The sequence below is a fragment of the Rhodospirillales bacterium genome (genome assembly GCA_014323865.1).
GTDB lineage: Bacteria > Pseudomonadota > Alphaproteobacteria > SP197 > SP197 > SP197.
The window spans coordinates 89435-145647 of the sequence record JACONG010000005.1 but is presented as its reverse complement, the minus strand read 5'-3'; the positions used below and the strand labels follow the sequence as shown (position 1 = coordinate 145647).

The following is a 56213-nucleotide window of genomic DNA, read 5'->3' as shown; positions in this document are numbered from 1 at the left end:
CAGCAGGGACCCGAACCCCTTGTAGTGCCGCACTATGCAGGTTTTCGAAATGCAACGATCCAGACGAGCACATATAACAAACAAGCCAGCAAGCTTGCTTCGATAAGTAATGCTGTCTTTCTGGGCCCTGCTCTTTCCAACCCGTCTTCCCTCCGGAGCGCTGGGAAAGGCCTCCTGACGGGATATTTGAGGACTGAGTTCTATGGCTCATCAAGAATCATGGGCCGTCTTGCAGTCACCGCCGATTTCAGTGACGGTAGGGTCAAGACATTTGCAAGCAATTTTCGTCGGTTTGACACTGCCGACGATCCGAGCCCGAGCGGTGGCTGGAATAGCCGTGGCAGGGTTTTGGGGACTCTTTCCGGTAGCGGAACGATCACCACAACAGCATTTGCAAGCACTCTGGATGGCAGGATCAATGACGGTGTCAATGGTGACATAGACGTCGATGCCGATATGCAGGGCGAGGTTTTTGCTGGCCGTGGGAAGAAGTTGACGGTATACGGCACTAGTATTACAGGGACCTATACGATTGCGGCCTCGAACAACCTTCGAGGCAGCGGAACAGCATCAAGCCGCCAAACCGTCACCATCACCGACCCAGGTAGCACTACACCGACAGATATCAATGGTGATTTTTACCTCAGCGATGACAAAAACGGTCAAAGAATCGCTCTTCGCCTGAACCCGGGGGGTAGCGGTGTAACAATCAGACCGCTCAGACATCTCCGGGAAACCGATAATATGAACTTTATCGCTGCAGCTGCCGAAACCGGCCTTCTCGAAGCCCCGGATTCTCTCCCGGCGGGGAGCGGCACCTTGTCGGGATATGTCCGGGCTGACAATCTTTACAACAATCGTCGTCTCATCGGCAGTCTCACAATCAATGCCGATTTCGATGCCGGTACGGTCAGCGCACGGGCCTAGGATTTCTCAGACTTTCGCGGCAATAGATTTCTCGCTGCTGTTGGTGAAGGGGGAATCCTTCAGGGTACCGGAACGATCACTGCGACCGACATGACCAGCACCCTGAGCGGTACCCTTTTCCCGAGGAGTTTTGTTTCCAATGAGCGTACCGGAGTCAGCGGGACAATTGCAGGTAACGTGTACGATCACGATGGGTCGTTGCTGGTACACGGAGACCTGACAGGAACCGTTACTGTGGGCTCACAAGCTGGCGCTCCTATCGAAGGTGGAGCGTTTTACGCTGTCCAACAACCTGCCCCGACCCAGAACTGAAGACAGAATCAGGATTTCAGGCGGCCACGCCGCCTGAAACCTTCTGTTTCTTCCCGACATGGGGAGCTGATATCAGGATCCCGGGCGGCAAGATCCCCAGAATCGCCGCCCGGGATCTTCTGTCTCTTCCTGACCGCCTCCCGAAAGGGCAGGTTGTTCCGCAAGTTGTTCCGTAATCGGCGAACACCATCCATGCCCACCCGTCGAGACCACGAGCGAGGCCCCGGGTTCGCATATGTCAGTCGCATATGTCACCTGGATATCGGTCAGGACCCTCGCCTCCTCGCACCGGGCAGCCGGCGATAGGCCATCGAGAAGACCCGATGTTCGGCGAGGCGCTCCACAGCCCCGAAGCGCTCCTGCATCGACAACGTCAGCACGGCCAACCCGGCCCTGGTCGATACGGCCCTGGTCAATACGGCCGATGTCCTGGCGAACTCTGCCCCTTGATCATTTGAGGCATCACGTTCCCAACGGAGGACATCCATGAACACCGACGTCATTATCTCCTGTGCCGTCACCGGTGCCGGCGACACCACCGGAAAGTCGAACAAGGTTCCGGTCACGCCGCGTCAGATCGCCGATGCTGCGATCGAGGCGGCCCATGCGGGTGCGGCCATCACGCACATTCATGTGCGTGATCCCGAGACGGGCAAGGGCTCGCGCGATCCCGAATTGTTCGAGGAGACCGTGAACCTGATCAGGCAGGACGGCGTGAACGTCATCCTGAACCTGACCGCCGGCATGGGCGGCGACTTCAACCCGGCCGACGACGGCACACCGGGCGCGGGTTCGGACCTGATCGGCCCGGCCGAACGTCTTGAGCACGTCCGGCGTATCCGTCCGGAGATCTGCACGCTCGACTGCGGCTCGATCAACTTCGGCAACGGCAACGAGACCTACATCAATCCGGCGTCGTGGTGCCGTGCCATGGCCGCCGAGATCAGGGAGCTCGACGTGAAGCCCGAGATCGAGGTCTTCGACCTCGGCCAGGTGCGTCTGGCTCATGCCATGTATGACGAGGGCCTGTTCAGGGACCCGGCCCTGTTCCAGGTCTGCCTGGGCATCCCCTGGGGTGCCGGTGCGGATACACGTTCGATGATGACCATGGCCGATGGCCTGCCGCGCGGCGCCAACTGGGCCGGATTCGGTATCAGCCGCATGCAGATGCCCATGGTGGCCCAGGCCATGCTGCTGGGCGGCAACGTGCGTGTCGGGCTTGAGGACAACATCTACCTCGACCGCGGCGTGCTCGCCTCGAACGGCGATCTCGTCGAGCGCGCGACGCAGATCGTCGAGCGCATGGGCGGCCGGGTTGTCGGCCCCGACGAGGCACGCGAGACCCTCGGCCTCAACTGAGCCGTTGAAGGATGAGCCGTTGAAGGATGAGACGTTGAGGGAAACGACGGGGCCGACAGCGATCGCGACGCCCTGAGAGCCGCCATGCAGCGGGAACGCCCCGATGCCAACCGATGCCAGCGCCCCGATTCCAGGTCCACCGGCTGACTCTCATGTGACTCTCATGTGACGTTGAGATCACGGGAAGGCGATTCGTTTTCATCTTTACCCTGTGCTGAATCGGCGCATTGATGAGCGAGCTTGCCGCACAGGGAGAGCGACGATGAAGTTCAGCCTGTCCATCGATCTGACCAGGAGCAATCCGTCCATCGACATGCGCGAGGTCGCGCGCAACACGATGGATATCGTGCAGATGGCCGATCAGGGTGGCTTCGAAATGGTCTGGGCCGCCGAGCATCACGCCATCGAGATGACCATCGCCCCCAATCCGTTCCAGCTTCTGGCCTGGTTCGGCGGCAACACCGACAACATCCGCCTCGGTGTCGCTGTCGTGCAGGCACCCTACTGGCATCCGATCAAGGTCGCCGGCGAGGCCGGCCTGCTCGATCTCATGTCCGGTGGCCGGCTGGAGCTTGGCCTGGGTCGTGGCGCTTACCAGCGGGAGTTCGACCGCATGGCCGGCGGCATGGACCAGCACAAGGGCGTCGCCTACATGCAGGAGATGCTGCCGGTGCTGAAGGCCCTGTGGGCCGGCGACTGCGAACACAACGGCGCGTACTGGCAGTTTCCCGCCTCGACGGCCTGCCCGAAGCCGCTGCAGACGCCGCATCCCCCGCTGTGGGTCGCCGCGCGCCATCCCTCGACTTGCGACTGGGCGCTCCGCGAAGGCTGCAACATCATGTCCTGGGCCCTGACGCGTCCGTTCAGCGAGGTCGAGAAATACAAGCAGCAGTTCGAAGAGGCGCTCGAACGCGCGCCCGGCGTGAAGCGTCCGCGCTTCCTCACGATGCGCCACGCAGCCGTCTATGCCGATGCCGGGGAGGGCTGGAAGCCGTTCGTCGATGCGATGAAACTCTCGGGCCTGCAGTTCGAAAGCCTGTTCAGGGAGCTCGGCGAGATCAGGAACGGCTTTGCCGAAACGCCTGATCCCGCGACGCTGGAGAACAACGGGGAGTACGACCCCGAAATGCTGAAGGCCAACCTGGTGTTCGGCACGCCCGACCAGGTGATCGACAAGCTGCGCCGCTACGAGGCGCTCGGTGTCGACAACTTCCTCTATCGCTGCTGCACGGGCCTGCCGGTCGAGCACCAGAAGGAGTCGCTCCGGCTCTTCATCAACGAGGTCATGCCGGCCTTCGAGGACTCCCGTTACACCGCGCAAGCGGCCGAGTAGGCACGACTGTTGCCAGAGCGGGGCGTGCGGACCTCTCCGTCGACGGTCCGGTCTGTCTTCCCCGGGTGCGGGCTGACACATGAAAAAAGACGCGCCACGCGTCGAAGCAGGAGCGCCCGGACATCCTCGCCGCCGCAGGATATGATCCCGATGGGAATATGATCCCGATGACATTGATGCTGCTCTAGATCCTGAAGTTGACGAACTGCCAGGGGTCCCCGGTGTCGAGCTCGGGTTCATCGAACAGGCCGGCGCGCTGCTTGAGCGGGGTCCAGTCGGTCGGGACGCTGGCCATGGGGCCGAGCCAGGGAAGCGCGATGGCGAGGATCTCGTCATGCGGCAGGTCTTCGGGTTCGCAATAGCCGCGGTTGGGATGGAGGCAGGCCCACACGGTGGCCGAGACCGCACCCGCGGCAACCTGCACGGCGGTGGCGTTGGTGCCCGGTATCAGGCGGCGTGCCTCGTGAATATCGAGCTGCGAGCCATACCACCAGCCGGTCGGCCCGTCGCCCAGCAGCAGAATGCCGAGCTCGTCCATTCCGGCATCGATGTCGTCCCCCAGGATGCGCTGCTGCTCCGGCGCGGTCCAACCCTGCATCATCAGCTCGTGCAGGCTCGACATGGCTGCATCGCACGGCATGTAGGCGAAGGCGACGGTCGGTCGGTAGACCTCTCCACCCTCGCGCAGGGTGAAGTAGTCCGAGAGCGTGACGCTTTCGCCGTGGGGCAAAAGGTATCCGGCGATCTGGCCGCCCTTCGGGACCCATGAGCGCAACATGATCTCGGCCGCCGGCCTGGCGATGAAGATGGCGTTGCCGGGGCCCGCGTTGTGGCCGTGGGCGCGTTCGGGCAGGGATTTCTCATGCGTGCCCCAGCCCAGCTCCGACGGCATCATGGCCTCTTCGCAGAAGCCCTCGATGCTCCACGTGTTGACGAACTCCCCGACCTGCTTCGGTTTGTGCGCCACCTGGGTGTCGCGTTCGGAGATGTGGATCACGCGGATCCGGAGGTCGCGCGCCAGACGGGCCCAGTCGTCGCGCGATTGTGGAGATTCGTGATCGTGGCCGACATGAGCCGCGAGATCGAGCATGGCTTGCCTGGCGAAGTGGTTGACCATGCCGGGGTTGGCACCGTGGGTCACAATGGCGGTCGGGCCGTCAGCCTGCCAGCCGTCCTTCGCCTGCCTGCGGGCCTGCTGATGCGAGGCGTACTCCGTGCGCTCGGCCATGGGCACATCGGCGTTGCCGATCTGGTCGTCCCAGATCTCAAGCGCGGTGTCGACGTATCTGATGCCGTTGTGATGGCACCAGTCCATCACCGGAACCGAATCGACGCCGACCGTCAGATTCACGACGATATCGCCGGCCACCGCATGGTCAGCCAGAACCGCGCCGATGCTGTCCCGCGCGATCTTCCCTTCGGCGAAGGTCAGTCCTTCTGCGATCAGGTCGGCGAGCTGCGCGGTGCGGTCGACCATGTCGATCACGGTGAAGCGGTCGACCGGCAGGCCGGAGACCTTCAGCATCATGGGCAGGGCGCATTTTGCGACCGTGCCATAGCCGAGAAAAATGACGCGGCCTCGGAAGCCGGAATCGTTGAGCATGGTTCGCGAAATCACCGGATGTGAGCGTTCGTTCCTACCCGCTTGCGCCATGCCTGTCATGCGTTCACACAGTTTCGCGAGCATGATCCTTGCCCTGTTGATGACGGGCCGGATGGCACCACCTGTCCTTTTGGACGGTTCAAGAGAGGTTCATCGATGAAAGCTTCCGATCTGTTTGTGCGCTGCCTCGAGGCCGAGGGTGTCGAGCGCATCTTCGGCGTTCCCGGCGAGGAGAACGCCGATCTCCTGATGTCATTGAAAGACAGCAGCATCGAATTCGTGCTGTGCCGCCACGAACAGGCCGCTGCCTTCATGGCCGACGGCTACGGCCGCCTGACCGGCAAGGCGGGCGTCTGCCTCGCCACGCTGGGGCCGGGTGCGACGAACCTGGTGACGGGCCTGGCGGACGCCAACATGGACCGTGCGCCCGTTGTGGCGATCATCGGACAGGCCTCGACCGATCGGCTCCACAAGGAGAGCCACCAGAACATGGACTCGATCGAGATGCTGAGCCCGATCAGCAAATGGGCCTTCAGCGTGCATCGTGGTGCCGCGATCCCGGAAATGGTGCGCAAGGCCTTCAAGATCGCCGAGCAGGAGAAGCCCGGCGTGACCGTGCTGGAACTGCCCGAGGACATCGCGGCGAGCGAGGCCCAAGGCGAACCGATCCGGCCCTACAGGACCCGCCGTCCGGCCGCCGACCACAAGGCGGTCAACGCCGCGGTCGAGGCCATCGTCAATGCGAGGAACCCGATCATCCTGTCGGGCAACGGCGCGCTGCGCAAACGTGCGACGAGGCAGCTCCGGCGCCTGGCGCGCAAGACCGGCATTGCGGCGGTCAACACCTTCATGGGCAAGGGTGCGATTCCGCGCGAGGATCCGCACTGCCTGTTCACGATCGGCATGCAGGGCAGGGACCATGCCAATGCCGCGCTCGATGCCTCCGACGTCGTCATTGCCGTCGGCTATGACCTCGTCGAGTACTCGCCGTCCCACTGGAACAAGCGTGACGGCAAGACCATCGTTCACATCGATTTCGATCCCGCTGAGGTCGACGAGGACTACGACGTCGACGTCGAGGTCGTGGCCGATATCGCCGATGCGTTGTGGCAGATCAACGAGCGCATCAACGAGCGCATCAACGGACTCCAGGCCGGCAGTCTCCCGCTGTTCGACATCGCAGGCCGCCAGGCGCTGCGCCGGACGATCCGCGACGATCTTCATGCCGAGGCGCATGACACGTCCTTTCCGATCAAGCCGCAGAAGCTGCTCAACGACATCCGGGAGTTCATGGGCGACGAGGACATCCTTCTGTCCGATGTCGGCGCCCACAAGATGTGGATCTCGCGCTACTACCAGTGCAACGAACCGAACACCTGCCTGATCTCCAACGGCTTCTGCTCGATGGGCTTTGCTCTCCCGGCCAGCATGGGTGCGGCCTATGCCCATCCGGACCGCAGGGTGCTCGCGGTCTGCGGCGACGCCGGTTTCCTGATGAATGTGCAGGATCTCGAGACGGCGGTGCGCAAGAAGCTTAATGTCGTTTCGGTGATCCTGCTCGATGGTGAGTACGGCCTGATCAAGTGGAAGCAGCAGAACCGTTTTGACGGCCAGCACGTCGATCTCGCCTTCAACAATCCGGATTTCGACATGCTGGCGCGTTCGTTCGGCGCCTGGGGCACGACCCTGGACGCCCACGATCAGCTCATTCCGGCACTTGAGGAGGCTTTCCGGCAGGACGGACCGGCGCTGATCGCCGTACCCGTCGACTATACGGAAAACAGAAAGTTGACCAGACGGCTGGGCGACCTGCAGTTCACGATCTAGGCAGCAGGGCCGGAAGGGTCCGGGGCATATCCCGTTCAGATTGAATCGATCTGAACGGGTGACGATGCTCCGGGTCGCTGGATGCAGGGCGGATTCACGCACCCGGGTCGGAACCGCAGGCGGTTGCCACCCGGGTGCGATACGCTCCAGGCAGGAGCCCGACACGTTGGATGAACATGTTGAATGAACATGTTGGGTGAAGGTTCTTGATCGCGGAAATCGGTCATTTTGCGTTGATCCTCGCGTTCTGCGTGGCGCTCGTGCAGGGCACGCTGCCGCTTTACGGCGCGTGGCGCGGGCGTGGTGATCTCATGGCCTTCGGATCGGGCGCTGCGCTGGCGCAGGCCGTGCTGGTGACGATCTCGTTCGGTGCCTTGACCTGGGCCTTCGTCGTCTCCGATTTCTCCGTTCGGAACGTCTTCCAGAACTCTCACGCGCTCAAGCCGATGCTCTACAAGGTCTCGGGCGTCTGGGGGAACCATGAGGGTTCGCTCCTGCTCTGGATCGTGGTTCTGGCGCTTTTCGGGCTCGCCGTGGCCTTCCGCGGCGGCGGCCTGCCGACCACCCTGCGGGCCCGGGTCCTGGGTGTGCAGGGCCTTGTGGCGGTCGGATTCCTGGCGTTCTCGCTCTTCACCTCGAATCCCTTTCTCAGGCTCGATCCGGCTCCGCTCGACGGGCGCGACCTCAACCCGCTCCTGCAGGATCCTGGCCTCGCGTTCCATCCGCCGTTTCTCTACCTCGGCTATGTCGGTTTCTCGCTGACCTTCTCGTTCGCGGTCGCCGCTCTGCTGGAGGGCCGGGTCGACGCGGCGTGGGCGCGCTGGGTCCGGCCGTGGACGCTGGCCGCCTGGGCCAGCCTGACCCTCGGCATCGCCATGGGAAGCTGGTGGGCCTACTACGAGCTCGGCTGGGGCGGCTGGTGGTTCTGGGATCCCGTCGAGAACGCATCCTTCATGCCCTGGCTGGCCGGTACCGCGCTGCTCCACTCCGCGATCGTCACAGAGAAGCGCGGCGCTCTGAAGAGCTGGACCGTGCTGCTCGCCATCGTGACCTTCTCGCTCAGCCTGCTCGGCACCTTCCTGGTGCGGTCGGGTGTCCTGACCTCGGTCCACGCCTTCGCGGTCGATCCCGAACGCGGCGTTTTCATTCTCCTGTTGCTGATCCTGGCGATCGGCGGATCGCTTGCGCTCTACGCCTGGCGTGCGCCGACGCTCAAGGCCGACGGCCTTTTTGCGCCCGTCAGCCGTGAAGCTGCGCTGATCCTCAACAACCTGCTGCTGGCCACGGCCACCTTCACGGTGCTCGTCGGTACGCTCTACCCGTTGCTGCTCGATGTCATCGGCGGCGGCAAGGTCTCGGTCGGACCGCCCTATTTCGAGCTCACCTTCGTTCCGCTCATGGTGCCGCTTCTGCTTGCCCTGGCGGTCGGACCCCTGATGCCCTGGAAGCGCGCCGACCTCAGGGGCATCCTCGGCCGCATGAAGGTCGTGGTCGTCATCGCGCTCGCCGTCTGGGCGGTGGCATGGTGGCGGTCGACCGACATCAATCCGCTTCCCGCCTTCGGCATCGCGCTTGCGGTCTGGATCGCTGCGGGCACCCTGCTCGAATACGGTGAACGTATCGCGCTGTTCCGCATGCCGCTCGGCAAGAGCTGGCAGCGGGCGACCGGGCTGCCGCGCGCGGCCTATGGCATGACGCTCTCCCACCTCGGCATGGCCGTGCTGGTCGCGGGCGTGACGGCCTCGTCGGCCTGGCAGACCGGGATCATCCGCGTCATGAACCCGGGCGACAGTCAGGAACTCGCCGGCTACACGGTCGTGTTCGACGGCGCGCGCACGGTCGACGGTCCGAACTACACGGCAGAACGGGGCATCTTCCGGTTGTTCGACGGGGCCGAAGAGGTCGCAACCCTCACGCCCGAGAGGCGGCAGTACTTCGTGCAGACCATGCAGACGACCGAGGCAGCGATCCGCACGACGCTGATGGCCGATCTCTATCTGGTCCTGGGTGACAGCGCGGCGGACGGCGGCCGGGTCGTCAGGCTCTACGACAACCCGCTCGTGCCATGGATCTGGGGTGGCTGCCTCTTCATGGTGCTGGGCGGCCTTGTGAGCCTGAGCGATCGACGCCTCCGCCTTGCCGTTCCGACCCGCCGCAAGACGATTCCCGACGCGGTGTCGCAGACCGCATGATGCGCCTGGTTGTCCTGACCGCCGTGGCGCTGCTTCTGGCACCCCTGCACGCGAACGCCGTCCAGCCCGACGAGATGCTCGACGATCCCGTTCTCGAGGAACGCGCCCGCGCCCTGAGCATCGATCTGCGCTGCCTGGTCTGTCAGAACCAGTCGATTGACGATTCCGACGCACCGCTCGCGCGCGATCTCCGTGTCCTGTTGCGCGACCGTCTTGTCGCCGGCGACTCCGATGAGGAGGCCATCGCCTACATCGTCGACCGGTACGGCGATTATGTCCTGCTCAACCCGCCGTTCAAGGCAACGACCCTGCTGCTGTGGTTCGCGCCGGCCCTGGCGCTGATCGCCGGCGTCGTCCTGGTCTTTCGCACGACCCGCCGCAAGGCTGTCATCGCCGACCCGCTGGAGCTCAGCGATGACGAGCGCCGCCGCCTCGAAGCCCTGCTGAAGGACGATGAGCGATGACCGTCATTCTGCTCGCCATCCTGTCGGTTGCCGGCGTCGGCCTCCTGCTGGTCCCGGTGCTCTGCCGCCGACGCGCCGAGGGGGCGGAGGGCCTTGCGGTCTATCGCCAGCAGCTCGACGAGCTGGAGCGGGACGTCGCCAGCGGTCTTGTGGCGGAAGCCGATGCCGCCCGGGCGCGCCGCGAGATCGAGCGCCGCATCCTCGCCGAGGGCGGGCGCGATACGGGCGAACACGACGGTCGACGCATCGGCGGCCCGGCACTGGCCGGCGTCTCGCTCGGCGTGGTCGTGCTCGCCGTCGGCGTTTATGCGGCGCTTGGTTCGCCGGACCTTCCCGGACAGGCTCTGAACGACCGGGCCGATGTCGTCGTGCCGGAGAGCGGCGACGTCGCCGCCCTGATCGCGCGCGCGAAGACCAGGGTCGCCAACGATCCCTTCGATGCCGAGGGTTGGGCGCTGCTTGCGAACGCCTATGCCCTTTCCCGGCGCTACGGAGACGCGGCGCAGGCTTTGGTCGAGGCGCTTGCGCTCGACGGCGGCAATGCCCGGCAATGGGCCCGCTACGGCGAATACATCGCACTGTCGCGCGACAGCATCGTCACGCCGGCGGCGCGGCTGGCGTTCCTGCAGGCCCGGCGCATGGACCCCGATCAGCCGATTGCCCGCTACTACGAGGGTATCGCGCGCGCCCAGGACAGCGACATTGCCGGCGCGTTGACCGTCTGGCGGGACCTGCTCGCCGACTCCTCGCCCGGGGACCCCTGGACCGATCGGCTCCGCATGCACATCGCCGAGGCTGAGAACCTCGTCGGCAGCGATGTTGGCGCAGAGCCGGCGCCCGGCCCGACCGGGGAGGACATCGCGGCGGCAGCCGGCATGACGGCCGACGAACAGATGGAGATGATCCGTGGCATGGTCGACGGGCTTGCCGCACGGTTGGAGGACGAGCCCGACAACCTCGAGGGCTGGAGCCGTCTGGCGCAGTCCTACGGTGTGCTCGGCGAATGGCAGAATGCGCGCGACGCCTATGACCATGCCCTTGGTCTGGCGCCCGAGGATACGGCCCTCTGGGACGGGTTCGCCAATGCGGTGCTGGGTGTTGCGCAGGCTGACGGCACGGTGCCGCAGGCGTCGGTCACCGATATGGACCGCGTGCTTGCCGTCGATCCCGCGAACCGGCAGGCGCTCTATGTGACCGGCCTTGCGGCATCGCAGTCCGGCGACACCATGCTCGCCCGCGAACGCTGGACCGCGCTGCGTAACCTCTTTCCCGCAGGCAGCGCCGAACACCGGCAGGCCCAGACGCTGATCGACGGGCTGGAGTAGGCTACTCAGAGCAGCTTCGCTCAGCAGATTTGGGAACTCTGACCCCCACGGGAGCAATGCTCTTTGGACCTGCCTCGTCTGCGCGGTTGCTCTTCGATCACCTCAGCTGCTAACCTGACGAACGTTGACCAGAAGGAGTTTCCGTGTATATCTACCATCTAAGACTATTCCGAAAGTTCCTTGGTGACCCCTGCATCGGATAACGCTCATGAACCTTATTGACAGAATCGAGATTGAAGGCTTCTGGGGCAAAAGATCGATTGAGGTTCAGCTCAACTCTGACGTCAATTTTCTTATCGGCAAGAATGGTGCAGGTAAGACGACGTTCGTCAATCTTATCGCCGCTGTTCTAGAGGCAGATTGGTTGACACTCGAACGGATAGATTTCCAACATGTTAGAGTTATCTTGAAGACGCGTAAGAGTTTCGCCAAGCCTTCCATAACGGTTGAGAAAAAGAAACATAAGGATCTTCCTTTTCCAGAGATCCAATATAAAATTAAGAGAAAGATATCAGAAAAGAAGTCGCAAACATATTCACTTAGTGACTATATGGAGCGACGCCTCATTCGCGGAAGACGATATCAGAGAGAACTGAGGTCGCGGCGGGTTGCGCTTGATACGAATGAACTGACACAACAGCTTGAAAAACTGGTTCGGATGAGTTGGTTATCTATTCACCGTTCGGAGACTGCCAGTTTCGACGAACGTGAAGACAACTATGAGTCGACCGTCGACCGAAAACTGCATGAACTCAATAATAATTTTATAAGATATTTCTCTGAGCTATCCAGAGAACGTGATTAAGAGTCTCAACGGTTTCAAGAATTCATCTTCATGTCGCTTCTTGAGGATCAAAATGTCGAGAAAACTATTGACGATTTTACAAAATCAGATGCAGATAAATCCGTAGGTGAATTCAAAGAAGAGCTTCGTAAAATTTTTAATGAACTTCATGTTCCACATTCAAAGTCAAACCAAGTTATTGATAAATACTTTTCCACTGTACAAGAATTGACACAGAATGTTCAGAATGTCGTTCCTAGTCATGATAGTGATTCAAATGCTAAAATCTCTCTCGATATGAAAAATGCTGGGCTTCTCTTTAGCATGGCAAGAATTGGTGATGTTATCGCTGAATGGAAAAGATTTCAGAAAAAGCAAGATGAGATATTTGAGCCGCGAGATAGCTTTATTCGACTGCTTGACGATTTGTTTTTCCGCAAAACAATGCATGTTGATGATCTAAATGAACTCCATGCTACAACTGAGTCAGACGAAAAATTGGATGTCCGGGATTTGTCTAGCGGCGAGAAGCAGATGCTTATACTCTTGGGTGAGTCTTTGCTTCAAAGAGGAAAGAAATGCATTTACATCGCAGACGAGCCAGAGTTGTCGCTCCATGTGGATTGGCAAGAAAAACTTATCCCCAGTCTTCTGGAGTTGAATCCCAGTACACAAATTGTCTTTGCGACCCATTCTCCAGACATCGTTGGAAGATTTGGGGATAACGTAATTGATATGGAATCGTTGGTTCAATGACGTTCCTTCGCTCGAACAGTGGGGAGACCAACAAACACCTATTCCACAGGGTTGATTTTGTCGTCTATGTTGAGGGCGGTGCATCGGTGAATACTATTGCTGCACTAAAAGGAGAGGGTGACTGGACAACAAACGATGTATTTTTTTGGTCGTCTCTGTTTGAAAGGTATGCTCCCAATCACAACGTTCATTTGCGATCAGCTGGATCAAAATCAAATGTAAAAGCTCTTCTACAGAAATTAACTGATGGTAGTGTGGAGAATGTTATTATCTGCTTGGATCGTGACTTTGATCATTTGTTGGGAAAATATATCGATCACGACAGAGTCATCTACTCGAAGGGTTATAGTTGGGAGAATGACGTTTTTGGTAAAGAGACTACAGCCGCACTCGTTCGGGAGCTCTATGCTGCTGGAAATGAAAGAGTTGAGCGTTCTTGTCAGGAACTTTTGCTTGAATACCGAAAGTTCTTGATTGCCAGCCATCGATGGGTCAGAGCCGATGCGGCGGCTATTTGCGTTGGCTGTGGTTTGTTTGACCGAAAGAAACACAGAGCCAACCTGCACCTGAGCAAAACATGCCCACCTACATTGAACATTGAATACTTGAAGAAGAGAGGCGCGAAGGTTCGTTGTCAGACAGAAACTCCGGTCAAATGCCCGGAAGATATTCAAATAGAGGCGCGTTTTGATATGTTGGGGCACCTTCTTTGCGTTTACTCTTTTAATTTGGCGAATTTTTTTAACAAGAAGATATCAAGCAGTTCTGGGTTCTATAATTTTGATATGTTCGTCCGCCGGATGCTGGGTATTTTTTCAACTCGTTTGTCAGCTGGTGAGGAAGAGTGTCTTGATGATCATTATCGTGGTCAGTTTCGGGTCTAGGAACGCTGTTTGGCTGACTACCCCGTCGTGGCGATCCAGTCGGGGTCGTCCTGGGCGTCGCGTTCGAAGGTCAGGAAGTCGTAGTAGCCGCAGCGGCCCGCGCCGGGGAACTCCCGGCAGATCGCCGGGCGTGCCTCGTAGACCGTGCAGTTGCGCGTCTCGGGATCGATGAAGGCGCAGATCGTCGTGAAGTGCTCGTCGTCCCGGTGGCGCAGGATGCGCTCGCCCTTTTCCTCGCCCTTCCTGGTGAAACGCTTGCGCGCCGTCCCGGGCGAGATGTCGTGATGGTCTGCGAGCCTGGCGATGTCCTCATCGGTCACGATGATCCGTGCATAGGAACAGCAATAGGCCGGACATTTGTTGCAGTTGTACCTGGCCATCGGGACCCTTACTTTTCGTGACGGTTGGTGAAGATGTCCCAAGCGATGCGCGCGGGTACGCCGATCTTCAGCAGTGCCTTGTGGGGCAGGGGATCGGGTTCGCCCAGGCTTTGCATGAAGCCGATCAGTTCGTTCTCGCGCTCGCACGCCATATCGGCGGCGAGCAGCCCGCCGATCGTGCCCTTGGTGACACCGACGGCGTTCTGGCAGACCGACGCCCAGACGTTGGACGCGACCTTGCCAAAGCCCGGCGCGCTGTTGCGTGACATGCAGACGAAGCCCGACCACGAGTGATCGAAAGTGACGTCGGGCAGCATCGGGAAGCGGTCGGCGAAGCAGCGCGTGTGATGCTCGACAGCGTCGCGCAACTGCCGGTCGGCGATGCGAAAGGACGGTGTGTAGTGGAAGCCGTGGCGGATCAGGATGCGGTGATCCTGGGTGAACCGCATGGTCACACCGGCGATCGCGTTGGCGGGCGTGATGCCCCAGTCGTCGTTGCCGCCGAGTGCCCGGCGTTCGCTGGCCGTCAGCGGGCGGGTCAGGCTGGCGTGTGCGGCGATCGGGATCAGCTTGTCGGAGAAAAAGCCGAACTGTTCGGCGAAACCGTTGGTCGTCAGCATCATGCGCGGGGCGTGGACCGATCCCTCCGGCGTCGTGAGACGGATGCCGTTTTCCCGCTCCAGCCGGGTGACCGGCGTATTCTCATGGAGCGTGACGTTCTCGGGCATGGTGTCGCCCAGGCCACGGCACAGCGCCGCCGGATTCATCAGCACGCAGCCCGGCGTGTAGACCGCCGCGTGGTAGTAGGGCGTGCCGACCTCGCCCTGCAGTTCCCTTGCGTCGAGCCAGCGACAGGGCTCGCCGAGGGCGTCCAGTTCCCTGGCAAACGGTTCAAGGATCTCGCGCTTGCCGCGCGCCGAGTGCGAGCAGTGGTACTTGCCCTGCCGGCTCCAGTTGCAGTCGATCCCGAAGGTGTTGACCGAGGCCTCAAGGTGATCGATTGCGGCGCGCGCCAGCGCCATGAAGCGGTGGCTGCCTTCGAGTTCTTCCAGCGAGCTGCCGACATTGTGCGGCAGGTCGATGGCGAAGCCCGAATTGCGACCCGAGGCGTTCTCGCCGACCTCGCCCGCCTCGACCAGGATGATGCTGTCGTCGGGTCGGTTCCCGGCCAGGCGGCGGGCGGCGGCCATGCCGGCCCAGCCCGCGCCGAGCACGACCCAGTCGGCCCTGACATCGCCCTTGAGCGACGGCTTGGGCGTGCGTGCGGGCAGGATGCGGCTCCAGCCGTTGGTGTTGTCGTCACGCGGAAGGATGTTGACGGTCGTTGCCTCGGTCATCGTCGTACCCTTTGGCTCGTCCCCTATGGCAAGACCGCCCTTCCTATCACGACGCGCCGCGCCTTGGCACGGCACCGCCTTGCAATCCACGGGCGGGCGGGCGAGTCTTGCCGCCGTCTCTGGAAGGACAGGTTTCCATGTACGATCCGGCCACCGATCCGCTGCTGCAGCCCTATCGTCTCAAGCACCTGACGCTGAGGAACAGGATCATGTCGACCGCGCATGAGCCGGGCTACACCGAGGACGGGCTGCCCGGCGAGCGCTACATCCGTTACCACGAGGAGAAGGCGAAGGGCGGCATCGCGATGACCATGATCGCGGGCTCCACCGTGGTCTCCCGGGACTCGGCACAGGCTTTCATGAACATGCAGGCCTGGAAGGACGAGATCGTCGCCCCGCTCCGGCGCCTGACCGACGCCTGCCACGAGCATGGCGCGGCGGTGATGATCCAGATCACCCACCTCGGCCGCCGCACCAACTGGAACAAGGAGGCCTGGCTGCCCACGCTGGCACCCTCGATGGTGCGCGAGCCGGCCCATCGCGCCTTCCCGAAGGAGATGGAAGACTGGGACATCGAGCGTGTCATCGCCGACTACGGCACCGCCGCGGCCCGCATGAAGGAAGCGGGCATGGACGGCATCGAGTTCGAGTCCTACGGCCACCTGATGGACCAGTTCTTCTCGCCCGCCACCAACAGGCGCGACGACGAATGGGGCGGCAGCCTGGAGAACCGTATCAGGTTCGCTCTGGCCGTGATGGAGAGCGTGCGGGCCAACGTCGGCCCGGACTTCATCGTCGGCACACGCATGTCGCTCGACGAGAACTGGCAGAAGGGTTTCGACCGTCATGAAGGCCTGGAGATCGCCCGGCGCTTCATCGACTCCGGCAAGATCGACTTCATCAACGTGATCAAGGGCCACATCGACCACGACCGTTCGCTGACCGACATCATTCCCGTCGCCGGCATGCGTTTGTCGCCCCATCTCGACTTCGCGGGCGAGGTCAAGGCCGATACGAGGTTCCCGATCTTCCACGCCAACAGGATCGCCGATGTCGCGACCGCCCGGCATGCCGTCGCCGAGGGCAAGCTCGACATGGTCGGCATGACGCGCGCGCACATCGCCGACCCCCACATCGTCAACAAGATCGCCGCGGGCCGGGAGGAGGAGATCCGCCCCTGCGTCGGCGCGACCTATTGCCTCGAAAGTGTCTACGCAGGCACCGGCGCGCTCTGCGTCCACAACCCCGCGACCGGTCGCGAGGCCGAGATGCCGCAGCTTGTGACGCCGAGCGACGGGCCGACGAGGAAGATTGTCGTCGTCGGTGCCGGCCCGGCGGGTCTCGAAGCGGCGCGGGTCGCCGGCGAGCGTGGCCACGACGTGACCGTCTTCGAGGCGGCCGACCGGCCCGGCGGCCAGGTCCGGCTCGCCGCCCGCACCGAGAACCGCAAGGACATCATCGGTGTGGTCGACTGGCGCGCCGCCCGGCTCGAGAAGCTCGGCGTCGACATGCGCTGCAACACCTATGCCGAGGCTGATGACGTTCTGGCCGAGCAGCCCGATGTGGTCCTGATCTGCACCGGTGGCCTGCCCAACAAGGAGATTCTGGAGGAGGGTGCCGACCTCGCCATCAGTTCCTGGGACCTGCTCTCGGGCGATGTCGCGCCTGCCGGGGACGTTCTGGTGTTCGACGACAACGGCCACCAGCCGGGCATGCAGGCCGCCTGGCTCGCGGCAAAGTCGGGTGCCAGGGTCGAGATCATCTCGCCCGAACGCACCTTCGCTCCGGAACTCGGCGCGCTGACCCATGCGCCCTATGCCGAGTTCTTCCAGACCCACGGCGTCACGATCACGATCAACACGCGCGTCAGCCACGTCACCCGTGAAGGCAACAAGCTGCGCGCCACGCTCTACAGCGCGTTCACCGAAAGCACGGTGGGCGAACGTCTGGTCGACCAGGTCGTTGTCGAACACGCCACCCTGCCGCTCGACGACCTCTACTTTGCGCTCAGGCCGCAGTCGGTCAACCTGGGTGCGGTCGACTATGACGCCCTGATCGCCTTCCGGTCGCAGACGCTGGAGACCAACCCGGACGGCCGCTTCCAGCTCTTCCGCCTGGGCGACGCCGTTGAAAGCCGCAACATCCACGCCGCTGTCTATGACGCCATGCGGTTCGTGCGGGTGATGTAGGGCCGATCGTTCCACCGTGTCATCTATATGGCGACCGCGAGGGTGTGGTCACCGTCGATGCCGATTGGTATGAATCATGATATCGCAGACAAAATCGCGATATGATATCGGAGGGAAGCATGTCGAGCCCCCTGGGAGAACAGATCAAATGAGAGAACCGATTCAAATTGAGGGTGAGGACTTCGTGTTCTCGAACAACTACCGGGACCGAAACACCACGCGAGAACAATTCGAAAAGGCAGTTCGTTCCGTTGGGAAGGTCCACGGAAAGCTCCATAGTTATGACGAAATCAGGAGGCTTGCAGACGAGAGGTTGAAGCGATTCGGGTACATTATGACGAAGGATCTCCATTCGGATCTCGGGTGGGACAATCCCGACAAGGCCGATGTGGACTCGGCAAAGATCTACTCATACCTGTTGGTTGACTTGGACATGGATGAGTTCAGAGGCAAACGGACGCGGCGCGTTGTGTTTGTCCCAGGTGAGTCAACCGGCAAGTCCTGATCGAACAGAAGCGATTCAACGCCCCCTGAGCAGTCCTCCCGTCACGGTCATCACGGCACCGCTGATCGATCGGCCGCTGTCGTCGAGCAGATAGCAGACGGCATCGGTCGACCGGTGCGGATGGAGCCGCGCCCGAACGGCAGGGTCAGGATGACGCTCAATCCTGCGGCTTCGATGCGCTTGACCATGCCGCGTTTGCCGCCGATTCAGGGCGCGAGAGGCGCGCCGGCCTTCAGGGGGGCGAAGCCCCCACCTTCGGTTTCAGGTATGGACAAGAGGGGCGTTTCCCATGGATTCTGGCCCCGCCTCGTGCGATGCGGCGGGACGGCCGGCGCTTGACCGGTCTCGTTCGTGGCAGGCCGCTCTCACGGTTCGGGGCTCGGTTCGGCGTGTTCCCGCACTCCGGTCCCCGTCCGGCCCCTGAGCCTTCGGGAGATGGTCTTCGCAAGGGGCTTGCCGGTCGCGCCTTGTGCAGCGGATCACGGTCCGGTGGAGAGGGACGGTGACAGGATGACGAGACTTCGGAACCTTTGGGGCAAGCTTCAGGGCTGGGGCGGTTGGCGTCGGCTGCAGGTATGGCTCAAGTGGTCTTTTGTGGCACTGTTTCTGTCGGTGGTGCTGGTCATTCTGGTGGTGTGGTACTGGGACTGGTTGTGGGGTTCGGCACACTGGTTGTGGGGTTGGGCACATGAAAAAACCCCATCCAACAGCGAGACCCTGCGCAACCTGGCGCTAGCGCTTGGAGCCCTCCTTGCGGCTTTCATCGGCCTGCCGCTGGCCGTATTGCGGAGTGTCGTCGCTCACAGACAGGCGGAAACCTCCGAGCGCGGCCTTCGGAACGAGCGCTACCAGAAGGGCGCGGACATGCTGGGCAGTGCCACGCCGGCCACTCGCATGGGCGGCATCTACGCACTGGAGCGGCTGGCTCGAGAACACCCCAAAAACTATCACGTTCAGATCATGCAGCTGCTTTGCGCGTTCGTAAAGCACCCGACCGAGCCCGCGGCGGCAAAGGCGGTCGATAGCGCCGACGATGCAACAGTCTCGAAACACGCGGAACAACGGTGCCCGACGGATGTCAAAGCGGCGGCAAGGGCGGTGGGGAAATGCCGAAGGCTTCTGTCCGATCAAGGCAGATTGACTGGTATCGAAGTTTCCTGGAAGCCCGATCTTTCTGGCACGCACCTCTCCGGCGCGGACCTCTCCGGCGCGGACCTCTCCGGCGCGGACCTCTCCGGCGCGGACCTCTCCGGCGCGGACCTTAGAGGCGCGGACCTTAGAGGCGCAAACCTTAGAGGCGCAAACCTTAGAGACGCGGACCTCTCCCGCGCGGACCTTAGAGGCGCAAACCTTAGAGGCGCAAACCTTAGAGACGCGGACCTCTCCCGCGCGGACCTCTCCCGCGCGGACCTCTCCCGCGCGGACCTCTCCCGCGCGGACCTTAGAGACGCGAACCTCTCCGGCGCGAACCTCACCGACGCGAACCTCTCCGGCGCGGACCTCTTAGGCGCGAACCTCACCGACGCGGACCTCTCCGGCGCGAACCTCTACGGCGCGAACCTCTACGGCGCGAACCTCTCCGGCCCGCACCTCGGTGGAGCGGATCTCACCAAAGCGACCCTCTCCGGCGTGACCGGTCTGACGAAGGAGGAGCTGCGCAGCGCCCGGCCCTCGCCGCCGCCGGAGAGCCTGCCGGAGGGCCTGGTTTGGCCGTTCGAGAAGGGCGAGGACGACGTGTGGCGATTGAAGCCGGCGTCTTGACCGCTTGCGGACCGTGGTCCGGCGGAGAGCGATTGTCCATGAGCATCGTTTTGGAGGGGTATCGGAGCAGTTCCGCTCTGCATCCAAAGACTCAGGGCATCGTCACCCGTTCGGATCGGTTCGCTCCGAACGGGATAGGCTCCAGCCCCCTCGTGGAGGTTCGGCTTATGGCCTTCCCGCGGGGCCGGGAACGCCGCGCCGTCGCGTTGACTCAAGGCGGGGGGCCATGCCAGCGTTCTGCCAACCGGAACGCCGTCGTGTGTCCGGACAGGACCCATGGGGAGAAAGTTTCATGCGCAAGACCGGCTTTTTTGCGTCCGCCGCGCTGGCAGCGACGCTCGTCGCAGGCCAGGCCGCCGCCGCCGAGGTTCGGGTGCTCAACTGGCAGGGCTACGGCACGGACGAGGCTTGGGCCGTTGCGTTCTTCGAGCAGGACACCGGCAACACGGTGGTGCACGACCACTTCAACTCCGAGCAGGAGATGCTCACCAAGCTGCGCACCAATCCGGGTGCCTATGACGTTGTGCTGATCAACAGCGCCTACACGCAGCAGGCTGCGGACGAAGGCCTGATCCAGCCGATCGACCCCGCCGCGATCTCCAACTTCGCCGATCTGGCGCCGGGCCTGCGCGATGCGGCCGAGTTCAGGCTCAGCGGCAATCTCTACGGCGTGGCCTGGACCTGGGGCCTGACCTCGATCGCCTACGACGACGAGGAGGTCGAGCCCACGGGCACGATCGATATCCTCTGGGATCCCGCCTATGCCGGGAACATCGCCCTGCGCGACGACGCGGTCGAGAACGTCTACCTCGCCGCGCTGGCGACCGGCCAGAACATGAACAACCCGCAGGATCTCGATGCCATCCGCGAGAAGCTCCGGGCGCTCAAGCCCCAGATCAAGACCTTCTGGTCGTCGGAAGACGAGTGGAACAAGGAGTTCGCCGCCGACAGCTTCGATGTCTCGGTCTACTGGTCGGGTTCGGCCTCGCGCAGCGCCAAGGCGTTCGGTCTGCCGGTCGGCTACCTGATCCCCGCCGAGGGCGCGATCGCCTGGCTTGACGGCCTGTCGCTCGCGGCCGACGCGCCCAATCCCGAGGGCGCTCTGCAGTTCATCGACTTCATGGTGAGCAGCTACCACTATCTGCGCTGGGATACGGAGGCCGGTGCGCCGGCGTCCGCCAATGCGGCCGTGATGAATGCCCTTCCGGTGACGGCATTCAACCGCCGGATTCTCGGCAATCCGGCGGCCACCGCCAATCTTCAGTTCATGGCTCCGCTGTCGGACAGGACGCGCGAGACCTTCCTGGAAATCTGGTCGGAGACCAAGGCCTACTACGCCGAGTGATCGGATGAACGGCTTCACGCTCCGCCGCCGGACCGCCGGCAGCGGGGCGTTGTCTGCCAGGCTGGTGCGAGCGGAATGCCATGCGGGTTGAGGCGCGCAGGCGATGGGCGATCGCGGGGCTGACGGCGCCGGCCTATCTGTGGCTGACCGTCACGATCTTCCTGCCGCTCTCGGCCATGCTCTATTTCAGCTTCCAGACGCGGGGGCCGTTCGGCACGGCCGAGCGTTTCTGGACGCTTGGGAACTACCGGGAGTTCTTCGGGAAGGACTACCTGCAGACGCTGACCTGGCGTTCCCTGGAAATGGGTTTTCACGTCACGGCGATCTGCGCGCTTGTAGGCTTCCCCGCGGCCTATGTGCTGGCCAGACGGATCGAGGGACGCTGGCGCGAGGCGCTCTTCCTGCTGGTCGTGTTGCCGTTCTGGTCGAACGCATTGGTGCGTGTGTTCTCCTGGACCATCGTCCTGCGGCCCGACGGTGCGCTCGACTGGGCTGTGCATCTGATCCTGCCCGGGCTGCCCAGGATCGACCTGACCGACAGCTACGAAGCCATCATCGTCGGGCTGGTGCATTCGTACCTGCCCTACATGATTCTCACCTGCTACCTCTCGCTCCAGGCGATTGACGACTCGGTGATCGAGGCGGCCCGGAGTCTCGGTGCGCGGGCGCACACGGTGATCTGGCGGATCGTTCTGCCGCTGGCCATTCCCGGGATCGCAGCGGGGTCGGTGCTGATCTTCGTCCCGGTGATCGGCTCCTTCTTCGAGCCGCGCCTGCTGGGCGGCCCGAAGGGTGCGATGATCGGCACGGTGATCGAGGAACAGTTCACCGTGGTCTCGAACTGGCCGCTTGGTGGCGCACTCTCGTTCATCCTGCTCGCGATCGTGCTCCTGATCCTCGCGCTCTCCGCACCCGTCCTGCGCCGGCACATGAGGACGACATGAGCGGCCATCGTGTCATGCGCCGGATCGGCGACGGTGCGGGCCGGGTGTTCCTGGCGCTGGTGCTGATCTTCCTCTACACGCCGATCTTCGTGCTCGCCCTGATGGGCTTCAACGACTCGGTCCACTACGAGCTGCCGTTTGCTTTCACGACACGCTGGTACGAGGATCTGGCGAGCAACGATCGGCTGCTCGACGCCAGCTTCAACTCGGTGATGATCGCGCTCGCCAACACCGTGATTGCGACGACGCTGGGCACCATGGCGGCCTTCGCCTTCGGGCGCTTCACCTTCCGCGGCAGGACGATCATGCAGCTTCTGCTGTTCCCGCCGATCACCATCCCCTGGCTGATCATCGGCACGGCGATGCTGGTGATGTTCTTCTGGACCGGAATCGGGCGCGGCCTCCACGCCATGCTGCTGGGTCACGTGGCGTTGTCGCTGCCCTATGTCATCATCGTCGTCGGCGCACGGCTGGCGAGCTTCGGTCCGGAGCTTGAGGAGGCCGCTGCAAGCCTGGGCGCAACACCGTTGCAGACCTTCCTGCGGGTCTCGGTGCCGGTCATGGCGCCGGGCATCGTCGCCGCCTCGCTCTTCGCCTTTGCGGTATCGTTCGACCAGTTCGTGATCTCCTACTTCCTCGCGCCACCGGGTGTCCCGGTGCTGCCGGTGGAGATCTTCTCGGCCATACGCAAGGGATTCACGCCGGAGGTGAATGCGATTTCGACCATCATGATCGTGGTCTCGATGACCGTGCTGCTGATCTTCGCGCGGCTCTCGAAGTTCGGAGGTGAACGATGAGTGCCGTCTCCGCCCGCAACGTCACGAAGCGCTACGGCGATGTTCTGGCGCTGCGCAACGTGTCGCTCGACTTCCCCGACGGGGCGTTCTTTGCGCTCCTGGGGCCCAGCGGCAGCGGCAAGACCACACTGTTGCGCGCCATCGCCGGGTTCGTGGAGCCCGAAGAGGGCGAAATCCTGATCGATGGCACCGATGTCGCCCACATCCCGGCCCACAAGCGCAATCTGGGCATGGTGTTCCAGAACTATGCGCTGTTCCCGCACATGACCGTGTTCGACAACGTGGCCTTTGGGCTCTCGGTTCGTCGCACGTCGAAAGCCGAGGCGCGTGAGAAGGTCCACAACCTTCTCGACCTTGTGCAGCTCTCCGGCCTCGATCAGCGCAAGCCGCGCCAGCTCTCGGGCGGTCAGCAGCAGCGTGTTGCGCTTGCCAGGGCTCTGGTGACCGAACCGCGTGTTCTGCTGCTTGATGAACCCCTCGGCGCACTCGACAAGCGCCTGCGCCAGGCGATGCAGATCGAGCTCAGGCAAATCCAGCGCGCGGTGGGAATCACGGCGATCTTCGTGACGCACGATCAGGAGGAAGCGCTCACGCTGAGCGATCGCATCGCCATCATCAACGAGGGTCAGTTCGTTCAGGTCGGCGCTCCGGGCGAGATCTACGAGCATCCCCGGACCCGCTTCGCGGCGAGCTTCCTGGGCGACGCCAACTTTCTCAGCGGACCCGTCGAGGGCTCCGGCGTGATCGTCGACGGTGTCGGCCCGGTCGCGACGACATCCGCGTTGCAGGGGGGGCCGGCCACCCTGGCGGTGCGCCCGGAAAAGATGCGTCTTGCCAGGCCTGGCAGCCCGCAGGACGGCAACCGGATTGCGGGCACGGTGAAGCAACGGGTCTTCTCTGGCACCAGCGTGACTTACATCGTCGATACGGCTGCCGGGCCCATTCGCACGTTCCGGCAGAACGCCGGCGAAAGCATGATGGAGCCGGGCGACGAGGTTGTCGTTGATTGGTCGCCCGCGCACACGGTTGTCGTGGAGGACTGATGCAGGAGGTCAATCCGATCGGCGCCGATGCCGTTCACGTTTGTGTCGACATGCAGGATCTCTTCGCCGGCGATACGGCCTGGCACACGCCGTCGATTCCCGGGATCGTGCCGAACATCCTCAGGCTTGCCGAGCACCGGCCCGACCGCACGGTCTTCACCCGCTTCACGACACCCGAGAGACCCGAGGACGCCAAAGGCCACTGGAAGGGCTACTACCGCCGCTGGTCATCGGTCACGACGTCCGGGATGGACCCCGCGATCATCGATGTCATGGCGGCGTTCCGCCATGTCATTCCGCCCGCCCGCGTGGCCGACAAGCCGACTTATTCGGCGTTCCGGAGCCCGGCGTTTTGCGCGACACTTGATGAGATGGGTTGCGCCACCGTTGTCTGTACCGGTGTCGAAACCGACGTCTGCGTGCTTGCAACGGTCATGTCGGCGATGGACCGCGGCTATCGGGTCGTCGTCGTGTCGGACGCCTGTCACGGCTCGAACCCGGCGTCGCACGAAGCGACCATGGCGCACATCTATCGGCGTTTCGAGGACCAGATCGAGATCGGCACGACCGATGAGGTGATCGCCGCCTGGACCGCTGCGTGACAAAGGCCGCGTCCGCTCTGCATCCGATATTGGCGCGGGCGCGTCTGGCAGCCGCTCAACTTCGTTGTCCACATGGCCCTGCGCCGCTACGGCTTCGACATCGGTGGCGACGGACCTTGTCGAGCGCGGCCATGCGCTCTTCATGCAGAACTCGTGCGACGAGCGCATCTGCGGTGAGAACTTTTCCGCCACGACGGGCCGTGCCGCCGACCAGCCTGTTACCGACTTCTTCTGCACTGGGGGGCGCTCAATGGCAGCGGTCGCCGTCGCCGAGATCAGCGATATGAACCCCTGGCAGGGCTGGACCGCAACCAGCACGCGACGATGTTTGACCGATGGAGACCACGGCCATGGGGTCGCCTGACCCACCTCGACCTCTCACCGGACCACCGGGGCGTCATACTGCCGCCGCAGGAACAGGCATCGCGCATCGCGTTTCCGGATGTGGCACCAGAGAGGCTGGTCAGTGCGGCCCTCGATGGCGTGGCGCTGACGCGGTTGAGTCCGGAGATGCCTGGCTTCGATCTGCCGCCGGGTGCCGACGGGCAGTTGACCTGCCGGCTCGCCGACTGAGCCGATCGGCTACGGGGTGCCGTATTCCCCCAGGAACATGTCGACGCTGGTCCTGATGATGCGGTCCATCTCGTCGGGCGTGACGACCTGGCCCGAGTAGATCATCGGCCAGAAGGCCTGGGATTTGATCAGGCCCAGGAACTGCTCCGTGGCACGCGGAATGTCGTCGATGGCCAGCGTGCCGTCGTCCCTGGCGGCGGTCATGAACGCGTTGAACACCGTGATGTGCATCATCCTGGCATTCATTTCCGCGGCCAGCGCCGGATCGCGCATGGTCTCGCCCATCACCAGGCGAGCAAGGCGCATGAAATCCGGGTTGGTCAGCAGGCCCCCTTCGGCGCCGCCGAGATCGAGCAACTGATCGCGCACGGGTCGCGAAGGGTCGTAGGTGATGTCGAGCACCTGGTTCACCTCGGTCGACAAAATCTCGAGGATCGCGCGGAACAGGCCCTCCTTGGATTCGAAGTGGTTGTAGACTGTGCGTTTGGAGACATCGGCGCGCGCGGCGACACGGTCCATGCTGGTGCCCCGGAAGCCGTGCTCGGTGAACTCGGTCACCGCAGCCTCGATGATCTGTGCGTGTTTGCCTTCGATCAGGCTCATTTGATCCTCCACCGCAGCCGGACCGTATCCAGAAAGAAACAGGTCGTAAACTTGTGAGTTTACTCCTCTCGTTCCATGTGGTTACTATACGGTGTAGTTCACAACATCTCATGGTCCGTTTCCGCCGAACAACGAGGGACACATCATGGCCATCAACCTGAATGTCAACGGCGAGCCCGTGACGGTCAATGCACCGTATGGCACGCCGTTGTTGTGGGTTCTGCGCGACGAGCTCGGGCTCACCGGTACCAAGTTCGGGTGCGGGGTCGCCTCCTGCGGCGCCTGCACCGTGCATGTCGACGGCTTCCCGATGCGCTCCTGTTCGCTCTGGGTCGAGGACGTCGAAGGGGCCGAGGTCACGACGATCGAAGGGGCCGCCGGCAAGGCCTCCGAGGCCGTGCGAGCTGCCTGGCGCGAGCTGGATGTGGTGCAGTGCGGTTACTGCCAGTCGGGCCAGATCATGCAGGCGATTGATCTTCTGGCGAACAACCCGAAGCCCACAGACGACGACATTGATGCGGCGATGGCAGGCAACGCCTGTCGCTGTGCGACCTATGTCCGCATCCGCGCAGCGATCCACCGCGCCGCTGACATCATGGAGGCCTGAACATGACTCTCCAGACATCACGACGCGCCTTCCTGGGCGGCACCGCAGCTGCGGCCTCCATGATGGTCGTCGGCCTGCGCAGTGACGGTGCCCTCGCCGCCGGCGATACCCGGGCCGAGATCAATCCCTTCGTCCGGATCAGCGGCGACGGCACCGTCGAGGTCGTTCTCAAGCACTTCGAGATGGGCCAGGGCACCTCGACCGGCCTGACCACGCTTGTCGCCGAAGAGCTCGACGCCGATTGGGACAAGATCGCGATCGATTTCGCGCCGGCTGATGACGTCCGTTACAAGAATCTGTTCTACGGCATGCAGGGTACCGGCGGGTCGACTGCGATCGCCAACAGCTACATGCAGTACCGGCAGGCCGGTGCGGCGGCGCGTCACCTTCTGGTCGAAGCGGCCGCCCGGACCTGGAGCGTGCCGGCCTCCTCGATCTCGGTCGAGCGCGGCATCATCAGGTCCGGCGACATCAGCGCCGACTTCGGCGAGATGGTCAAGCTCGCCAGCACGCTGACCCCACCCCAGAATCCCGCCGTCAAGGATCCCTCGCAGTTCCGCTTGATCGGACGCGAGGACCTGTCGCGCAAGGACTCGGCCTCGAAGACCGACGGCACGGCGACTTTCGCGATCGATGTCACGATCGACGGCATGGTCTATGTAACAATCCTGCGTGCGCCGCGCTTCGGCGGCAGGCTGGTGTCCTTCGATGCGTCCGGTGCCGACGGTATGCCGGGCTTCATCGAGGCAAAGGCGCTGCCCGAGGGACGCGGTGTCGCGGTCTACGCGGAGCACACATGGGCCGCGATCCAGGCCCGCGAGATGATCACGGTCGAGTGGGATTTATCGGCCGCCGAGAATCGCTCGACCGACGAGCTCGCGGCGTATCACACGGCGCTGCTTGCCGAGCCCGAGTATCAGGTTCGAGCCGGGATCACGACCGCCGACGTTGATGCGGCGATTGGTGAGGCCGACGGCGTGATCGAGGCCTCCTACAGCTTCCCGTTCCTCGCCCATGCGCCGATGGAGCCGCTCAACTGCGTCATTGAGCCAACCGAGAACGGCGTGCGCATCCATGACGGTTGTCAGATGCCCGGTGGGATCAAGCCGACACTGGCCCATGTTCTGGGCCTCGATCAGGACAATGTCGAGGTCGTCACCGTCTTCGCCGGTGGCTCGTTCGGACGGCGGGCCACGCCGACGTCGGACTACCAGGTCGAGGCGGCGCTGGCATTCGCGCTCTTGGGCGGTACGACGCCGGTGAAGCTGGTGTGGACACGCGAGGACGATATCAAGGGCGGCTACTATCGCCCGATGGCGGCTCACCATGCCCGCATCGGTGTCACGGACGGCACCATCGCCGGCTGGGACCATCGGATCGCCGTGAAGTCGATCCTCAAGGGCACGGTGTTTGAACAGTTCTTGGTTCGCGATGGCGTCGATCACATCTCGATCGAAGGTCTGGCCGATACGCACTACGCCCTTCCGACTCTCGCGGTCGGCCTGACCGATGCACAGTCCGAGGTTCCCGTGCTGTGGTGGCGTTCAGTGGGACACACCCAGAATGCCTATGTGATGGAAACGCTGATCGACCGGATTGCCGCCGAGACCGGCCGCGACCCCGTGGAGTTCCGGCTGAAGCTCCTGGCGGACGGCACCAGGGACCAGCAACGGCTGGCGGGTGTGCTCGGTCTTGCCGCCGGGCATGCTGGCTGGGGCAGTCCGGCTGCCGGCCGCTTCCAGGGCGTTGCGGTCCACAAGTCGTTCGAGAGCTACGTCGCGGAGATCGCCGAGGTCAGTGTTCACGACGGTCGCATCAAGATCGAGCGTGTGGTCTGTGCGGTCGACTGCGGGGTTGCCGTCAACCCGGATGTCGTCCGGGCGCAGATGGAAGGCGGCATCGGTTACGGCCTTGGTGCCGTCATGCGCAACAAGATCACGCTCACGTCCGGCGAGGTCGATCAGTGGAACTTCCCGGACTACGAGCCGCTGCGTATAGACGACATGCCCGTTATCGAGGTCCATATCATGCCGTCGGCCGAGCCGCCGACAGGTGTGGGTGAACCCGGCACGCCGCCTGCCGGTCCGGCGCTCGCCAACGCGATTGCCGCGGCCACGGGCACTTGGGTCACGACGCTGCCCATGACGGACGCAGGTATCGAATTCGTCTGATCCATCGAAACAGACCAGGCGGCGACCTCCGGCCGTCGTCCGGTCTGTTTCAGTAACTTCTCTGCAGACCGGGCACGTGCTCGGCCAGGTAGCCCAGGATCAGGTTGGTTGAGATCGGTGCGGTAAAGCCGGGTCTCACGCCACTTTCGTTCGATGTCGTATTCGCGGGCAAAGCCGAACCCGGGCCGAGGTCGTTGACGGCGTCTTCCAGCAGGAAACCGAAGCCGTCCTCGGTCTCGCCCAGGCTTCGGTCCTGCCACATGTCGGGGGTGGCCGCCGCTGGCACGCGACCGTGAAAGTCGATGATCTTGTGCGTGCCTCGCCCGTGCATGCAGACCAGCATCGCACCGAAGCCCGCGATTCCGCACATCATGGGATCGACAACGGTCTGCACGAAGGCGCAGGTCAGCGCGGCGTCGACAGCATTGCCACCCGAGCGCAGCACCTTCGCACCCGCTTCGATGGCGTCGGGCTGCAGGGTCGTGATCATGGCCTTAGGCATGATGAACTCCCTTGTCGCAGGGCGGGACCGATGATAGGCGCCCGGAAGATGAGGAGCGACAGCCGTGAGTGAAAATCAATCGTGGAACGTCGAGGGTTATCAGAGCAATGCTGGCTTCGTTCCGGTCCTGGGCCGTCCTGTCCTGGATCTACTGGCACCCAGGTGCGGCGAGCGCATTCTCGATCTCGGCTGTGGCAACGGCACGCTGACGCGTGAGCTCATCGGTTTCGGCTGTGAGGTCGTCGGTGTCGACCGTTCGCAGGATATGGTCACGGCCGCCTGCGGTCTCGGCATTGATGCGCAGGTCATGGACGCGACAAAGCTGACCTTCGCTGCCGAGTTCGACGCCGTCTTCTCGAACGCCGTGTTGCACTGGGTGCCTGACGCCGATGGCGTGCTCGCCGGTGTGGCCCGCGCACTTCGGCCCGGCGGCCGGTTCGTGGGCGAATTCGGCGGCTTCGGTAACGTGGCGGCCGTCGTGACCGCCCTTGCTGCGGTGCTGGTGCGTCGGGGTGTCGATGTCGAGGGTATTCAACCCTGGTTTTACCCGACACCGGCGGAGTACAGCCGCCGTCTGGAAGCAGCGGGGTTTGCTGTTGACTCGATCGAGCTCATTCCGCGCCTCACGCCGCTGCCGACCGGCATGGCAGGCTGGCTCGATACCTTTGCAAATCCGTTCTACGCCGCTGTGAGCCACGATGATCGCACGGCCGTGCGGGACGAAACGGTCGCTCTGCTGCGTCACAGCCTGTGCGATGAAGACGGCAACTGGATCGCTGACTACGTCAGGCTGCGTTTCGCAGCAAGATTGCCCGGCTGACGCGACCGGCGCCAGACTTGTCCTCTCGATTCACAGGAGGTTTGCGGTGGCTAGCGGCCATGTTCTGAAGATCGATTTCGGATGTCCGCTCTCGGAAGATCCCGAACTCTCCTAACACGCTTCCGTCCCGCTACTACACTGATCCCGAGGTCTTCGAGCTGGAGAAGGCGAAGATCTTCCATCGCTCGTGGACCTATGTCTGCCATGCCAGCCAGGTCGCCAACCCGGGCGGCTACATGACCGCCGATGTCGTCGGTCAGCCCGTCTATGTGGTGCGCGGCCGTGAAGGCGAACTCCGCGGTTTCCACAACGTTTGCCAGCACCGGGCGCACCAGCTCCTGGAGGGTTCGGGCAACGTCAAGGCGCTCATCACCTGTCCTTATCACGCCTGGGCCTACGGGATGGACGGCAGCCTTCGCACCACACGCAACTGCGAGAATGTGAAGGGGTTCGACAAGGCTGATTTCGGTCTGCCGCATGTTCAGGTCGAGACCGTGGCGAACCTGGTGTTCGTCAATCCCGACATGGATGCCGCACCCATCGCCGGGCAGGCACCGAACCTCGAGGCCGATATCCGCCCAACCTGCCCTACCGGGACGATCTGGGGCTGGCCGAGGTCCACGATTTCGGCGGCCGCCCGATCGATGCCGGCCTGATCGTCTCGCCCGCAATGTCCCCTTCCTTGCGAACCTATCTGAAAGCGGTGTTGAGGTACGGACAACCTCATCCACCTGAGGCGATTTTCGTGCCCTACGCTCCTAATTTTCCGCGTTATACCCTACTTCTGCCCAAAGCAGTCTTCGCGCTTCCTCCCATAGCTCTCGTTCACGAGTACTGATGTAATCGAGTGCGCGATAGAGTCGGATAATACCGGCTTGTTTCTTCCCCTCAGACAAAAGGCATTTGGCCTCTTCCACCCACGCCCGGTTTCGTTGTTCAATCAGATCGTTGGATGTTTTTTCCGCTGCTACTAAACCTGAAACATCCACCCCACTCCTCTCATCCCTGCTAGCGTCATAAAACGGATCAATGCCTCGCCTTATCAGATTCGAGAGCCTGTTTGCAGCTTCATAAAACTCGACGATCGCAGGGATAGCAGCACCACAGTTTCCTTCGATTAAAAGTGCCTCGTAGGCCTCTTCCATTGCTTGCAGGTGGTCGAGGGTTTTAAAAGTCTCACCTTCTTCGAATAATTCGTAGTGCGAAAGATCTGTCGCGCTTACCTCTTGAGCCATTGCGATGTTGGCGCTGGCTAGAAGGATGAATGCGGTAAGTAGCAGTTTTTTCATAATGGTCCCCCGGGTTCCAGTGCGAGGTGCAACGGCTCGTGCGAGGCGTAATATGACATCCTGCCGAGCTCTGATGAAGAAAGCTTGCGGCGACGTCAAGTATCCGAAGTATCTACGCTGCGGCCAGGATGTTGTCAATCACTTTGTGGGGGACAGTAAGGTCTTCGTGAATCGTGACTATGCGTGATGAGGCGTGACGATACGTGATGGATCAGGGGGTTCAGGGGTGTTTCGGGGGGCGCTGGAGCGGCGTTTCAGACCGGTCAGACTCTGACGATCGTGCGGTTCCGTTCCGCCGTTGCAACCGGTCGCGGCCTGTGTCACGGTGCATGCGCATGTAATCTTGCGCGTAGAGTCCGGGTTCGAGCGCGCCGATCGTCTGGGCGATGGGGATGGCCGTTCGGACGCGCTGTTCTTCCTCGCCCGCAACGTCGATCTGGCCCTGCCAGACCAGTTCGCCCGCCGCGTTCTCAAGCTGGTTCATCGGCCAGTTGTAGAGTGTCTCCAAATCATCAGGTTGAGGGTCACGCGGAACCGCGGCGCATCCTGCTCGTGGAGAAGCTCCGTCCCCTCGTCCCGGAGACAGGGCGGTTCGTCGGTGTTCCGGGCTATGGCCGCGATTGCGAGAAAGAGTGCGATCAGTGCAGCGGGAACGCGGCCCATATGTGCCGATCCGAAGTGGTCTTCCGCCTCCATGTAATGCACATGTAACGCATGGAACGGCGGGACGCCGGCAACCCTGGGGCCGCCATGCGGCATTCCTGCGGCGTCACAGGATTTATCCCAGAATCCCGATGATGCAGCCCGTGCAGCAGGTGGCAAGCGAGCCCGCCACGATGCTCTTCAGCCCGAGGTCGAGCAGGTCCGCCTTGCGTTCCGGTACGACGACCGCGAGCCCGCCGATCATGATGCCCAGACTGCCAAAGTTCGCGAAGCCGCACAGCGCATAGGTCATGATCAGCCGGCTGCGCTCGCTCAGCGCGCCATCGGCGAGACCGGCGAGGTCGAGATAGGCGATGAACTCGTTGAGTACGATCCTGGTCGCCAGCAACCGGCCGGCCTCGGCGCACTCGGCCCAAGGGATGCCCATGAGCCAGCAGATCGGCATCAACAGGGTGCCCAGCATGCGTTGCAGCGTGATCGCGGAGCCCGCGACATCCGGCAACAGTCCGAGCCCCATGTTGACCAGGTGGACCAGGGCGACGAAGACCACCAGCATCGAGACGATGCCGAGCAGCACGCGCAGGCCCTGCTCAGTGCCGGCCACGATCGCCTCCATGGCGCTGCCGGTGTCGCGCGGCGGCAGCTCGACACCCACAGTGGCCGCTCCATCGGTTGGCACCATGACGAGCGCAATCGAGATTGCGGCAGGCACACTGACCACCGAGGCGACGAGGAGATTGCTGGCCGCGTCGGGGATCACCGGGCCCAGGATCGAGGCGTAGATCACGAACACGGTGCCGGCGATCGTTGCCATGCCGGTCACCATCAGGACGAAGAGTTCGCCCCGGCTGAACTTCGCGAGATAGGGCCGCACGAACAGCGGTGCCTCGACCATGCCGATGAAGATGTTGGCCGCGCTCGCCAGGCTCACCGCGCCACCGATCCGGAAACTGCGCTCCAACACCCGGCTGATGGCCTTGACGATCCAGGGAAGGATGCGCCAGTGGGTCAGGAGTGCGCTCAAGGCGCTTACCAGAAGAATGATGGGGAGCGCCCGGAAGGCCAGGACAAGGGCCGCACCAGGGTAGGGCTCGTCGAACGGGAGATCGCCGCCGCCCAGATAGCCGAACACCAGGCTGGTGCCCGCCTTTGTCGCATCCTCCAGAGCGCGGACGAAACCGTTGATCGCGCCGACAATGTCGGTGATGACCGGGACCTTGAGCAGGATCAGCGCCACAACGATCTGCAGGCCGATCCCCGCTGCCGCGATGCGCCAAGCATCCCGCCTGCGCTTTTCGCTGATCACCCAGGCCAGGGCGAACAGGACCACAAGGCCTGCCGCGCTTTGTATCTCTGCCATACCGAACGTCCCTGAAACCGATTTTGCCCCAGTAGACGACGATCCGGGGCGCCCCGTCCATCCTTGCGATCACAAGGTCCGGAACTCACGGCCCCGTGACGCGTCGTCAGGGCGGGCACCGCCGAAGGCTTCAACCATTCGGACGCGCTTGTGGACTGCGGTGTGGTCCGGGCCGCCGGGACCCTGGCCCGTGAATCGAGAATCCGCCCGATGTCCTGCCCGGCACCCGCATGAGTTTTCCCGTGAGTTTTCCCATCCTGGCGGAGGCCCGGGACCCTGCCGACCTGATTGCCTGCCTCAACGCAACATCTGCCGAGTAACCTCTAGAGCGGCCAGGCAACGGCGATCAGGCCGACCGAGACGGCGACGACGATCACCTGGAGCGGCAAGCCCATGCGCCAGTAGTCGCCGAAGCGGTAGCCGCCTGGTCCCATGATCAGCGTGTTGTTCTGGTGTCCGATCGGCGTCAGGAAGGCGCAGGAGGCGCCGATTGCGACGGCCATCAGGAAGGCATCGGTGCTGACGCCGAGCGCGGTGGCGATGCCGACGGCAATGGGTGCCATGACGATGGCTGTGGCCGCGTTGTTCATGATGTCGCTCAGCGTCATCGTGATCACCAGCACCACGGTGAGAAGCAGCATGGGCGGTGCGCCCGCAAGAAGAGCCAGGAGCTGGTTGGCGATCAGTGTCGTGGTGCCGCTGGCCTCGAGTGCGCCGCCGAGCGGGATCATCGCGCCGAGCAGCACCAGCACCGGCCAGTCGATGGTCTCGTAGAGCTCACGCAGGCGCACATAACGCAACAGCACCATCATCAGCATCGCGATCGAGAAGCTGACGGTGATCGGTGCCAGACCGGCCGCCGAGGCGGCGATGGCGGCGGCGAAGAGACCGATGGCGGGCAGCGCCTCGCGTTTCTGGCCGAGGTGCAGGTCCCGTTCTGCGAGCGGCAGGCAGCCCAGGCTGGAGATCGACGAGGCCACCTGTTCGCGCTCTCCCTGGATCAGCAGCACGTCGCCGGCCTCGAACCGGAACGAGCGCAGGCGGCCGCGCACCGGCCGCCCCTGGCGCGAGACCGCGAGCAGGTTGAGGCCATAGCGGCTGCCCAGGCGCAGGCTGCTCGGCGTGTGGCCTTCCAGGCGGCAGCCCTGCGGAACGATGGCCTCGACCAGCGCGATATCTTCGGCATCGAAGGCCTCGGTGATGTCCGGGCCCGCACCGACCAGCTCGACACCGAGTTCATTGACCACCTCGGTGATTGCCTCGGGCGCGGCTTCGATCAGCAACACGTCATCGGCGCGGATGCGGATGTAGCGCGCCGAGCTCAGCAGGCGGCGGCCGCCGCGCACCAGGGCGATGCATTGGGCGTCCTTGGCAGCCAGCCGGTCGTCGAGTTCGTGGAGTGGCATATCGACGACATCCGCGCCTTCGGACACCGAGGCTTCTGTCAGGTAGTCGTCGATCGCGAAGAGGTCGGCCGGCACATTGCGTTTGCGCACCGAGGCTGGCAGCAGACGCCAGCCGATCCCCGCAACGAACACAATGCCGATCACGGCAACGGGCGCACCGACCGGCGTGAAATCGAACATGCCGAAGGGCTCGCTCGCCATATCGGCCCGGTACTGTGCGATGATCACGTTGGGCGGCGTACCGATCATGGTCGCAAGCCCGCCCAGGATCGAGCCGAAGCTCAAGGGCATCAGGACCATCGCGGGTGACCGTTCGGCCCTGGCGCAGGATTGCAGGGCCACCGGAAGCAGGAGAGCCAGCGCCGCCACGTTGTTCATGAAGGCCGAAAGCAAGCCGGCCACACCTGCCAGCACGGCGATATGAAGGGCCGGGCTCGAACTCGCCCGCACCACGGACCGGGTGATCATGTCGACCGCACCGGCGTTGGCCAGCGCCCTGGAGATCACCAGCACCGCCAGCACGGTGATGACAGCGGGATGGCCGAATCCCGAGAAGGCGTCCCGGGCCGGGATCAGGCCCGCCGCCACGGCCGCCATGAGCCCGCCGAAGGCCACGAGGTCGTAGCGCCAGCGGCCCCGGATGAAGAGCACGGTCACCGCGAGCACGATGACGCAGATCGCGATCTGCCCGGTCGTCATGACGGTGCCCGGATGACGGTGCCCGGTCTCATCCGATGTTGAAGTCGATGCCCTGGGCCAGCGGCATCTCGGCGCTCGCTGGCCGGACGCGGCAGGCACCCGGGAACCCGGCCTCCGGCACGCGCTCGCCGCCGGTCACCGTGCCGTCCCCGTCGATTGCGCGGGAGAGGGCCGCCTGCATCGACTGGAAGGCGCTGCCGTCCATGGTCGGGCCGACCGGTGTGCGCACGGCCATGTCGCCGCCCGCAGGGAACTGCTGCTGGATGTCGGGATCGTTGAGCCCGAGACCGTCGGAGACGGCTTTGGTGTCCATGGCGGCCTTCCTCTGGTTGCATCGTCTTGATAGAGCCATTTGCGGGCGGTTTGAACCGGTTCTCGCAACCGCGAAGACAGTGTCGCATCGCTACCGCAGTGTTGTGTCCGTCGTCGTGTTGTGTCCGTCGTCAGGCCGCCGGATTGAGTGCGGGAGTGGCATGCGATGGCCCAGGGTGTCGGTTTCGACATCCCTGTCTCGATCGGCTGGCATGGGCCGGATCGCGATCGTCGCCGCCCAGCGGTCGATAGATCACCAGCGGGAATCCCTCGCCGAAGGGCACCAGCGCCATGGGCGTCTCGGGGTTCTGGACGAGATCGGGCAGCGAGGGCAGGGCCTGTACCGTGATATCCAACATTCTAAGGTATAACCCCGAGTAATTGTTAGTTACATCTTGTTCGTTACTCCGGGCGGGCTAGCTTCTCCGAGTAATAACTCACAACCAACCCCAAAAAAGGTAATGCGGTGAAAAAGCTTCAACTCGCCAGTCTGTTACTTCTCACTGTTTTCATAGCGGGATGCGAGACGAGCGCGGTGCTCAGCGATGTGAGCGAAGACGCGGTTCGTGTGCAAGCAATGGGAAATGACCGCGCCATGATTATGCCCGAGGCGCGTAGGGGCTGCACAATCTACGGCAGGACACCCATCGAGATCAGCTATCGCTGTCTCGACGAATACTGCATTCAGAAGGAGTATCTGTTTGCCTGCAAGCCTCCCAAGTGATCGTTGCAAAGAGGTGCGCATCAAACTAACGATTTAACGCCCCGTTCCCCATGCGCCGTTGCATGGGGAACAAGCGTGTGGCAGGGTGCTTGTGCTGGGGTGCGCACTGCTCCCAGCGATAACCCCACCCCGGCAAAGTCGGTCGATGCGGCCGTGGTTGTCAAGCACCAAGCGCCGGGCGAGGTTGCATCCTGACCCGGCGGGGCGGCCAGTTCGTCGCCTGCGAGACTGGTGCGGCTCAGCCCGCGCTTTCGGGAAGTCGGGCGCGCAGCATGTAGTTCACGGCGATGTCGCGGCCAAGGTGCCAGCGGTTGTTCAGTGGGTTGAAAACAAGACCCGTGACATCCTCGACCGAGGCACCCGACGCACGAAGGTCACGGGCGAGCTCCGACGGTTTCACGAACTTCAACCAGGTGTGCGTGCCGCGCGGCACCCAGCGCAGCACGTACTCCGCACCGACGATGCCGAGCGCGAAGGAGCGTGCCGTTCGGTTCAGGGTCGACAGGATGATCAGGCCGCCCGGACGGACGCAGCGGCAAAAGGCCGCGATGAACGCGGCGCGATCGGCGACATGTTCGACGATCTCCAGGGCGACGACGGCGTCGAATGCGGTGCCGCCATCGGCGAGCTGCTCAACGGTCGAGGCGCGGTAGTCGATCGCGAGGCCCGACGTCCCGGCGTGAGCGCGTGCAACAGCGATCGCCTCGTCGGAAGCGTCGATGCCGGTCATTGTCGCGCCGAGCCTGGCCAGAGGTTCGGTGATGAGCCCGCCGCCGCAGCCGACATCGGCGATGGCAAGACCCGAAAGCGGCCTTTCTTCGGCCGTGTCCCGATCGAAATGCCCGGCCAGACTGTCCCGCAGATAGGAAAGCCGTATCGGATTGAGGCGATGCAGCGGCCTGAAGGGACCGTTCCGGTCCCACCAGCGGTCCGCGACCGCCGAGAAGGTTTCGATTTCGTCCGGGTCGACCGTCCCGCCGGCAGCGGGCGTCGCGCGGTCAGCTTGTTGCGTCGCCATGGCGGCGAGAGTATGCAGGGTGCGCCTCGCGCCGGAAAGCCCCCAGATCAGGTGCGGTTCCCGGAATCACGTTCATCAAGCGGGTTCAGGCGGCACCATGTCTCTTGTCGTTCAGAAGTTTGGCGGAACATCCGTCGGTGATCTTGATCGCATCACCAAGGCAGCCGAGCACGTCAAGCGTGCGGTGGATGACGGCCACCGGATCGTGGTGGTTGTCTCGGCCATGGCCGGCGAAACCGACCGTCTTGTCAGCCTCGTGCGCGCCACCGACACGGGTCAGGACGGGCGCGAGTACGACGCCGTCGTGGCCAGCGGCGAGCAGGTGACCTCCGGCCTTATGGCGCTGCGCCTCCAGACCATGGGTATCGCGTCCCGTTCCTTCCAGGGCTGGCAGGTTCCGATCGTCACTGACGATGGCCATGGCCGTGCCCGGGTCCGGGAGGTGCGGCCGGAGAACCTCCTGGCCGCGATCGAGGCCGGCATGACTCCAGTCGTCACGGGCTTCCAGGGCGTCACCGAGGAAGGTCGCACGGCGACGCTCGGGCGTGGCGGTTCCGACCTCAGCGCCGTCGTGCTGGCAGCAGCGCTGGGCGCGGAGCGTTGCGACATCTTCACCGACGTCGAGGGGGTCTTCACCTGCGATCCGCGGGTCGTTGCCAGAGCCCGCAAGCTCGATACGATCACCTATGAAGAGATGCTCGAGATGGCGTCTCAGGGTGCGAAGGTGCTGCACACGCGCTCGGTCGCCACCGCCATGAATAACCGCGTCAGGCTGCAGGTTCTCTCGACCTTCACCGGCGCCCCCGGAACTCTTGTTGTCGATGAGGACGAAATCTTGGAACAGCAGGTTGTCAGCGGCATCGCCTATTCCCGAGACGACGCCAAGATCACGATGGTGGGCGTGCCCGACCGGCCCGGCGTCGCCGCGGCCCTGTTCGGTCCGCTGGCCGATGCCGATATCAATGTCGACATGATCGTCCAGAACATCTCGCTCGACGGCGAGACGACCGACATGACCTTCACCGTCGCCAAGGGCGATCTCGACAAGACCGTCGGGCTCCTCGAAGGCATGAACGACGATCTGGGTGCCCAGCGGATCGAGCCCGATCCCGAGGTCGTGAAGGTCTCGGTGATCGGTGTCGGCATGCGCAGCCACGCCGGCGTTGCGGGCCGCATGTTCGAGGCGCTCGCGGAAAAGGGCATCAACATCCAGCTGATCTCGACATCGGAGATCAAGATCAGCGTGCTGATCTCCGAGGACTATCTCGAGCTCGCGTTGCGCGCGCTTCACACGGCCTATGGGCTGGATGCGGACGAGTAGGGGTGACGCGTCTTGACCACTGACGGGCTGGATCGACTGGCCGCGCTTTGGATGCCGGGCCGGCGCCTGCTCGGCGTGGATCACGCCATCATGGGGGGGGCGATGACCTGGGTGTCGGAGCGCAACCTGGTCGCAGCGATCTCGAACGCCGGCGGCTTCGGCGTTCTTGCCTGCGGCGCGATGACTCCCGATCTGCTGTCCACCGAAATCGCGGCCACCAAGGAACGCACATCCGCGCCCTTCGGCGTCAATCTGATCACCATGCATCCGGAACTCGATGCCCTGATCGACATCTGTGCCGACCACGGCGTGGGGCATGTCGTGCTCGCCGGTGGCCTGCCGAGCCTCGCCTCGATCCGCCGCATCAAGGAGCGGGGTGCGAAGGTCCTCGCCTTTTCGCCGGCCCTTGCCTTCGCCAAACGGCTGGTCCGCAGCGGCGTCGACGGTGTCATCATCGAGGGCATGGAAGCGGGTGGCCATATCGGGCCGGTCTCCACCAGCATCCTGGCCCAGGAGATCCTGCACGAGATTGCCGATGCGCCGATCTTTGTCGCCGGCGGCATCGGACGTGGCGAGGCGGTCGCGAGTTATCTGCGCATGGGCGCCGCCGGCGTGCAGCTCGGCACGCGGTTTGTCTGCGCCACGGAATCGGTCGCCCATCCCGCCTTCAAGCAGGCCTTCATGCGGGCCAATGCGCGCGATGCCCAGCCGTCGGTGCAGCTCGATCCGCGCTTTCCGGTCATTCCGGTCCGTGCGCTGGTCAACCGTGCGACCCGCGACTTTCTCGACAAGCAGAAGGAGATCATCGCCCGGCATGACAGCGGCGAGCTCGACCAGAAGCAGGCCCAGCTCGAGATCGAGCATTTCTGGGCCGGCGCCCTGCGACGCGCGGTGGTCGACGGTGATGTCGTGCACGGTTCGCTGATGGCGGGCCAGAGCGTCGGCATGGTGATGGGCGAGCAGCCGATCGCCGAGATTATCGCCGAACTTGTCGACCAGGCCGCCGAGGCGCTCTCGGCCGAATCCTGACACAACCGGGAATCGCCCGCGATTCAACGAGTCGCAACACGGACGGCTATTCAGAGCATGTTTGCCGCAGCGGGGGTGCAAATGTTACTGTTACAATCCGGCTGCGGATATCCGGGACAGTCGGAACCTTGGAACAGAGATGACGCAATCCGGACCGGATGACACGGGCGCCGACTCCACGGCCACCCCATTTCGCGATGTGAACGCCGACACGGCGAACCGACGCATCGCCGACGATCTGCGCCAGGCGCGCCTTGGTCGCGCCATGGAACTGCGCGAGGTCTCCGACATCCTGCGCATCCGTTCGGTCTATCTCGAGGCACTCGAGGACGGCCGGTTCGGCGATCTGCCGGGACCGACCTATGTCGCAGGCTTCCTGAGGACCTACGGCGATTATCTGGGTCTGGACGGCGAGGAACTTGTCCGTCGCTACAAGGACGTGTCCGGTGGTGTGCTGGCCCATGCGGAGCTGAGTTTCCCGGTGCCGGCTTCCGAGGCGCGCCAGCCCACGACGGCCATCATCCTGGGAACGCTGGTCCTGGCGATCGCCGGTGCCGCGATCTGGTACGTGCTCAACGAACGCAGCCGCGTCGATCTGGAACTGGTGCCGGAGGTGCCGGACGAAATCTCGTCTCCGGCAGCGGACGACAGCAACGCAACCTCGTCCGATGCCGCCGGCGAGGCTGTCGGCTCGAACGAAACAGCGACGGTGACGCCGGAGGTCACCGCCGAGCCTGCGGCCGAGATCGCAACACAGGTGGAAGCACAGGTGGAAGCCGATCCGGTCACCGAGCTCGAAGAGGCTGCTGAGCTGGTTGAGCCCGTCGTGGAAGAGGCTGAGGACGCGGCAGCCCCGGCTGTCGACGAGGAGACCGCGGCCTTTGCAGGGACCGATGCGTTGCTGGAGACCGGGAACGGCTATGTGCCGCGCATTTACGGCCGGACCAACACCGACTACCGGGTCGAGATCCGGGCGCTTGAGGAAACCTGGATACAGGTGGAGGGCGACAACGGTTCGATCCTTCTCACGCGTGTCCTGCTGCCCGGGGACATCTACCGGGTCCCCGACCGCGACGATGTGACGCTCGATACCGGCAATGCCGGCGGGCTCAAGGTCATGGTCGACGGTGCGCAGATCGCGCCGCTCGGCGAGCCCGGTGTTGTCGTGCGCAACATCCCGCTCGGGGCCGACGCCCTGCTTGCACGCTGAGCGGCGGTCACGGGACATTTTCTTTACCCAGGCAGGGGCCTGCGTTATCTCTGCGCCGAACCTCGGATAAGGCCTCATGAGCACTCCCGACACGGACCGTCCGGCGCGGCGCAAGAGCCGTCAGATCATGGTCGGCAACGTGCCGGTCGGCGGCGATGCGCCGATCACCGTCCAGTCGATGACCAACACGCTGACCGCCGATGTGCACGCGACATCTGCCCAGGTCAGTGCTCTCGCGGTCGCGGGCGCTGACATCGTGCGCGTGTCCTGCCCCGATGAGGAGGCAACGGCAGCCTTCAAGCACATCGTTTATGAATCGCCGGTCCCGCTCGTGGCCGATATCCACTTCCACTACAAGCGCGGCATCGAGGCCGCCGAAGCGGGCGCGGCTTGCCTGCGCATCAATCCGGGCAACATCGGCTCTGCCGAACGTGTGCGCGAGGTTGTGAAGGCCGCCCGAGACAACGGCTGTTCCATGCGCATCGGCGTCAACGCCGGCTCGCTGGAAAAGCATCTCCTGGAGACGTACGGTGGCCCGACGCCCGAAGCCATGGTCCAGAGCGCGATGGCTCACGCGCGCATCCTCGAGGACAACGACTTCCCGGACTTCAAGATCAGCGTGAAGGCCTCGAACGTGCCGCTGGCCGTCGGCGCCTATCGTGGTCTCGCCGCGGCCTGCGACTATCCGCTGCACCTTGGCATCACCGAGGCCGGCGGCATGGTCGGCGGCACGGTCAAGTCGGCCATCGGCATGGGCATGCTGCTGTGGAAAGGCATTGGCGACACCATCCGCGTCTCACTCGCGACCGATCCGGTCGAAGAGGTGCGAGTCGGCTGGGAAATCCTCAAGTCGCTCAACCTGCGCCAGCGTGGCGTCAATATCATCGCCTGTCCGTCGTGTGCGCGACAGCAGTTCAATGTCACCGAGACCGTCGGTGAACTCGAACAGCGCCTGGCGCATGTCGATGTGCCGCTCACGGTGTCGATCATCGGCTGCGTCGTGAACGGGCCGGGCGAAGCGATGATGACCGACATCGGCCTGACCGGCGGCGGCAAGGGCAACCATCTCGTCTACATGTCGGGCAGTGCCGACCACAAGGTGGGTTCGGCCGACATCGTCGAACACATTGTCGAACTCGTTGAAGCCCGCGCCGCAGAGCTGAAGGGCGACACGAACGACCACACCGCCGCCGAATAGCCGCAGCGGAACCGAGTCGTGGCGAGCAAACTGCAACCCGTTCGTGGTATGCGCGATCTTCTCCCCGAGGATTGCCGCGCCCACATGCGCGTCGAGGACGCCTGCCGGCGTATCTGCAACCGTTACGGCTATGGCGAGATCAGAACGCCGATCCTGGAGGTGACCGGGGTCTTCTCGCGCAGCCTGGGTGATGCCACCGACGTGGTTCAGAAGGAGATGTACACCTTCGAGGACCGCGGCGGCGAGAGCGTCACCATGCGGCCCGAGAACACCGCGAGCGTCGCCCGCGCCGTGCTGAGCAACGGGTTGCTCAACGAGGTGCCGCTCAAGCTCTGCTACGCCGGTCCGATGTTCCGCTACGAGCGGCCGCAGAAGGGGCGCTATCGCCAGTTCCATCAGATCGGCGTCGAGCTCTTCGGGGTGCCCGAACCGGCCGGGGATATCGAGGTCATCGCCATGGGTGCCGATGTGCTCGAGGACCTCGGTCTGCTTGCCGACACGAGGCTGGAGATCAACACGCTGGGTGATGCCGAGAGCCGCGAGGCATACCGTGCCGCACTCGTTGCGTTTCTGGAGTTCCACAAGCACGACCTGAGCGAGGACAGCCGCGGTCGGCTGACACGCAATCCCATGCGCGTGCTCGATTCCAAGGACGAGGGCGACAAGGCGATCGTGGCCGATGCGCCCTCAATCATGGATCACCTGACCGACGACGCGCGCGGCTTCTTCGATGCCGTGCTCGGCGGGCTCGATGCACTCGCCATCGCCTACACGGTGAACCCACGCATTGTCCGCGGGCTCGACTACTACTGCCACACGGCCTTCGAGTTCATGACCGAGAACCTCGGCGCCCAGGGCACCGTGATCGGTGGCGGGCGCTACGACGGACTGATGCAGCAGATGGGCGGTCCGCCCCTGCCGGGTGTCGGCTGGGCGGGCGGCATCGAGCGGCTCTCGATGCTGGCGGGTGCGGGCGGCGATCCCGTGCGGCCCGTGGCGATCGTGCCGCTGGGCAAGACGGCAGAGAAACAGGCCCTGGCCCTGGCCCATGCGCTGCGCCGTGCCGGCCACGTCATCGATCTGGGCTACCGCGGCAACATGAAGCGCCGCATGCAACGCGCCAACAAGGTGAATGCGAGCCATGCCGTGATCATGGGTGATGACGAGCTTGAATGCGGTGTCGTCGCCCTTCGCGACCTCGACACCGGGGAGCAGACCGAACTCCCGATCGATTCCGTGAGCGCGGGTCTGCCGCGCCGGGGATAGCCTTGGCGAACCCGGAACATATCGCCGTCGGCGCCAACCATCGCACCGCATCGCTGGAGATGCGTGAGGCGATGTTCGTTGCGCGCGACGAGACGGCCGCCTTTTACAAGTTGCTTGAGAGCCGGGGTTTTTCCGAAGCCATGCTGATGTCGACCTGCGACCGCGTCGAGATCCATGTGGTGCATCCGGAGCCGGCGAGCGCCGTCGGTGCCTTGCGTGATCTCCTGGCACAGCGCGCCGGAATCGTACCGATGGACGAGCGCCTCTACGCCTACACCGGCCGCGCGGCCATGCGGCAGCTCTTGGCCATCGCGGCGTCGCTCGACAGCCTTGTTGTCGGTGAGCCCCAGGTATTGGGTCAGCTCAAGGAAAGCCATCGCCGCGCCGCCGACGTCGGCATGGTCGGCTCCCAGCTCGAACGGCGTCTGCAGGGCGCCTACGGTGTGGCCAAGCGGGTCCGCAATGAGACCAGGATCGGCGAGCGCCCGGTCTCGATCGCATCGGCGGCCGTGGATGTCGCGCGCGAGATTCACGGAGATCTCAGCCGGCGCAGCGGCCTGCTGATCGGCGTCGGCGAGGCGGGTGAACTGATCGCCGCGCGCATGCTGAGTCACGGGCTCGGCCGCCTGAACCTGCTGCATCATCGTCCGCGTCTGGCGCAGAGCGTGGCCGAGAGATTGGGCGTCAATCTGGTTCCCGGCGACCGGCTCGCCGAAGAACTCGCCGAGGCCGACGTGCTGATTCTCGCTGTCGGCGCTGGGGGGTACGCGGTCGCCGTCGATCAGATGAAGGCGGCTCTGAAGGCTCGGCGGCGCGCGCCGATCTTTCTTGTCGACGCCGGCATTCCGCCCGATGCCGATCCGGCGATCGATCGGCTCGACGACGTATTTCTCTACAACCTCGATCATCTGGAGCACGTGGCGATGGCCGGGCGCGCCGTACGCCAGAACGAAGCCGATGCAGCATGGGCGATCGTCGACGAGGCGCTCGTTTCGATCCTTTCTGCCGACGCGCAGCGCGATGCTGTTCCTGCGATCGCCGCGCTGCGCAGCCGGTTTGAAGCGGTAAGGCAGGATGTTCTTGCAGGACGTGCCGCTGACAACGCAGACGAAGCGACACGAGTTCTGGTCAATCGCCTGCTCCATGATCCCAGCACGGCGCTGCGTGCCCTGGCCGAACGCGAACCCGGTTCGGTGACCGATGCCGAACGTCTGCTCGAACGCCTGTTCTCGTCGGCAGAGGAGGGGCGATGAGCCTGGAAGAGAGCCTTGGCCGTGTCGTTCTGCGTCACGAGGAGTTGGCCGCCCGTCTGGCAGGGGAGAGCGGCGGTGGCGAGGAGTTTGTCGCGATGTCGCGGGAGTACGCCGAGCTCTCGCCCGTCGTCGCTGCGATCGAGGCCTTGCGCGCGGCCGAAAGCGAGCTGGTCGCTCTCGATGAGATGATTGCAGCCGACGACGACGCCAAGATGCGCGAGCTGGCCCAGGCCGAGCGTGACGCTTTGCAGGAACGCCTGCCGGATCTGGAGCACGCCATGAAGCTGCTCCTGATCCCGAAGGACGATGCCGATCGGCGCAACGCGATCCTCGAGATCCGTGCCGGCACTGGCGGCCACGAGGCCGCGCTCTTCGCCGCCGATCTTCTGCGCATGTACCGGCGTTACGCCGAAACCCACCGCTGGCGGGTCGAACTGATCGACATGAGCGAGAACGACATCGGCGGTATCAAGGAGGCGCAGGTCCTGATCTCGGGACAGGACGTGTTTTCTCGTCTCAAGTATGAGTCGGGTGTCCATCGGGTGCAGCGCGTCCCGGTCACAGAGTCCAGCGGCCGCATCCACACCTCGGCTGCAACGGTCGCGGTGCTGCCGGAGGCCGAAGAGGTCGATGTTCGGATCGACGACAAGGACCTCAGGATCGACACCTTCCGCGCGTCCGGTGCCGGCGGCCAGCACGTCAACAAGACCGACAGCGCGGTTCGCATCACCCATCTGCCGAGCGGGATCGTGGTCTCGCAGCAGGATGAGAAGTCGCAGCACAAGAACCGCGCCAAGGCGATGAAGATCCTGTTGTCGCGCCTCTACGACGAGGAGCGCCGGAAGCTGGACGGGGAACGCGCGGAAAGCCGGAAGTCGCAGGTCGGCAGCGGTGATCGCTCCGAACGTATCCGGACCTACAACTTTCCCCAGGGTCGCCTGACCGACCACAGGATCAACCTCACGCTCTACAAGCTCGATGCCATCGTCGCCGGCGACGCGCTCGACGACGTGATCGCTCCGTTGATCGCCGAGGATCAGGCTGCGCGCCTGGCCGATCTCGATTGAACGACAACACCGTCGGTGGGCTTGCGGCCGGCATTCGGGACGCGCTTGCGCGCGCCGGCATCGATAACCCCGCCTTCGAAGCGCAGGTTTTGCTGGCCCATGTCACGGGCCGCGATCGTGCCTGGCTGAAGGCTTACCCCGAACACAGCCTCGCTCCCGATACCGTTGCGGATCTCGTTTCCATGGCAGAGCGTCGCGCACGGCGCGAGCCCATGGCCCAGGTTATCGGCACACGGGAGTTCTGGAGCCTCGATTTCAGGGTCATATCCGACACGCTGACGCCACGGCCCGACACCGAGGCCATCGTCTCGGGCTGTCTGGAGCTTGCCGCCGAGTATGGCACACCCCGGATGGTCCTCGATCTGGGAACCGGAACCGGATGTCTGCTGCTGTCTCTTCTGGCCTCCTGGCCCGAAGCCGTTGGGCTGGGGATCGACCGATCGCCCGCCGCAATCACCGTGGCGGAGCAAAATGCCGGGCGACTGGGTATCGGCGCGCGCGCCAGCTTTGCTGTCGGCGACTGGTTCTCGGCGGTCTCGGGGCGGTTCGATCTCGTCGTTTCGAACCCGCCTTACATTCCGAGCGACGAGATTGCGGGGCTCGAGCCGGAGGTGGCGCGGTACGAGCCGAGGCTGGCTCTCAATGGCGGACCCGACGGCATGGCCTGCTATCGGATCATCCTCGCGGCCCTTCCGCGTCATCTCGAATCGGGCGGTCATGCCGTCTTCGAACACGGGGCCGGGCAGGGGGGCGATCTCGAAGGACTGGTGCAGGACCACGGCTTGGCGGTGGCGAGGGTCTTTCACGACCTTTCGGGACACCGGCGCGGGCTGGCGCTACGTCTCTAGGATCAGATGGAAAAGGCTAAAAAACCGCTTGGAAACTGTGCAAATGTTCATTACGATCCAAGTTGCGCATGGCGGGAAGGGGCATGGCCCCGAAGCGGGACGTTGAGGAAACAAGACCGCTTGTGCCGGGCCAGATGGCCTCACCACCAGGTTGTTGTTATCGGACGCAAGGCGTTCGCACTGGTGTTTTGGCATGGCAGCGCGGCAGGCATTTGCAAACAGCGAGAGTGACGATCTCATGAGACCTGGCAGTTCGGGCAAGCGGTCCCGCAACAATCGTGGATATATGCGTCGTGGCAGCGGTGGCGGCGGCGGTCGCAACCAGTCCTTCGAGAGTACGGGACCGGACGTGAAAGTCCGCGGCACGGCGCAGCAGGTGGCCGACAAATACACGGCCTTGGCCCGTGACGCGTCGTCGTCGAGTGATCTGGTTGCGGCCGAGAACTATCTGCAGCACGCCGAGCACTACCAGAGGATCGTGAACCTGCATGCCGAGCGTGCCGCGGAGCGTGCCGCCGAACAGCAGCGTGAGCGCGGCGACCGCGAAGAGCGAGACGATCGATCGCCACGGGAGAATCGCTTCCAGCGCCAGGGCCGCGAGCAGGATGCGTCCGACGAAGAGCGCGGTGAGGCCGAGGTCGAGAGCCGTACGCTGAAGCTGGCCGCGGAGGATGGTGACAGTGAGGGCGAAGAGCAGCCCAAGCCTGCACGGTGGTCGCGCCGCAAGTCGAACGGCTCCGGCAACAATCGCGATAGCGATGCCGAAGACGCTGCCGCGGTGCCTGCGGCTGGCGAAGAGCAGTGGGCGGCCGGCTGACGCCTTGTAGGTTGAAGTGAGGTTGGGGTTGGCGATTGGGCCGTCAACCCCTTGTGTTGCAAAAATAGCACATCATATACGGTCCAGATCGTTGAACCCGAAGGGTGACGCAGCATGGACTTTGAACGTTATACAGATCGCGCCCGCGGCTTCGTGCAGGCGGCGCAGACCCTTGCCCTCGCGCGCGGCCACCAGCGGCTGACCGCTGAGCATCTCTTGCACGCGCTGCTGGCCGACAACCAAGGCCTGGCGGCGGGACTGTTGCGTGCCGCCGGCGCCGACGCCGGGCAAGCGCTCAACGCCACCGATGCCGAACTGGGTAAGCAGCCGGTCGTGGACGGCACTGGCGCTGGCCAGGTTCACCTGACGCCTGAACTTGCTCGTGTCTTCGAGAGCGCGCCGAAGCTTGCGGAGAAAGCCGGCGACAGCTTCGTCACGGCCGAACGGCTTCTCATGGCGCTCGCCGTGGACGAGGGCAGCCAGGCCGCCTCGATCCTGCGCACGTCGGGCCTCACGCCTCAGGCACTTGAAGCGGCCATCGCCGACATGCGCAAGGGCCGCACGGCAGATAGCGCCAGCGCGGAGGAAAGCTACGATGCGCTCAGGAAGTACGCCCGCGATCTGACCGAAGCGGCACGCAAGGGCGACCTCGATCCCGTCATCGGACGTGACGAGGAGATCCGTCGCACCATGCAGGTGCTGTCGCGCCGCACGAAGAACAATCCCGTGCTGATCGGTGAGCCCGGTGTCGGCAAGACCGCCATCGTCGAGGGTCTGGCGCTGCGCATCATCAACGGCGATGTGCCGGATTCCCTGAAGAACAAGACGCTGTTGTCGCTCGACCTCGGCTTGATGGTCGCGGGCGCGAAGTTCCGTGGCGAGTTCGAGGAGCGCATGAAGGCCGTGCTCGAGGAGATCGAGTCCGCGGACGGCGAGATCGTCGTCTTCATCGACGAGCTCCACACGCTGATCGGGGCCGGCGCGGCCGAAGGCTCGATGGATGCGTCGAACCTGCTGAAGCCGATGCTGGCGCGCGGCAAGCTGCACTGCGTCGGCGCCACGACGCTCGATGAGTATCGCAAGCACATCGAGAAGGACGCCGCTCTGGCACGCCGGTTTCAGTCGGTCTTCGTTGCCGAACCCACGATCGAGGACACGATCTCGATCCTGCGCGGTCTCAAGGAGAAGTACGAGCTGCATCACGGCGTGCGCATTAGCGACAGCGCGATCGTTGGCGCCGCCACGCTCTCGAACCGCTACATCACCGACCGCTTCCTGCCGGACAAGGCCATCGACCTGGTCGACGAGGCCGCGAGCCGCCTCAAGATGGAGGTGGACTCCAAACCCGAGGAGATCGACGAGCTTGACCGTCGCATCATCCAGCTCAAGATCGAACGCGAGGCACTCAAGAAGGAGGACGACAAGGGGTCCCGCGACCGGCTTGAGAAGCTGGAGCGTGAGTTGGCCGACCTCGAAGGTCGCTCCTTCGAACTCACATCCGAGTGGGAGAAGGAAAAGGAACAGCTCGCTTCGTCCCAGAAGATCAAGGAGGAGCTCGACCACGCACGTCTGGAACTCGACCAGGCCCAGCGCCGCGGCGACCTCGCGCGCGCCGGCGAACTGGCCTATGGCGTGATCCCCGATCTCGAAGCCGGGCTCACCGCGTCCGAAGAGGCGGAGGCCCACCGCATGCTCGAGGAGGCGGTGACCGACGACCACATCGCCGCCGTGGTCTCGCGCTGGACCGGCATTCCTGTCGACAAGATGCTCGAGGGCGAGCGCGAGAAGCTGCTCCAGATGGAAGACGGTCTCGGCCGCCGCGTGGTGGGCCAGAGGGACGCGCTGGTCGCGGTCTCCAATGCCGTGCGCCGTGCGCGCGCCGGTCTGCAGGATCCGAACCGGCCCATCGGCAGCTTCATGTTCCTCGGCCCCACGGGCGTTGGCAAGACCGAGCTCGTGAAGGCGCTCGCCGAGTTCCTGTTCGACGACGAACACGCGATGCAGCGCATCGACATGTCCGAGTTCATGGAGAAACACGCGGTCTCTCGCCTGATCGGCGCGCCGCCGGGTTACGTCGGCTACGAGGAGGGCGGTGTCCTGACCGAGGCCGTGCGTCGCCGGCCCTATCAGGTCGTGCTGTTCGACGAGATCGAGAAGGCGCACCCCGATGTCTTTAACGTGCTTCTCCAAGTGCTCGACGACGGCCGGCTCACCGATGGCCAGGGCCGCACGGTCGACTTCAAGAACACACTGATCGTCATGACGTCGAACATCGGTGCCGAGTTCCTTGCGGCACTCGGCCAGGACGACGAGGCAGAACTGGCGCGCGAGCAGGTGATGAACGCCGTGAAGGGCCACTTCCGGCCGGAGTTCCTCAACCGGCTCGACGAGATCATCCTGTTCCACCGCCTCAAGCGTGAGCAGATGGCGGCGATCGTCGATCTCCAGATGGCGCACCTGCGCAAGCTTCTGGCCGACCGCAAGATCACCATCGCGCTCGACGAGGCCGCCACGGAGTGGCTCGGAACCGAGGGCTACGACCCCGTCTACGGCGCCCGGCCGCTCAAGCGTGTGATCCAGCGCGAACTGCAGAACCCGCTCGCCGAGCTGCTGCTCAAGGGCGAGGTCAGGGACGGCGTCACGGTGACCGTCACGGCGACTGCGCTCGGTCTCGTCATCAACGGCGCGCCCGTCGCGACCGGGGAAGCCGCCTAGAGCATATCCCGTTCAGATTGAATCAATCTGAACGGGATATGCTCTGAGTCTCTGGATTCAGAGCGGATTCTCGCACCCGGTTGGAACCGCCTGCGGTTCCAACCGGGTACGATCCACTCTGGAGCGCCCCTGTTTGGCTCTCGGGCATGATCTGACCGCCGTCAACGATGATAGTCTGGCCGGTGACGGAGCTCGCCTCGTCGCTGGCGAGACAGAGGGCGGCATGCGCGATGTCCTCGGGCATGCCGACGCGGTTCCGCCCGCCTTTTCAATCTCGCGCGCGACCTTCTCGCCGCGCCTCACAGTGCGTGTGGCGATCAGGATCCTGGCGCCCTCGCGCGCGAACACCCTGGCGATACCCTCACCGATACCGCGACCGCCACCGGTTATCAGTGCTGTCCTGCCTTCCAGTCGTCCACCCATCATCCCCTCCTGAAGCGTGTGGACGGGAGGCGGCGTCAGGAACGCATGATCGCCAAACATCCCCTCGCCTCTCCGGTGAGAGGGCAGTGCAGACTGGGCGAGGAACAAGCCTCGTCGGAGCCGGTTGAGGGGGAACCGGTGGGACGGTTCGCACCATCGACCCCTAACCCTCCCACCGCTGACGCGTCGGGTCCCTCCCTCTTCCGATCCCGGGAAAGGGGGGCTGATGTTGTCGGGTTTCAGGGCTCCAGGGGAGCGTGCAGGGTCTGGCCTTCGACGCGGATGCCGCCGCGTACGGCGCCGCGTTCGATCGCGCCGTAGCGCTCGGCAAACCAGTGCGGCAGTTCGCGGCCGTCGTGGGCGCTGAGCCACAGGCGCAGAAGATGGCGCTTGCGCTCGGGCTCCGGCCAGTCCTCGTAGGGTGTGCGGGCGTGGAGAATCTGGTGGTTGTGAAGCACCTGGATGTCGCCGGGCTGAAACGCCATGTCGAGCCTGATCGTGTCGTCTTCGGCCAGCGCATCGACGAGGTCCAGCGCCTCGATCTGCTCAGGCGTGAGGCGCGGCACATCCAGTCGGGTCTGGGCCGCCTCGATAAAGGCGCGGGCATAGACGCACGTGATCTCGCCACCGACATCGTGAAAGATCGGCATCGGATAGGTCGGCTGCTTGCCGGGCGGGACCTCGTCCTTGCGGTCGGTCGGGAAGGGTTCGGTCAGCACCCGCGCCAGGTCTGGCCTGCGGCGCACGACTTCGTTCCAGACGGTGGTCGAACTGCAGAGCGCGCTGGCACCGCCGGCTTTCGCGCCGTGCAGACAGAGCAGGGCCACTATGTCGCAGGAATCGGTGTGGTACTCCTGCCGTGCATTGGTCGTGTAGATGCGCGTCATGGGATCGGCCGGATCGTTGCCCAGGTCCTTCACATGTCCGAGGACGTGACCGACCGCATTCTGCGGCACGGCAACCCCGAGTCGGGAGCCGATCAGCCAATAGGCCAGTGCCGATTGCCGTCGGCTCCAGCGTTCCACGGGTAGGCCGCGCAGCAGCACGAAGCCGCGACCACGGACAACCTCGTCCTCCACACCGGTGAGCACAGCGTCGAGCGCCGGCATGTCTGTGTTGTCTCGGCTGACGGTTGTGATGTCGCGCGCCTCGTCCAGCGCGGCCATCGCCGACTCGAGCTCGGCGATGTGGGCTTCGGTGAACGAATGAAGCCAGGACCCGTCCTGTGCCATCGCGGGACCGTACCACGCTGCGGGCCCGTCGACCGTGCGCAGCCCGGCCTCAGCCATCGGCGAGATGTCCTGCCTTGATGTAGAGCGTGGTCGGCATGGTGGCCTCGAGCACGAGCGGGGAACCGGAAGGGTAGCGAAGCCATGCCCCCTCGGTCAAGGCCTTGTCGCCGCCCCGGGTGGCGCCCTCCATGACGAAGATTTCCGTGCCGCCGGCACGGTCGAGGCTGAGAGCGGTACCGGTTTCCATGCGGATCTGGCGGACCGTCTCGGCATGACCGCTCTCGCTGTAGAGCAGCTTCTCGGAGATGCCGTCTGTGTCCGTCGGCTGCCAGTCCACGGCCTCGGTCTTGATGAGCAAATGGCTGCGCTCAACCTGGATACTGGCGCAGCTTCACGAACAGCCGGCAGCCCTCCTCGGAGTACGGGCCGTGTTCAAATCCCTCGGGGTTCAGCAGGTAGCTGCCGGCGGGATAGTCGCCCGTCTGGTCCGAGAAGATACCCTCAAGCACGAGGATCTCCTCGCCGTCGGGGTGAGGGTGCGCATGGAACCTGCTGCCGGGATCGTAGCGCACCACCGACGTCACACGACCCGATTCCGGTGGCCCGACACGATCGAGGCGCTTGCGCCACACGGTCGGGCTTGGGCTCGGTTCCCAATCCATCGCCGCAGTGTTGATCGCCACGGGCACGGAAAGATCGTCGTTCAGGCCGTCGGTCATTGATGGGTCATGATGGTCTACGTCACACTGTCCGAACGATATGGCGATGCTTGCCGACGATTGCGATGTCACAGGCCGGTGAAGATTGCCCGTACCCTGCCGGATCAATTCGGCGGTCGCGGCCATGGACACGCCGCAGTACTCGCGCGGGCTCTCCACGATCATGCTGGATCGGCTCAGAGCAACGGTTTTGGAAAACGAAACGATCTGGCTCATCGGTCGAGTGCAGCGGGTCAGGGTGCGCTGACCCAGAGGATGGCCGCATCCTCGCTGCCGACCGAGACGCAGGCGTGCCCCATGCGCCCGTCGTAGTAGATGCTGTCGCCGGCCTTCAGCGTTACGGGTTCATAGCACTCGGTGTAGAGCGCCATCGTGCCGCTGAGCACATGGCAGAACTCCTCGGTGTCGTGGCGGTCCCAGTCGGCGAAGTCGTCGAGGGAGCGGGCGCGAACGACCAGTTCGAACGGTAGCATGGCCTTGTGCGCGAGGTCCTCGGCGAGCGGCCGGTAGTCGTAGTGATCGGTCTTGCAGGGGGGGTTGTCGCCGCGGCGGGTGACCGACCGTCGGCCGGCGGCGCGGTGACCGCCGGTCGCGCCCAGCAACCTCTGGATGTCGAGGTCGAAACCGTCGGCGAGCTTCTTCATCGTATCGAAGGTGGGCGACATTTTGCCCTTCTCGATCTTGTAGAGCGACGAGCGCGAGAGACCGATGCGGACCGCGGCATCGTCCAGGCTCCAACCGCTTTCGGTCCGCAGCTCGCGCACGCGTGCGCCGAGATCAAGGCTTGTCGGGGCGCTGCGGGATGCGGTGTCGTCACCGGTCCGGACGAGGGCGAGATGCGGATCGGGGGGCATGACAAAAGGTTCTCTTGATATCGAGAATAACACTATAGTATCACACTGTGACTCGCAAGCCGAACCGGGAGAGGACAATGATCAGGGCCATCAACGTCGCCGATGCGACCGCCGCACTGACACCCATTGTGGATCGTGGACCGCAGACGACGGAAGCGGAGGTCGAACATGCCTTCGCCGAACTCGGCGGTGGCGATTTCCTCGATTGCGGCGTCTTCCTCGGGCGCTTCAACGGCAACGCTGGATGGGAGCGGCACATGAAGGGCGACGAGTTCGTTCACGTGATCGGCGGGTCCACGAAGTTCGACATCATCATCGACGACGAGAAACAGACCCTGGAACTCGATACCGGCATGGTCGTTGTCGTGCCGCGCGGCTGCTGGCATCGCTTTTGCTCCGACGAGGGCGTCACGCTGCTGACCGCGACCCCGCGCAAGGACGAGATTCACACCTTCGTCGAGGATCCGCGTACCGATCTCTGAACTTCAGACACAAGTCTGCGCAAAGGCAGCAACGGCCTCACGCCAGGTCTCCAGCAGCACCAGCTGTCTGTCCGGCGGTCGTTTCTTTCCGTCGGTCCGTCGATCCGGAACTCAGTTGCCACTGGCAACCAGCGGTTCTGCGAGGTGTTGGGCGAAGAGCGCGTCGCGCTCGTCGCGCACGACATAGAACGCGTCGCGCTCGTCGCCTTCGAGGATCTCGCCGGACGGCAGGTTCACATCGAGCGGATTGATCTGCTCGTTGTTGACCAGAACCTCGTAGTGCAGATGCGGGCCGGTCGAGTTGCCGGTGCTACCGACATAGCCGATGACCTGCCCCTGGCGAACCCGGTTGCCTTCGCCCAGGCCGCTGGCATACGCGCTCATGTGGGCATAGGCCGTCTTGTAGGTGCTGTTGTGGCGGATGCGGATGTAGTTGCCGTAGCCGCCGAACCAGCCGAGGTCCTCGATGATGCCGTCGCCCGCTGCCACGATCGGCGTGCCGGTCGGTGCGCCGAAATCGACGCCCTTGTGCATGCGGGTGTAGCCGCTGAGCGTGCGCATGCCGAAGTTGGACGTGATGCGCGCGCCGTCGATCGGCGTACGGATCAACGCCTTGCGCACGCTTTCGCCGCGCTCGTTGAAGTAGTCGATGAAACCGCTTGAGGGTGTGAACTGATAGATTGGCAGGCTGACGCCCGAGACCCGCAACGTGGCATAGAGCAGTGTGCCGTAGCGCACGACGTTGCCCTCTTCGCCGACATACGCCTCGTACAGCAGCTCGAAACTGTCGCCCGACCGGATCTCGCGCTGGAAGTCGACGTCGAAGCTGTAGGCCCGGATCATGTCGGCCAGAACCGCGGGCGGGACGCCGCCGTCGAGCGCGGCCTGATAAAGGCTGCTGTCGATGTGGCCGACCGTGGCGCGCAGGACCCGCTCGACCGGAAGCTCGACCAGCCGCGAGACAAAGCCCTCCTCGTCGCGCGCGACCTCGACACGCTCGCCGGCACGTGGGCTGAGGCTGATGTTGAGCAGACCGTCCTCGTCCATCGTCACGTCGATGATCTGCCCGGCCTGGATGCTGCGGGGATCGAAGACGTCGCGCAGGGAGTCGACGGCCTCGTCGGCCTGCACCGTGCCGATGCCAAGCCCTGTCAGGGCGTTCATGAGGATGCCGCCGGACGGGATCTCGACCGAGATCAGTTCGATTCCCCCGCTCGGCTCTTCTGGCCAGGGTCCGAAACGCTGTGGCTCAACCACGGCCAGCGCAACATTGAAGTCCGAGAGATCGACGTGGCTGCTCGCGGCCCGGATGCCGTAGCCGCCGTCGCGCTGGACCACCACCGACCACGTGCCGCCTTCCGGTCGATCGAGCGAGAGGGCGACGATCCTGACGCCGGAGAAGTCCTCGTCGGTGATGACGACCATCTGCTGTCCGGCGTCCATGGAGTTGAGATCCATCTCGGCCGCGAGCAGGGCGACGATCTTGTTGATCTCGTGTCCGTTGGGCGTCAGCAGCCGAAGCAGGTTCGGGACGGTCTCGTCTTCCTGGATCGTGAACCAGGACTGCTCCGCAGAGGCCGAGAGTTCGAGTTCACTCTCGATGTCGCTCACCGGCGCGGGGTCGTCCCCGTAGTCCGGCACGGCCGCCACCACCGTCTCGGCCTCCTCGGCGACGGCCTCGGGGTCACCGTCGGGCTCCTGCTGAATCAGGGAGTCGATATCGGCGGCCGGCGAGACCCTGGCCAGGTTGCCGGTGAAGACGGGGTTGATCGGTGTCGTGATCCGGCCGGCCATGAAGCTGTCGCCCTGGAGGTCGGCCTGAACGTAGAGGTCTTCCTTGATACGGATGCTGACAGTGACCAGCAATTCGCCGTCGCCGTTGTCGTCCTCGAAGGCGACCTTGACCTCCTGGCCGATCTGAAGATGACGCAGATCGTAGTGTGGTCGGAGCGCGCGGATCGCCCGATCGGCCTCGATCCGGTCGGCGCCCGCGCGCAGCAGGATCGACATCAGCGTGTCGCCCTGTTCGACCGCGAGCTCGTCGATGCTGATCGGACGGGCGAAGTCGACAAATTCGGGGATCGGCGCCTGCTCCGCTGCGGCCGGATCGGCCTCTGCGCCCTCCTTGGCGAGAACCTCATCGTCGGTGGCCTCCGTCACTTCGGATGTCGCAACAGCCGGCGGCAGGGCCGTGGCGATCTCATCAAGGTCACTGATGCGTTGGCCTTCGAAACCGACATCGCCGTCGGGGCGGCTGACCAGAATCAGGCCGTTGTCGCCGGCATCAAGCACGACCAGACCGAGCCGCTTCAGGCCCGAGCCCGCCGGGCCGTCAACCAGCGTGACGTAAAGCTGCTGCCCGA

54 protein-coding genes (1 of these 54 cut by a window edge) are annotated in these 56213 nt (G+C 63.9%); 35 read left to right on the top strand and 19 right to left on the bottom strand.

The window, feature by feature from the left end; translation table 11 throughout:
* The first annotated feature begins 24 nt into the window (after positions 1–24).
* The 3 genes from GDA49_02575 to GDA49_02565 all read left to right on the top strand — a co-directional run bounded on the left by GDA49_02575 (position 25) and on the right by GDA49_02565 (position 3931).
* Positions 25–927: a hypothetical protein gene (locus GDA49_02575; protein ID MBC6439298.1), complete on the top strand. Its 903-nt coding sequence runs from the start codon at positions 25–27 to the stop codon at positions 925–927.
* Positions 928–1725: 798 nt separating this feature from the next.
* Entirely contained in the window at positions 1726–2598 is an 873-nt protein-coding gene (locus GDA49_02570) for a 3-keto-5-aminohexanoate cleavage protein (GenBank protein MBC6439297.1), read from the top strand.
* 262 nt (positions 2599–2860) lie between these two features.
* Entirely contained in the window at positions 2861–3931 is a 1071-nt protein-coding gene (locus GDA49_02565; GenBank protein ID MBC6439296.1) for an LLM class flavin-dependent oxidoreductase, read from the top strand.
* 184 nt (positions 3932–4115) lie between these two features.
* Here GDA49_02565 and GDA49_02560 read toward each other — a convergent pair whose 3' ends face one another.
* Positions 4116–5534 carry a saccharopine dehydrogenase NADP-binding domain-containing protein gene (locus tag GDA49_02560; protein ID MBC6439295.1) on the bottom strand — a complete coding sequence of 473 codons (1419 nt, stop codon included), beginning with the start codon at positions 5532–5534 and terminating at the stop codon, positions 4116–4118.
* Positions 5535–5690: 156 nt separating this feature from the next.
* On the opposite strand from GDA49_02560, the gene GDA49_02555 reads away from it, so the two are divergent.
* The 7 genes from GDA49_02555 to GDA49_02525 all read left to right on the top strand — a co-directional run bounded on the left by GDA49_02555 (position 5691) and on the right by GDA49_02525 (position 13766).
* On the top strand, positions 5691–7361 hold the full coding sequence (locus tag GDA49_02555) for an acetolactate synthase large subunit (protein MBC6439294.1): 1671 nt from the start codon (positions 5691–5693) through the stop codon (positions 7359–7361).
* A gap of 206 nt (positions 7362–7567) precedes the next feature.
* A complete protein-coding gene (locus GDA49_02550; GenBank protein ID MBC6439293.1) occupies positions 7568–9553 on the top strand; it encodes a heme lyase CcmF/NrfE family subunit in 1986 nt (661 codons plus the stop codon).
* Positions 9553–10017: a cytochrome c-type biogenesis protein CcmH gene (locus GDA49_02545; protein MBC6439292.1), complete on the top strand. Its 465-nt coding sequence runs from the start codon at positions 9553–9555 to the stop codon at positions 10015–10017. The genes GDA49_02550 and GDA49_02545 overlap by 1 nt, the downstream gene beginning before the upstream one ends.
* Positions 10014–11342: a c-type cytochrome biogenesis protein CcmI gene (ccmI, locus tag GDA49_02540; protein ID MBC6439291.1), complete on the top strand. Its 1329-nt coding sequence runs from the start codon at positions 10014–10016 to the stop codon at positions 11340–11342. The genes GDA49_02545 and ccmI overlap by 4 nt, the downstream gene beginning before the upstream one ends.
* Positions 11343–11550: 208 nt before the next feature.
* Positions 11551–12147 carry an AAA family ATPase gene (locus tag GDA49_02535; protein ID MBC6439290.1) on the top strand — a complete coding sequence of 199 codons (597 nt, stop codon included), beginning with the start codon at positions 11551–11553 and terminating at the stop codon, positions 12145–12147.
* 30 nt (positions 12148–12177) lie between these two features.
* On the top strand, positions 12178–12882 hold the full coding sequence (locus GDA49_02530; GenBank protein MBC6439289.1) for an ATP-binding protein: 705 nt from the start codon (positions 12178–12180) through the stop codon (positions 12880–12882).
* Positions 12879–13766: a DUF4435 domain-containing protein gene (locus tag GDA49_02525; protein ID MBC6439288.1), complete on the top strand. Its 888-nt coding sequence runs from the start codon at positions 12879–12881 to the stop codon at positions 13764–13766. The genes GDA49_02530 and GDA49_02525 overlap by 4 nt, the downstream gene beginning before the upstream one ends.
* Before the next feature lie 17 nt (positions 13767–13783).
* Here the strand turns inward: GDA49_02525 and GDA49_02520 are convergent, their stop codons facing one another.
* Positions 13784–14146, bottom strand: a complete 363-nt coding sequence (locus tag GDA49_02520; GenBank protein ID MBC6439287.1) for a YkgJ family cysteine cluster protein — start codon at positions 14144–14146, stop codon at positions 13784–13786.
* Positions 14147–14154: 8 nt separating this feature from the next.
* Entirely contained in the window at positions 14155–15483 is a 1329-nt protein-coding gene (locus GDA49_02515) for an FAD-binding oxidoreductase (protein ID MBC6439286.1), read from the bottom strand.
* A 137-nt stretch (positions 15484–15620) separates the two neighbouring features.
* Here GDA49_02515 and GDA49_02510 point away from each other — a divergent pair, with 137 nt between their 5' ends.
* Both GDA49_02510 and GDA49_02505 read left to right on the top strand, forming a co-directional pair.
* Positions 15621–17672 carry an NADH:flavin oxidoreductase gene (locus GDA49_02510; GenBank protein MBC6439285.1) on the top strand — a complete coding sequence of 684 codons (2052 nt, stop codon included), beginning with the start codon at positions 15621–15623 and terminating at the stop codon, positions 17670–17672.
* A gap of 148 nt (positions 17673–17820) precedes the next feature.
* Positions 17821–18177 (top strand): hypothetical protein, encoded by a 357-nt coding sequence (locus tag GDA49_02505; GenBank protein MBC6439284.1) that lies wholly within the window; start codon positions 17821–17823, stop codon positions 18175–18177.
* Between the two features lie 50 nt (positions 18178–18227).
* Here GDA49_02505 and GDA49_02500 read toward each other — a convergent pair whose 3' ends face one another.
* Entirely contained in the window at positions 18228–18365 is a 138-nt protein-coding gene (locus GDA49_02500) for a hypothetical protein (protein ID MBC6439283.1), read from the bottom strand.
* Between the two features lie 322 nt (positions 18366–18687).
* Here GDA49_02500 and GDA49_02495 point away from each other — a divergent pair, with 322 nt between their 5' ends.
* The 8 genes from GDA49_02495 (at position 18688) to GDA49_02460 (ending at position 25242) form a co-directional block, all read left to right on the top strand.
* Positions 18688–19938, top strand: a complete 1251-nt coding sequence (locus GDA49_02495; protein ID MBC6439282.1) for a pentapeptide repeat-containing protein — start codon at positions 18688–18690, stop codon at positions 19936–19938.
* 292 nt (positions 19939–20230) lie between these two features.
* A complete protein-coding gene (locus tag GDA49_02490) occupies positions 20231–21283 on the top strand; it encodes an extracellular solute-binding protein (GenBank protein ID MBC6439281.1) in 1053 nt (350 codons plus the stop codon).
* Positions 21284–21363: 80 nt separating this feature from the next.
* Positions 21364–22227: an ABC transporter permease gene (locus GDA49_02485; protein ID MBC6439280.1), complete on the top strand. Its 864-nt coding sequence runs from the start codon at positions 21364–21366 to the stop codon at positions 22225–22227.
* A gap of 14 nt (positions 22228–22241) precedes the next feature.
* Entirely contained in the window at positions 22242–23024 is a 783-nt protein-coding gene (locus tag GDA49_02480) for an ABC transporter permease (protein ID MBC6439279.1), read from the top strand.
* Positions 23021–24067, top strand: coding sequence for an ABC transporter ATP-binding protein (locus GDA49_02475; protein MBC6439278.1), 1047 nt, complete (start codon positions 23021–23023; stop codon positions 24065–24067). Before GDA49_02480 ends, GDA49_02475 begins: the two co-directional genes overlap by 4 nt.
* Complete coding sequence (locus GDA49_02470) at positions 24067–24669, top strand: cysteine hydrolase (GenBank protein MBC6439277.1); 603 nt, start codon at positions 24067–24069, stop codon at positions 24667–24669. The genes GDA49_02475 and GDA49_02470 overlap by 1 nt, the downstream gene beginning before the upstream one ends.
* Before the next feature lie 103 nt (positions 24670–24772).
* Positions 24773–25033, top strand: a complete 261-nt coding sequence (locus GDA49_02465; protein ID MBC6439276.1) for a hypothetical protein — start codon at positions 24773–24775, stop codon at positions 25031–25033.
* Positions 24994–25242, top strand: coding sequence for a hypothetical protein (locus GDA49_02460; GenBank protein MBC6439275.1), 249 nt, complete (start codon positions 24994–24996; stop codon positions 25240–25242). The genes GDA49_02465 and GDA49_02460 overlap by 40 nt, the downstream gene beginning before the upstream one ends.
* A gap of 9 nt (positions 25243–25251) precedes the next feature.
* Here the strand turns inward: GDA49_02460 and GDA49_02455 are convergent, their stop codons facing one another.
* The gene (locus GDA49_02455; GenBank protein MBC6439274.1) at positions 25252–25845 is read right to left on the bottom strand and encodes a TetR/AcrR family transcriptional regulator; all 594 of its coding nucleotides are present in this window, start codon (positions 25843–25845) and stop codon (positions 25252–25254) included.
* 145 nt (positions 25846–25990) lie between these two features.
* Here GDA49_02455 and GDA49_02450 point away from each other — a divergent pair, with 145 nt between their 5' ends.
* Both GDA49_02450 and GDA49_02445 read left to right on the top strand, forming a co-directional pair.
* Positions 25991–26452 carry a (2Fe-2S)-binding protein gene (locus tag GDA49_02450; GenBank protein MBC6439273.1) on the top strand — a complete coding sequence of 154 codons (462 nt, stop codon included), beginning with the start codon at positions 25991–25993 and terminating at the stop codon, positions 26450–26452.
* 2 nt (positions 26453–26454) lie between these two features.
* Positions 26455–28623: a xanthine dehydrogenase family protein molybdopterin-binding subunit gene (locus tag GDA49_02445; GenBank protein MBC6439272.1), complete on the top strand. Its 2169-nt coding sequence runs from the start codon at positions 26455–26457 to the stop codon at positions 28621–28623.
* A gap of 49 nt (positions 28624–28672) precedes the next feature.
* On the opposite strand, the gene GDA49_02440 is transcribed toward GDA49_02445, so the two are convergent.
* Complete coding sequence (locus tag GDA49_02440) at positions 28673–29113, bottom strand: gamma-glutamyltransferase (protein ID MBC6439271.1); 441 nt, start codon at positions 29111–29113, stop codon at positions 28673–28675.
* A gap of 76 nt (positions 29114–29189) precedes the next feature.
* Here GDA49_02440 and GDA49_02435 point away from each other — a divergent pair, with 76 nt between their 5' ends.
* A complete protein-coding gene (locus GDA49_02435) occupies positions 29190–29945 on the top strand; it encodes a class I SAM-dependent methyltransferase (protein MBC6439270.1) in 756 nt (251 codons plus the stop codon).
* A 74-nt stretch (positions 29946–30019) separates the two neighbouring features.
* The gene (locus GDA49_02430) at positions 30020–30601 is read left to right on the top strand and encodes a Rieske (2Fe-2S) protein (GenBank protein MBC6439269.1); all 582 of its coding nucleotides are present in this window, start codon (positions 30020–30022) and stop codon (positions 30599–30601) included.
* 102 nt (positions 30602–30703) lie between these two features.
* Here GDA49_02430 and GDA49_02425 read toward each other — a convergent pair whose 3' ends face one another.
* The 7 genes from GDA49_02425 to ubiG all read right to left on the bottom strand — a co-directional run bounded on the left by GDA49_02425 (position 30704) and on the right by ubiG (position 37416).
* Positions 30704–31234 (bottom strand): hypothetical protein, encoded by a 531-nt coding sequence (locus GDA49_02425; GenBank protein MBC6439268.1) that lies wholly within the window; start codon positions 31232–31234, stop codon positions 30704–30706.
* Positions 31235–31454: 220 nt separating this feature from the next.
* Entirely contained in the window at positions 31455–31742 is a 288-nt protein-coding gene (locus GDA49_02420; protein ID MBC6439267.1) for a hypothetical protein, read from the bottom strand.
* A gap of 270 nt (positions 31743–32012) precedes the next feature.
* Positions 32013–33257, bottom strand: coding sequence for a nucleoside:proton symporter (locus tag GDA49_02415; GenBank protein MBC6439266.1), 1245 nt, complete (start codon positions 33255–33257; stop codon positions 32013–32015).
* 323 nt (positions 33258–33580) lie between these two features.
* Positions 33581–35362, bottom strand: coding sequence for an anion permease (locus tag GDA49_02410; protein MBC6439265.1), 1782 nt, complete (start codon positions 35360–35362; stop codon positions 33581–33583).
* A 28-nt stretch (positions 35363–35390) separates the two neighbouring features.
* On the bottom strand, positions 35391–35675 hold the full coding sequence (locus GDA49_02405) for a hypothetical protein (protein ID MBC6439264.1): 285 nt from the start codon (positions 35673–35675) through the stop codon (positions 35391–35393).
* A gap of 130 nt (positions 35676–35805) precedes the next feature.
* Positions 35806–36033 carry a hypothetical protein gene (locus tag GDA49_02400; GenBank protein MBC6439263.1) on the bottom strand — a complete coding sequence of 76 codons (228 nt, stop codon included), beginning with the start codon at positions 36031–36033 and terminating at the stop codon, positions 35806–35808.
* A 603-nt stretch (positions 36034–36636) separates the two neighbouring features.
* Positions 36637–37416, bottom strand: coding sequence for a bifunctional 2-polyprenyl-6-hydroxyphenol methylase/3-demethylubiquinol 3-O-methyltransferase UbiG (gene ubiG / locus GDA49_02395; protein ID MBC6439262.1), 780 nt, complete (start codon positions 37414–37416; stop codon positions 36637–36639).
* Positions 37417–37513: 97 nt separating this feature from the next.
* Between ubiG and GDA49_02390 the strand changes: the two genes are divergently transcribed.
* The 10 genes from GDA49_02390 (at position 37514) to clpB (ending at position 50140) form a co-directional block, all read left to right on the top strand.
* Positions 37514–38737 (top strand): aspartate kinase, encoded by a 1224-nt coding sequence (locus GDA49_02390; GenBank protein MBC6439261.1) that lies wholly within the window; start codon positions 37514–37516, stop codon positions 38735–38737.
* A 51-nt stretch (positions 38738–38788) separates the two neighbouring features.
* A complete protein-coding gene (locus GDA49_02385; GenBank protein ID MBC6439260.1) occupies positions 38789–39766 on the top strand; it encodes a nitronate monooxygenase in 978 nt (325 codons plus the stop codon).
* A gap of 139 nt (positions 39767–39905) precedes the next feature.
* The gene (locus tag GDA49_02380; protein MBC6439259.1) at positions 39906–40976 is read left to right on the top strand and encodes a helix-turn-helix domain-containing protein; all 1071 of its coding nucleotides are present in this window, start codon (positions 39906–39908) and stop codon (positions 40974–40976) included.
* Between the two features lie 76 nt (positions 40977–41052).
* On the top strand, positions 41053–42174 hold the full coding sequence (ispG, locus tag GDA49_02375) for a flavodoxin-dependent (E)-4-hydroxy-3-methylbut-2-enyl-diphosphate synthase (GenBank protein MBC6439258.1): 1122 nt from the start codon (positions 41053–41055) through the stop codon (positions 42172–42174).
* Between the two features lie 48 nt (positions 42175–42222).
* Positions 42223–43440 (top strand): histidine--tRNA ligase, encoded by a 1218-nt coding sequence (locus GDA49_02370; GenBank protein MBC6439257.1) that lies wholly within the window; start codon positions 42223–42225, stop codon positions 43438–43440.
* A gap of 2 nt (positions 43441–43442) precedes the next feature.
* Positions 43443–44693 (top strand): glutamyl-tRNA reductase, encoded by a 1251-nt coding sequence (locus GDA49_02365; protein ID MBC6439256.1) that lies wholly within the window; start codon positions 43443–43445, stop codon positions 44691–44693.
* Positions 44690–45760 (top strand): peptide chain release factor 1, encoded by a 1071-nt coding sequence (gene prfA / locus GDA49_02360; GenBank protein ID MBC6439255.1) that lies wholly within the window; start codon positions 44690–44692, stop codon positions 45758–45760. Before GDA49_02365 ends, prfA begins: the two co-directional genes overlap by 4 nt.
* A gap of 32 nt (positions 45761–45792) precedes the next feature.
* The gene (gene prmC / locus GDA49_02355) at positions 45793–46608 is read left to right on the top strand and encodes a peptide chain release factor N(5)-glutamine methyltransferase (GenBank protein ID MBC6439254.1); all 816 of its coding nucleotides are present in this window, start codon (positions 45793–45795) and stop codon (positions 46606–46608) included.
* A 238-nt stretch (positions 46609–46846) separates the two neighbouring features.
* Positions 46847–47425 carry a DUF4167 domain-containing protein gene (locus GDA49_02350; protein ID MBC6439253.1) on the top strand — a complete coding sequence of 193 codons (579 nt, stop codon included), beginning with the start codon at positions 46847–46849 and terminating at the stop codon, positions 47423–47425.
* Between the two features lie 114 nt (positions 47426–47539).
* Positions 47540–50140 carry an ATP-dependent chaperone ClpB gene (clpB, locus tag GDA49_02345; GenBank protein MBC6439252.1) on the top strand — a complete coding sequence of 867 codons (2601 nt, stop codon included), beginning with the start codon at positions 47540–47542 and terminating at the stop codon, positions 50138–50140.
* Between the two features lie 57 nt (positions 50141–50197).
* On the opposite strand, the gene GDA49_02340 is transcribed toward clpB, so the two are convergent.
* The 5 genes from GDA49_02340 to GDA49_02320 form a co-directional block, all read right to left on the bottom strand.
* Positions 50198–50566, bottom strand: a complete 369-nt coding sequence (locus GDA49_02340; protein ID MBC6439251.1) for an SDR family NAD(P)-dependent oxidoreductase — start codon at positions 50564–50566, stop codon at positions 50198–50200.
* 236 nt (positions 50567–50802) lie between these two features.
* Complete coding sequence (locus tag GDA49_02335) at positions 50803–51852, bottom strand: TauD/TfdA family dioxygenase (GenBank protein ID MBC6439250.1); 1050 nt, start codon at positions 51850–51852, stop codon at positions 50803–50805.
* A complete protein-coding gene (locus tag GDA49_02330) occupies positions 51845–52153 on the bottom strand; it encodes a cupin domain-containing protein (GenBank protein MBC6439249.1) in 309 nt (102 codons plus the stop codon). Before GDA49_02330 ends, GDA49_02335 begins: the two co-directional genes overlap by 8 nt.
* Positions 52154–52163: 10 nt before the next feature.
* On the bottom strand, positions 52164–52514 hold the full coding sequence (locus GDA49_02325; protein ID MBC6439248.1) for a cupin domain-containing protein: 351 nt from the start codon (positions 52512–52514) through the stop codon (positions 52164–52166).
* A gap of 233 nt (positions 52515–52747) precedes the next feature.
* Positions 52748–53368 (bottom strand): helix-turn-helix transcriptional regulator, encoded by a 621-nt coding sequence (locus GDA49_02320; GenBank protein MBC6439247.1) that lies wholly within the window; start codon positions 53366–53368, stop codon positions 52748–52750.
* A gap of 77 nt (positions 53369–53445) precedes the next feature.
* On the opposite strand from GDA49_02320, the gene GDA49_02315 reads away from it, so the two are divergent.
* Positions 53446–53850 carry a cupin domain-containing protein gene (locus GDA49_02315; GenBank protein MBC6439246.1) on the top strand — a complete coding sequence of 135 codons (405 nt, stop codon included), beginning with the start codon at positions 53446–53448 and terminating at the stop codon, positions 53848–53850.
* Positions 53851–53961: 111 nt separating this feature from the next.
* Here the strand turns inward: GDA49_02315 and GDA49_02310 are convergent, their stop codons facing one another.
* Positions 53962–56213, bottom strand: partial view of a peptidoglycan DD-metalloendopeptidase family protein gene (locus tag GDA49_02310; GenBank protein MBC6439245.1) — the 3' portion only. The gene runs 1066 nt beyond the window's last position; 2252 of the gene's 3318 nt are visible here — the last part of the coding sequence; its start codon lies beyond the right edge, outside the window; its stop codon occupies positions 53962–53964.

Excerpts from the sequence above, each read along its gene's own strand:
- GDA49_02515 (MBC6439286.1), bottom strand. The coding sequence starts at position 15,483 with ATGACCGAGGCAACGACCGTCAACATCCTTCCGCGTGACGACAACACC.
- GDA49_02320 (MBC6439247.1), bottom strand. The coding sequence starts at position 53,368 with ATGCCCCCCGATCCGCATCTCGCCCTCGTCCGGACCGGTGACGACACC.
- GDA49_02485 (MBC6439280.1), top strand. The coding sequence starts at position 21,364 with ATGCGGGTTGAGGCGCGCAGGCGATGGGCGATCGCGGGGCTGACGGCG.
- GDA49_02490 (MBC6439281.1), top strand. The coding sequence starts at position 20,231 with ATGCGCAAGACCGGCTTTTTTGCGTCCGCCGCGCTGGCAGCGACGCTC.
- GDA49_02530 (MBC6439289.1), top strand. The coding sequence starts at position 12,178 with ATGTCGCTTCTTGAGGATCAAAATGTCGAGAAAACTATTGACGATTTT.
- GDA49_02445 (MBC6439272.1), top strand. The coding sequence starts at position 26,455 with ATGACTCTCCAGACATCACGACGCGCCTTCCTGGGCGGCACCGCAGCT.
- GDA49_02475 (MBC6439278.1), top strand. The coding sequence starts at position 23,021 with ATGAGTGCCGTCTCCGCCCGCAACGTCACGAAGCGCTACGGCGATGTT.
- GDA49_02520 (MBC6439287.1), bottom strand. The coding sequence starts at position 14,146 with ATGGCCAGGTACAACTGCAACAAATGTCCGGCCTATTGCTGTTCCTAT.
- GDA49_02370 (MBC6439257.1), top strand. The coding sequence starts at position 42,223 with ATGCGCGATCTTCTCCCCGAGGATTGCCGCGCCCACATGCGCGTCGAG.
- GDA49_02405 (MBC6439264.1), bottom strand. The coding sequence starts at position 35,675 with ATGGACACCAAAGCCGTCTCCGACGGTCTCGGGCTCAACGATCCCGAC.
- ccmI (MBC6439291.1), top strand. The coding sequence starts at position 10,014 with ATGACCGTCATTCTGCTCGCCATCCTGTCGGTTGCCGGCGTCGGCCTC.
- GDA49_02510 (MBC6439285.1), top strand. The coding sequence starts at position 15,621 with ATGTACGATCCGGCCACCGATCCGCTGCTGCAGCCCTATCGTCTCAAG.
- GDA49_02350 (MBC6439253.1), top strand. The coding sequence starts at position 46,847 with ATGAGACCTGGCAGTTCGGGCAAGCGGTCCCGCAACAATCGTGGATAT.
- GDA49_02565 (MBC6439296.1), top strand. The coding sequence starts at position 2,861 with ATGAAGTTCAGCCTGTCCATCGATCTGACCAGGAGCAATCCGTCCATC.
- GDA49_02555 (MBC6439294.1), top strand. The coding sequence starts at position 5,691 with ATGAAAGCTTCCGATCTGTTTGTGCGCTGCCTCGAGGCCGAGGGTGTC.
- GDA49_02325 (MBC6439248.1), bottom strand. The coding sequence starts at position 52,514 with ATGACCGACGGCCTGAACGACGATCTTTCCGTGCCCGTGGCGATCAAC.
- GDA49_02495 (MBC6439282.1), top strand. The coding sequence starts at position 18,688 with ATGACGAGACTTCGGAACCTTTGGGGCAAGCTTCAGGGCTGGGGCGGT.
- clpB (MBC6439252.1), top strand. The coding sequence starts at position 47,540 with ATGGACTTTGAACGTTATACAGATCGCGCCCGCGGCTTCGTGCAGGCG.
- GDA49_02535 (MBC6439290.1), top strand. The coding sequence starts at position 11,551 with ATGAACCTTATTGACAGAATCGAGATTGAAGGCTTCTGGGGCAAAAGA.
- GDA49_02570 (MBC6439297.1), top strand. The coding sequence starts at position 1,726 with ATGAACACCGACGTCATTATCTCCTGTGCCGTCACCGGTGCCGGCGAC.
- GDA49_02500 (MBC6439283.1), bottom strand. The coding sequence starts at position 18,365 with ATGGTCAAGCGCATCGAAGCCGCAGGATTGAGCGTCATCCTGACCCTG.
- GDA49_02440 (MBC6439271.1), bottom strand. The coding sequence starts at position 29,113 with ATGATCACGACCCTGCAGCCCGACGCCATCGAAGCGGGTGCGAAGGTG.
- GDA49_02385 (MBC6439260.1), top strand. The coding sequence starts at position 38,789 with ATGCCGGGCCGGCGCCTGCTCGGCGTGGATCACGCCATCATGGGGGGG.
- GDA49_02335 (MBC6439250.1), bottom strand. The coding sequence starts at position 51,852 with ATGGCTGAGGCCGGGCTGCGCACGGTCGACGGGCCCGCAGCGTGGTAC.
- ubiG (MBC6439262.1), bottom strand. The coding sequence starts at position 37,416 with ATGGCGACGCAACAAGCTGACCGCGCGACGCCCGCTGCCGGCGGGACG.
- GDA49_02315 (MBC6439246.1), top strand. The coding sequence starts at position 53,446 with ATGATCAGGGCCATCAACGTCGCCGATGCGACCGCCGCACTGACACCC.
- GDA49_02415 (MBC6439266.1), bottom strand. The coding sequence starts at position 33,257 with ATGGCAGAGATACAAAGCGCGGCAGGCCTTGTGGTCCTGTTCGCCCTG.
- GDA49_02505 (MBC6439284.1), top strand. The coding sequence starts at position 17,821 with ATGAGAGAACCGATTCAAATTGAGGGTGAGGACTTCGTGTTCTCGAAC.
- ispG (MBC6439258.1), top strand. The coding sequence starts at position 41,053 with ATGAGCACTCCCGACACGGACCGTCCGGCGCGGCGCAAGAGCCGTCAG.
- GDA49_02455 (MBC6439274.1), bottom strand. The coding sequence starts at position 25,845 with ATGAGCCTGATCGAAGGCAAACACGCACAGATCATCGAGGCTGCGGTG.
- GDA49_02460 (MBC6439275.1), top strand. The coding sequence starts at position 24,994 with ATGTTTGACCGATGGAGACCACGGCCATGGGGTCGCCTGACCCACCTC.
- GDA49_02480 (MBC6439279.1), top strand. The coding sequence starts at position 22,242 with ATGCGCCGGATCGGCGACGGTGCGGGCCGGGTGTTCCTGGCGCTGGTG.
- GDA49_02525 (MBC6439288.1), top strand. The coding sequence starts at position 12,879 with ATGACGTTCCTTCGCTCGAACAGTGGGGAGACCAACAAACACCTATTC.
- prfA (MBC6439255.1), top strand. The coding sequence starts at position 44,690 with ATGAGCCTGGAAGAGAGCCTTGGCCGTGTCGTTCTGCGTCACGAGGAG.
- GDA49_02450 (MBC6439273.1), top strand. The coding sequence starts at position 25,991 with ATGGCCATCAACCTGAATGTCAACGGCGAGCCCGTGACGGTCAATGCA.
- GDA49_02380 (MBC6439259.1), top strand. The coding sequence starts at position 39,906 with ATGACGCAATCCGGACCGGATGACACGGGCGCCGACTCCACGGCCACC.
- GDA49_02400 (MBC6439263.1), bottom strand. The coding sequence starts at position 36,033 with ATGTTGGATATCACGGTACAGGCCCTGCCCTCGCTGCCCGATCTCGTC.
- GDA49_02470 (MBC6439277.1), top strand. The coding sequence starts at position 24,067 with ATGCAGGAGGTCAATCCGATCGGCGCCGATGCCGTTCACGTTTGTGTC.
- GDA49_02410 (MBC6439265.1), bottom strand. The coding sequence starts at position 35,362 with ATGACGACCGGGCAGATCGCGATCTGCGTCATCGTGCTCGCGGTGACC.
- GDA49_02560 (MBC6439295.1), bottom strand. The coding sequence starts at position 5,534 with ATGCTCAACGATTCCGGCTTCCGAGGCCGCGTCATTTTTCTCGGCTAT.
- GDA49_02340 (MBC6439251.1), bottom strand. The coding sequence starts at position 50,566 with ATGATGGGTGGACGACTGGAAGGCAGGACAGCACTGATAACCGGTGGC.
- GDA49_02425 (MBC6439268.1), bottom strand. The coding sequence starts at position 31,234 with ATGAAAAAACTGCTACTTACCGCATTCATCCTTCTAGCCAGCGCCAAC.
- GDA49_02390 (MBC6439261.1), top strand. The coding sequence starts at position 37,514 with ATGTCTCTTGTCGTTCAGAAGTTTGGCGGAACATCCGTCGGTGATCTT.
- GDA49_02545 (MBC6439292.1), top strand. The coding sequence starts at position 9,553 with ATGCGCCTGGTTGTCCTGACCGCCGTGGCGCTGCTTCTGGCACCCCTG.